The sequence below is a fragment of the Pseudoalteromonas sp. S554 genome, from assembly GCF_005930865.1.
Lineage (GTDB): Bacteria > Pseudomonadota > Gammaproteobacteria > Enterobacterales > Alteromonadaceae > Pseudoalteromonas > Pseudoalteromonas marina.
In genome coordinates this window covers 1-57,671 of record NZ_PNDV01000005.1, presented here as the reverse complement: position 1 = coordinate 57,671, position 57,671 = coordinate 1, and the positions used below count along the sequence as shown (strand labels likewise).

Annotated in this window: 54 protein-coding genes; 22 read left to right on the top strand and 32 right to left on the bottom strand. The window is 40.0% G+C overall.

Annotated elements, in window-relative coordinates:
- The first annotated feature begins 96 nt into the window (after positions 1-96).
- Positions 97-1,023 (top strand): manganese-dependent inorganic pyrophosphatase, encoded by a 927-nt coding sequence (locus tag CWB65_RS02700; RefSeq protein ID WP_010556607.1) that lies wholly within the window; start codon positions 97-99, stop codon positions 1,021-1,023.
- Positions 1,024-1,108: 85 nt separating this feature from the next.
- Here CWB65_RS02700 and CWB65_RS02695 read toward each other — a convergent pair whose 3' ends face one another.
- Positions 1,109-2,014 carry a tetratricopeptide repeat protein gene (locus CWB65_RS02695; RefSeq protein ID WP_006793233.1) on the bottom strand — a complete coding sequence of 302 codons (906 nt, stop codon included), beginning with the start codon at positions 2,012-2,014 and terminating at the stop codon, positions 1,109-1,111.
- A 73-nt stretch (positions 2,015-2,087) separates the two neighbouring features.
- The gene (locus CWB65_RS02690; RefSeq protein ID WP_008131142.1) at positions 2,088-3,272 is read right to left on the bottom strand and encodes a BaiN/RdsA family NAD(P)/FAD-dependent oxidoreductase; all 1,185 of its coding nucleotides are present in this window, start codon (positions 3,270-3,272) and stop codon (positions 2,088-2,090) included.
- Positions 3,273-3,603: 331 nt separating this feature from the next.
- On the opposite strand from CWB65_RS02690, the gene CWB65_RS02685 reads away from it, so the two are divergent.
- Positions 3,604-5,739, top strand: a complete 2,136-nt coding sequence (locus tag CWB65_RS02685) for a S8 family peptidase (RefSeq protein ID WP_008131140.1) — start codon at positions 3,604-3,606, stop codon at positions 5,737-5,739.
- Between the two features lie 323 nt (positions 5,740-6,062).
- Here CWB65_RS02685 and rpmG read toward each other — a convergent pair whose 3' ends face one another.
- The 3 genes from rpmG to radC all read right to left on the bottom strand — a co-directional run bounded on the left by rpmG (position 6,063) and on the right by radC (position 7,411).
- Positions 6,063-6,218 carry a 50S ribosomal protein L33 gene (gene rpmG, locus CWB65_RS02680; protein WP_004587947.1) on the bottom strand — a complete coding sequence of 52 codons (156 nt, stop codon included), beginning with the start codon at positions 6,216-6,218 and terminating at the stop codon, positions 6,063-6,065.
- Between the two features lie 11 nt (positions 6,219-6,229).
- A complete protein-coding gene (gene rpmB / locus CWB65_RS02675; protein WP_006793236.1) occupies positions 6,230-6,466 on the bottom strand; it encodes a 50S ribosomal protein L28 in 237 nt (78 codons plus the stop codon).
- Positions 6,467-6,736: 270 nt separating this feature from the next.
- Positions 6,737-7,411, bottom strand: coding sequence for a RadC family protein (radC, locus tag CWB65_RS02670; RefSeq protein WP_008131137.1), 675 nt, complete (start codon positions 7,409-7,411; stop codon positions 6,737-6,739).
- Between the two features lie 143 nt (positions 7,412-7,554).
- Between radC and coaBC the strand changes: the two genes are divergently transcribed.
- From coaBC to CWB65_RS02655, 3 genes are all read left to right on the top strand, one after another.
- Positions 7,555-8,748, top strand: a complete 1,194-nt coding sequence (coaBC, locus tag CWB65_RS02665; protein ID WP_008131136.1) for a bifunctional phosphopantothenoylcysteine decarboxylase/phosphopantothenate--cysteine ligase CoaBC — start codon at positions 7,555-7,557, stop codon at positions 8,746-8,748.
- 100 nt (positions 8,749-8,848) lie between these two features.
- Entirely contained in the window at positions 8,849-9,436 is a 588-nt protein-coding gene (gene slmA, locus CWB65_RS02660; RefSeq protein WP_006794533.1) for a nucleoid occlusion factor SlmA, read from the top strand.
- 162 nt (positions 9,437-9,598) lie between these two features.
- Positions 9,599-12,373, top strand: a complete 2,775-nt coding sequence (locus tag CWB65_RS02655) for a S9 family peptidase (protein WP_138739835.1) — start codon at positions 9,599-9,601, stop codon at positions 12,371-12,373.
- 157 nt (positions 12,374-12,530) lie between these two features.
- Here CWB65_RS02655 and CWB65_RS02650 read toward each other — a convergent pair whose 3' ends face one another.
- From CWB65_RS02650 to rplU, 5 genes are all read right to left on the bottom strand, one after another.
- Complete coding sequence (locus CWB65_RS02650; RefSeq protein ID WP_138739834.1) at positions 12,531-12,905, bottom strand: DUF3718 domain-containing protein; 375 nt, start codon at positions 12,903-12,905, stop codon at positions 12,531-12,533.
- Positions 12,906-12,984: 79 nt separating this feature from the next.
- Entirely contained in the window at positions 12,985-13,476 is a 492-nt protein-coding gene (folA, locus tag CWB65_RS02645; protein ID WP_138739833.1) for a type 3 dihydrofolate reductase, read from the bottom strand.
- 71 nt (positions 13,477-13,547) lie between these two features.
- Positions 13,548-14,699, bottom strand: a complete 1,152-nt coding sequence (gene cgtA, locus CWB65_RS02640; protein ID WP_006794537.1) for an Obg family GTPase CgtA — start codon at positions 14,697-14,699, stop codon at positions 13,548-13,550.
- A gap of 141 nt (positions 14,700-14,840) precedes the next feature.
- A complete protein-coding gene (gene rpmA / locus CWB65_RS02635) occupies positions 14,841-15,098 on the bottom strand; it encodes a 50S ribosomal protein L27 (protein ID WP_002957747.1) in 258 nt (85 codons plus the stop codon).
- A 16-nt stretch (positions 15,099-15,114) separates the two neighbouring features.
- On the bottom strand, positions 15,115-15,426 hold the full coding sequence (rplU, locus tag CWB65_RS02630; RefSeq protein WP_006794538.1) for a 50S ribosomal protein L21: 312 nt from the start codon (positions 15,424-15,426) through the stop codon (positions 15,115-15,117).
- A 422-nt stretch (positions 15,427-15,848) separates the two neighbouring features.
- Here rplU and ispB point away from each other — a divergent pair, with 422 nt between their 5' ends.
- Positions 15,849-16,820 carry an octaprenyl diphosphate synthase gene (gene ispB / locus CWB65_RS02625; protein WP_008131122.1) on the top strand — a complete coding sequence of 324 codons (972 nt, stop codon included), beginning with the start codon at positions 15,849-15,851 and terminating at the stop codon, positions 16,818-16,820.
- A 95-nt stretch (positions 16,821-16,915) separates the two neighbouring features.
- On the opposite strand, the gene mdh is transcribed toward ispB, so the two are convergent.
- On the bottom strand, positions 16,916-17,848 hold the full coding sequence (gene mdh / locus CWB65_RS02620; protein ID WP_006794540.1) for a malate dehydrogenase: 933 nt from the start codon (positions 17,846-17,848) through the stop codon (positions 16,916-16,918).
- Between the two features lie 224 nt (positions 17,849-18,072).
- Here mdh and argR point away from each other — a divergent pair, with 224 nt between their 5' ends.
- Complete coding sequence (gene argR, locus CWB65_RS02615; protein WP_006794541.1) at positions 18,073-18,540, top strand: transcriptional regulator ArgR; 468 nt, start codon at positions 18,073-18,075, stop codon at positions 18,538-18,540.
- On the opposite strand, the gene CWB65_RS02610 is transcribed toward argR, so the two are convergent.
- The 11 genes from CWB65_RS02610 to ampD form a co-directional block, all read right to left on the bottom strand.
- The gene (locus tag CWB65_RS02610) at positions 18,537-19,436 is read right to left on the bottom strand and encodes a Dyp-type peroxidase (RefSeq protein WP_008131120.1); all 900 of its coding nucleotides are present in this window, start codon (positions 19,434-19,436) and stop codon (positions 18,537-18,539) included. The genes argR and CWB65_RS02610 overlap by 4 nt on opposite strands.
- Before the next feature lie 46 nt (positions 19,437-19,482).
- Positions 19,483-20,532, bottom strand: coding sequence for an ABC transporter ATP-binding protein (locus tag CWB65_RS02605; RefSeq protein ID WP_138739832.1), 1,050 nt, complete (start codon positions 20,530-20,532; stop codon positions 19,483-19,485).
- Positions 20,533-22,164, bottom strand: a complete 1,632-nt coding sequence (locus CWB65_RS02600; protein ID WP_138739831.1) for an ABC transporter permease — start codon at positions 22,162-22,164, stop codon at positions 20,533-20,535.
- Positions 22,164-23,168 carry a Fe(3+) ABC transporter substrate-binding protein gene (locus CWB65_RS02595; protein ID WP_138739830.1) on the bottom strand — a complete coding sequence of 335 codons (1,005 nt, stop codon included), beginning with the start codon at positions 23,166-23,168 and terminating at the stop codon, positions 22,164-22,166. Before CWB65_RS02595 ends, CWB65_RS02600 begins: the two co-directional genes overlap by 1 nt.
- A gap of 792 nt (positions 23,169-23,960) precedes the next feature.
- Entirely contained in the window at positions 23,961-24,653 is a 693-nt protein-coding gene (locus CWB65_RS02590; RefSeq protein ID WP_138739829.1) for a tRNA-uridine aminocarboxypropyltransferase, read from the bottom strand.
- A gap of 269 nt (positions 24,654-24,922) precedes the next feature.
- Positions 24,923-26,350, bottom strand: coding sequence for a dihydrolipoyl dehydrogenase (gene lpdA, locus CWB65_RS02585; RefSeq protein WP_006794548.1), 1,428 nt, complete (start codon positions 26,348-26,350; stop codon positions 24,923-24,925).
- A 175-nt stretch (positions 26,351-26,525) separates the two neighbouring features.
- The gene (gene aceF / locus CWB65_RS02580; protein WP_138739828.1) at positions 26,526-28,430 is read right to left on the bottom strand and encodes a pyruvate dehydrogenase complex dihydrolipoyllysine-residue acetyltransferase; all 1,905 of its coding nucleotides are present in this window, start codon (positions 28,428-28,430) and stop codon (positions 26,526-26,528) included.
- A 10-nt stretch (positions 28,431-28,440) separates the two neighbouring features.
- Entirely contained in the window at positions 28,441-31,107 is a 2,667-nt protein-coding gene (gene aceE / locus CWB65_RS02575) for a pyruvate dehydrogenase (acetyl-transferring), homodimeric type (RefSeq protein WP_138739827.1), read from the bottom strand.
- Between the two features lie 90 nt (positions 31,108-31,197).
- Positions 31,198-31,947: a pyruvate dehydrogenase complex transcriptional repressor PdhR gene (pdhR, locus tag CWB65_RS02570; protein WP_006794551.1), complete on the bottom strand. Its 750-nt coding sequence runs from the start codon at positions 31,945-31,947 to the stop codon at positions 31,198-31,200.
- 392 nt (positions 31,948-32,339) lie between these two features.
- Positions 32,340-33,191: a beta-lactamase regulator AmpE gene (gene ampE / locus CWB65_RS02565; protein WP_008131099.1), complete on the bottom strand. Its 852-nt coding sequence runs from the start codon at positions 33,189-33,191 to the stop codon at positions 32,340-32,342.
- A gap of 13 nt (positions 33,192-33,204) precedes the next feature.
- Complete coding sequence (gene ampD / locus CWB65_RS02560; protein ID WP_008131097.1) at positions 33,205-33,759, bottom strand: 1,6-anhydro-N-acetylmuramyl-L-alanine amidase AmpD; 555 nt, start codon at positions 33,757-33,759, stop codon at positions 33,205-33,207.
- Between the two features lie 214 nt (positions 33,760-33,973).
- On the opposite strand from ampD, the gene nadC reads away from it, so the two are divergent.
- From nadC to yacG, 7 genes are all read left to right on the top strand, one after another.
- On the top strand, positions 33,974-34,819 hold the full coding sequence (nadC, locus tag CWB65_RS02555) for a carboxylating nicotinate-nucleotide diphosphorylase (protein ID WP_138739826.1): 846 nt from the start codon (positions 33,974-33,976) through the stop codon (positions 34,817-34,819).
- Between the two features lie 474 nt (positions 34,820-35,293).
- Positions 35,294-35,758 carry a pilin gene (locus tag CWB65_RS02550; protein ID WP_138739825.1) on the top strand — a complete coding sequence of 155 codons (465 nt, stop codon included), beginning with the start codon at positions 35,294-35,296 and terminating at the stop codon, positions 35,756-35,758.
- A 70-nt stretch (positions 35,759-35,828) separates the two neighbouring features.
- The gene (locus tag CWB65_RS02545; protein ID WP_138739824.1) at positions 35,829-37,055 is read left to right on the top strand and encodes a type II secretion system F family protein; all 1,227 of its coding nucleotides are present in this window, start codon (positions 35,829-35,831) and stop codon (positions 37,053-37,055) included.
- A gap of 145 nt (positions 37,056-37,200) precedes the next feature.
- Positions 37,201-38,094, top strand: a complete 894-nt coding sequence (locus CWB65_RS02540) for a prepilin peptidase (protein WP_138739823.1) — start codon at positions 37,201-37,203, stop codon at positions 38,092-38,094.
- Between the two features lie 17 nt (positions 38,095-38,111).
- Positions 38,112-38,744 (top strand): dephospho-CoA kinase, encoded by a 633-nt coding sequence (gene coaE / locus CWB65_RS02535; protein ID WP_138739822.1) that lies wholly within the window; start codon positions 38,112-38,114, stop codon positions 38,742-38,744.
- A 132-nt stretch (positions 38,745-38,876) separates the two neighbouring features.
- The gene (pilB, locus tag CWB65_RS02530) at positions 38,877-40,553 is read left to right on the top strand and encodes a type IV-A pilus assembly ATPase PilB (protein WP_138739821.1); all 1,677 of its coding nucleotides are present in this window, start codon (positions 38,877-38,879) and stop codon (positions 40,551-40,553) included.
- A 67-nt stretch (positions 40,554-40,620) separates the two neighbouring features.
- Positions 40,621-40,851 (top strand): DNA gyrase inhibitor YacG, encoded by a 231-nt coding sequence (yacG, locus tag CWB65_RS02525; RefSeq protein ID WP_006794561.1) that lies wholly within the window; start codon positions 40,621-40,623, stop codon positions 40,849-40,851.
- Between the two features lie 81 nt (positions 40,852-40,932).
- Here the strand turns inward: yacG and CWB65_RS02520 are convergent, their stop codons facing one another.
- The gene (locus tag CWB65_RS02520; RefSeq protein WP_138739820.1) at positions 40,933-41,424 is read right to left on the bottom strand and encodes a Spy/CpxP family protein refolding chaperone; all 492 of its coding nucleotides are present in this window, start codon (positions 41,422-41,424) and stop codon (positions 40,933-40,935) included.
- 183 nt (positions 41,425-41,607) lie between these two features.
- Here CWB65_RS02520 and CWB65_RS02515 point away from each other — a divergent pair, with 183 nt between their 5' ends.
- Genes CWB65_RS02515 through CWB65_RS02505 form a run of 3 tightly spaced genes read left to right on the top strand, consistent with a single transcriptional unit; the run spans position 41,608 to position 44,641 of the window.
- Positions 41,608-42,297 carry a response regulator gene (locus tag CWB65_RS02515; protein WP_138739819.1) on the top strand — a complete coding sequence of 230 codons (690 nt, stop codon included), beginning with the start codon at positions 41,608-41,610 and terminating at the stop codon, positions 42,295-42,297.
- Entirely contained in the window at positions 42,275-43,690 is a 1,416-nt protein-coding gene (locus CWB65_RS02510) for an ATP-binding protein (RefSeq protein ID WP_138739818.1), read from the top strand. Before CWB65_RS02515 ends, CWB65_RS02510 begins: the two co-directional genes overlap by 23 nt.
- A gap of 3 nt (positions 43,691-43,693) precedes the next feature.
- Positions 43,694-44,641, top strand: coding sequence for an alpha/beta fold hydrolase (locus tag CWB65_RS02505; protein WP_008128800.1), 948 nt, complete (start codon positions 43,694-43,696; stop codon positions 44,639-44,641).
- Here CWB65_RS02505 and CWB65_RS02500 read toward each other — a convergent pair.
- Positions 44,601-45,518 (bottom strand): cation diffusion facilitator family transporter, encoded by a 918-nt coding sequence (locus CWB65_RS02500; protein ID WP_171047554.1) that lies wholly within the window; start codon positions 45,516-45,518, stop codon positions 44,601-44,603. The two genes, CWB65_RS02505 and CWB65_RS02500, sit on opposite strands and share 41 nt — an antisense overlap.
- Before the next feature lie 105 nt (positions 45,519-45,623).
- Between CWB65_RS02500 and trmL the strand changes: the two genes are divergently transcribed.
- Positions 45,624-46,088, top strand: a complete 465-nt coding sequence (gene trmL, locus CWB65_RS02495) for a tRNA (uridine(34)/cytosine(34)/5-carboxymethylaminomethyluridine(34)-2'-O)-methyltransferase TrmL (RefSeq protein ID WP_008128796.1) — start codon at positions 45,624-45,626, stop codon at positions 46,086-46,088.
- Between the two features lie 73 nt (positions 46,089-46,161).
- On the opposite strand, the gene gpsA is transcribed toward trmL, so the two are convergent.
- The 4 genes from gpsA to CWB65_RS02475 are packed head-to-tail and all read right to left on the bottom strand — an operon-like array spanning position 46,162 to position 48,417.
- Positions 46,162-47,169: an NAD(P)H-dependent glycerol-3-phosphate dehydrogenase gene (gene gpsA / locus CWB65_RS02490; protein ID WP_008128794.1), complete on the bottom strand. Its 1,008-nt coding sequence runs from the start codon at positions 47,167-47,169 to the stop codon at positions 46,162-46,164.
- Positions 47,170-47,172: 3 nt separating this feature from the next.
- Complete coding sequence (secB, locus tag CWB65_RS02485; protein ID WP_006794821.1) at positions 47,173-47,661, bottom strand: protein-export chaperone SecB; 489 nt, start codon at positions 47,659-47,661, stop codon at positions 47,173-47,175.
- Between the two features lie 34 nt (positions 47,662-47,695).
- Positions 47,696-47,953 (bottom strand): glutaredoxin 3, encoded by a 258-nt coding sequence (grxC, locus tag CWB65_RS02480; protein ID WP_006794822.1) that lies wholly within the window; start codon positions 47,951-47,953, stop codon positions 47,696-47,698.
- A 32-nt stretch (positions 47,954-47,985) separates the two neighbouring features.
- Positions 47,986-48,417 carry a rhodanese-like domain-containing protein gene (locus CWB65_RS02475; protein ID WP_008128791.1) on the bottom strand — a complete coding sequence of 144 codons (432 nt, stop codon included), beginning with the start codon at positions 48,415-48,417 and terminating at the stop codon, positions 47,986-47,988.
- Positions 48,418-48,688: 271 nt separating this feature from the next.
- Between CWB65_RS02475 and gpmM the strand changes: the two genes are divergently transcribed.
- From gpmM to CWB65_RS02455, 4 genes are all read left to right on the top strand, one after another.
- Positions 48,689-50,233, top strand: coding sequence for a 2,3-bisphosphoglycerate-independent phosphoglycerate mutase (gene gpmM / locus CWB65_RS02470; protein WP_008128788.1), 1,545 nt, complete (start codon positions 48,689-48,691; stop codon positions 50,231-50,233).
- Positions 50,234-50,236: 3 nt separating this feature from the next.
- Positions 50,237-51,376 carry a murein hydrolase activator EnvC family protein gene (locus tag CWB65_RS02465; RefSeq protein ID WP_138739817.1) on the top strand — a complete coding sequence of 380 codons (1,140 nt, stop codon included), beginning with the start codon at positions 50,237-50,239 and terminating at the stop codon, positions 51,374-51,376.
- Positions 51,377-51,410: 34 nt separating this feature from the next.
- Entirely contained in the window at positions 51,411-52,658 is a 1,248-nt protein-coding gene (locus CWB65_RS02460) for a S41 family peptidase (RefSeq protein ID WP_008128782.1), read from the top strand.
- An 80-nt stretch (positions 52,659-52,738) separates the two neighbouring features.
- Positions 52,739-53,488 carry a divergent polysaccharide deacetylase family protein gene (locus tag CWB65_RS02455; protein ID WP_008128779.1) on the top strand — a complete coding sequence of 250 codons (750 nt, stop codon included), beginning with the start codon at positions 52,739-52,741 and terminating at the stop codon, positions 53,486-53,488.
- A 122-nt stretch (positions 53,489-53,610) separates the two neighbouring features.
- Here the strand turns inward: CWB65_RS02455 and rpoH are convergent, their stop codons facing one another.
- From rpoH to ftsY, 4 genes are all read right to left on the bottom strand, one after another.
- Positions 53,611-54,474, bottom strand: coding sequence for an RNA polymerase sigma factor RpoH (gene rpoH, locus CWB65_RS02450; protein ID WP_008128777.1), 864 nt, complete (start codon positions 54,472-54,474; stop codon positions 53,611-53,613).
- Positions 54,475-54,915: 441 nt separating this feature from the next.
- A complete protein-coding gene (gene ftsX / locus CWB65_RS02445; protein WP_039037998.1) occupies positions 54,916-55,902 on the bottom strand; it encodes a permease-like cell division protein FtsX in 987 nt (328 codons plus the stop codon).
- Positions 55,899-56,576 carry a cell division ATP-binding protein FtsE gene (ftsE, locus tag CWB65_RS02440; RefSeq protein WP_006794808.1) on the bottom strand — a complete coding sequence of 226 codons (678 nt, stop codon included), beginning with the start codon at positions 56,574-56,576 and terminating at the stop codon, positions 55,899-55,901. Before ftsE ends, ftsX begins: the two co-directional genes overlap by 4 nt.
- Positions 56,577-56,661: 85 nt before the next feature.
- Positions 56,662-57,671, bottom strand: a 1,010-nt coding sequence (gene ftsY / locus CWB65_RS02435) for a signal recognition particle-docking protein FtsY (RefSeq protein WP_138739816.1), incomplete at its 5' end; no start/stop codon positions are given.

Sequence of the window (57,671 nt, the reverse complement as noted above, 5' to 3'; positions counted from 1 at the left end):
ATATTTTAAAGTGTAACTAAAACTTAATTGCACTGTCTATATGTTAAAGGGCGCAGACTTTGTTAGAATATCGGCAAATTTAAAGGAGTTCCGTCAATGTCTATGTATGTAGTGGGCCATAAAATCCCAGATTCAGATTCTATTTGTGGTGCAATTGCACTGGCTTATTTAAAAAACCAAATTGATGAGCCGGCAATACCAACTCGTCTTGGTGAAGTTTCACCAGAAACTCAATTTATCCTTGATAAATTTGGCTTCGAAGCACCTGAGCTTAAATTAAGCTACGCGGGCGAAGATGTGTATATTGTCGATCACACAGAAAAAACACAAGCACCTGATGATATCGACCAAGCCCGCGTTGTTGGCGTGGTAGATCACCATAAATTAGGTGACTTAACATCATCTACTCCGCTTGAATGTTGGATCCGTCCTGTTGGCTGCTCAAATACCATTATTAAAATGATGTACGATTTTTACAGCGTAGAAATCCCTAAAGACATCGCAGGTATTATGATGTGTGCAATTTTAAGCGACACCGTAATATTTAAATCACCTACATGTACCACTGCCGATATTAAATGTGTTGAAGCACTTGCTGAAATTGCGGGTGTTGAAGACTTTAAAGAACTAGGCATGGATATGTTTCGCGTTAAGTCTGCAGTAGAAGATACACCTGCACGTGACTTAGTTATGCGTGACTTTAAAGATTTCAACATGAACGGTAACCTAGTAGGTATTGGCCAACTAGAAGTAATCGACCTTGCTGTGTTTGACGATATTAAAGCTGACCTTGAAGCTGATATTGCAAAGCTTAAAGCCGAAGGTAATCGTCACTCAGTATTTTTGCTGCTTACCGATATTATGAAAGAAGGCTCACAAATGCTAATTGTATCTGACGATGCAAACTTAGTTGAGCAGGCTTACGGCGTAAAACCAGAAAATGATAAAGTATGGTTAGATGGTGTATTAAGCCGTAAAAAGCAAGTAGTACCTCCACTACAAGATGCGTTTGCTAAAGCCTAATAGCTTTAATAAATAACACTAAAAAGCCGATATTGCATATGCATTATCGGCTTTTTTGTTTTTAAATTTAAAGAGCAAACTAGCATTAGATTTTACTTTTTATTTCATCATAAACTTTTGCATGGCTTTTTGAGAATTCCACATTAGTTCTATCTATTTTATTTAACCACAAAGCCGCTTGTGTTTTGTTACCCAACTCCCAATACGATTGCGCTAAACGTAAACTATAGGTTGCTTGGTAAATGCTATCCGGTTCGATGTAGTCGAACGCAGTTTTATAATATTTTACTGCGTTATTAAAATCATTATGCTTAAAATATGAAAAAGCTAAGTTACCTAGCGCAATTACAGTTTTAGCATGGTGTTTTGTTCTTTTTATAGCGTTGTAAGCTTTTAAATTACTTTCTATCGCTTGAGGGTACTGTTGCCAATTGTAATAAATGTGCCCTTTATTGATGTGCAGCTCAAAGTGAAAAATAGCATCACTACTTTTTGCATAACGCTTTTCGGCATCAAGCAATACCCTTAGTGCCTTTTTTTTATCGCCAAATATGTGCTGTAAATTAGCCAGCTCTACAAGCCTTAAAGGATCACCAAATACATTATAAATTTCATCAAGTTGAGCAAATGCTTTTGCCGCATAGGCTTTCGCTTGTTGCTTATCACCCAAGTAATTAAGCGATTTAGCATAATAAAAATAAACTTGTATTTTAAATGCGCCAGGTAATTCTTCTTGGTCAACAAAGGGGCTTAATGCGCTATGAAGATTATCGAATTTTTGATAATCAAAATAATAGTCAAACTCGTAAGTTTTCAATTTATACCAATTAGAGGAGTTCTTTTGTGTATTTAAAAGGCGAGATTGAATGTAGGTTAAGCAATCTTGGTCTGTTTTCATACAAAACACTTCATGATCACTTAAGTTTTCAGAGGCTTTTGCACCCATGCTTACATATAAAAGTAAAAAAACAATTAAAACATGCTTCAGCATTAGAACACTCATATTAGCCACATAAGTTTTAAGTGTAATATGAGTGTGCTCTATTTAACAATGGATAAAATAACTACGCGTATTGCCCGGCTGCAAATCCACAGCTCCAAGCGTACTGAAAGTTATACCCTCCAAGCCAACCGGTTACATCCGTTACTTCCCCTATAAAGTACAAGCCTTGTGATTTTTTGGCTTCAAACGTTTTAGAGCTTAGTTCGTCAGTATTTACACCACCCAGGGTTACTTCTGCAGTTCTATAACCTTCGGTTCCGTTGGGTTTTATTTGCCACGCATGAATGTAGTTAGCAAGGTCTTCAATTTGACTATGGGTAAGCTGATTAATATTGCAATCAGGTATTGCATTGCTTTCATGTAGTATTTCAATGAACCGTTTTGGCAATATTGTCGTTAGGCTATTTTTTAGTGATTTTTGAGGTTGCGTTTCTCGCCAGTCTGCAAGCCGCTGTTTTAAATCTAGCTCAGGAAGTAGGTTAATAGTAACAGCCTGCCCTGCACGCCAAAATGAACTTATTTGTAATATAGCGGGGCCAGATAAACCACGGTGCGTAAATAATATATTTTCTTTAAATGTGGTGCCGTCTTCACTTGTTACTTCGCACGGTATGCTAACGCCTGATAACCCTTCAAAGCGCTCTTTGTCGTGTTGGTGAAGGGTAAATGGTACAAGCGCGGCCATAGTAGGTAGTACGTTTAAACCAAACTGCTCAGCAATTTTATAACCAATAGGTGTAGCACCAAGCTTGGGCATAGTAAGCCCGCCCGACGCAACCACTAACGACTCACAATGCAAAGTCTCTTGCTCTGTGGTAACGCTATAACCCGACTCTGTTTTTTGAACACTAATCACTTCACTGCGCAAGGCTATGTTTACACCCGCCCACTCGCATTCTGTTAAAAGTATATTAACAATATCTTGCGCACTGTTATCGCAAAATAGCTGGCCTAACGTCTTATGATGGTATGCCAAACCGTGGCGGTCCACCAGCTCGATAAAGTCATGTTGCGTATAACGGCTCAAACATGATTTAACAAAATGTGGATTACCGCATAAATAGTTTTCTGGTGCGGCGTTTTCGTTTGTAAAATTACAGCGCCCGCCACCACTAATTAAAATTTTACGACCCGGCTTTTTACCCATGTCTAGCACTGTAACACGTCGGCCTCGGTATCCAGCTTGCGCCGCACACATTAATCCAGCCGCTCCCGCGCCAATTACAATTACATCTACCTGGGTCATCTATTTATCTCACTTAACAATTTGCTCGATTATAGCAAAATTTAATCGCCAGCAATGTACAGAATTCATTATTACAAATAACACAACAAATATATTTTCTACTTTTTAAAAGTATTAAAAATACAAATTAAAAAGCAGTACCTTTATATCATTTTTATTTTATATGACAAATACAAAACAATGACAAACCCCTTTAAAACACTCGTTATAACTAAATGAAATAGGGACATAATGATTTAGTATTTTAACTTTATTAACACATAATTTACCTTTGTACCTGCATTGTGACAATTCATCACGATATAACTAATAAAAAAATCTAGGGAAAATTATGACAACAAGTAAAACATTTAATAAGTGTGCAATAGCACTTACCATTAGTACGCTTTTTGCTACTGCATCAAGCATGGCCAATCCGGCACAACCAATTGGCCCTTCAGTGGCTGATACAACAGCTAAACTTCAAAATCAAAGTGGCTTTGAAACGCAATTCATCATTAAATATAAAAATAACAACGTTGATGCACTGAGTTACTCTACTGCAGATGAAAGCCCTGTAAACATGAAAGCACGTGCAAAAAACTTTGTTAAAAACTTTGCCTCTAAAAAAGGAAAAGTTAAAGCAAAGTACATTCGCGCAATGGCACTAAATAACCACCATGTTATGCGAGCAGATAAAAAACTTAGCGCAGCAGAAGCACAAGAGTTTATGCAAGAAATGGTTGATTCAGGCAACGTTGAGTACATTGAAGTTGACCAAATGTTAAAACCTTTTGCGACACCTAACGATCCGCGCTATGGCGACCAGTGGCACTACTATGAGCAAGCTGGCGGTCTAAACTTACCAACAGCTTGGGACACCGCAACAGGTAGTGGTGTAGTAGTGGCTGTTCTTGATACAGGTTACCGCCCTCATGCCGATTTAAACGCTAATATTTTGCCAGGTTACGATATGATTTCTAACCTATCAGTTGCTAACGATGGTGGCGGCCGTGATAGCGATGCACGTGATCCGGGCGATGCAGTAGCAGCCGGCGAATGTGGTAATAATGGTGCGCAAGGGTCTAGCTGGCATGGTACGCACGTTGCGGGTACTGTTGCAGCCGTTACAAATAATGGTGAAGGCGTTGCCGGTGTTGCTTATGACGCAAAAGTAGTTCCAGTGCGTGTACTTGGTAAATGTGGTGGTTTAACGTCTGATATTGCCGACGGCATTATTTGGGCATCTGGCGGTAACGTATCGGGCATCCCTGGAAACCCTAACCCAGCAGATGTTATTAACATGAGCTTAGGCGGAAGTGGCTCTTGTAGTTCTACAACACAAAATGCAATCAATACAGCTCGCAACAATGGCGCTGTTGTAGTTATTGCAGCAGGTAACGATAACGATAACTCAGCAAACTACAACCCAGGTAACTGTAACGGTGTTGTTAATGTAGCATCAGTTGGTCGAAATGGTGGCCGTGCTTATTACTCAAACTACGGTAGTAACATTGATGTTGCTGCACCCGGTGGTGCACAAAGCTTTGCTAACGATTCTGAAGGTGTTCTGTCTACGTATAACTCAGGATCGTCTTCTCCATCAACCGATAGCTATTCATTCTCTCAAGGTACATCTATGGCCGCTCCGCACGTAGCGGGTGTAGCTGCACTTATCAAGCAAGCAAAACCAAATGCTACGCCTGATGAAATTGAGAGTATTTTAAAATCGTCTACTCGCTCATTCCCTGCAACATGTAACAACTGTGGTACAGGTATTGTTGATGCTGCAGCTGCTGTTGCCGCAGCAAGTGGCGGTACAACACCACCCACAACAGGTGATAGTGAACTTGTTGATGGCGAAGCTAAAACCGGCTTAAGCGGTGGTGCTAACGCACAAGATTTTTACACCATGACCGTACCAAGCGGAGCAACCAATGTGACGTTTACAATGAGCGGTGGTACAGGTGATGCCGATCTATACGTTCGTGCTGGCAGCCAACCAACTACATCAAGCTACGACTGTCGTCCGTACAAAGGCGGCAACAGCGAAGAATGTTCTATCGATAATCCAACGGCAGGTACATACCATGTAATGCTTCGTGGTTACTCTGCCTACTCTGGTGTTAGTTTGGTAGGTAATATCACAGGTGCATCTTCTGGTGGCGGTTCAGGCACACCTGAAGCAGGTGGCGGTACTGTTAGTGACGTAAGTGCCAGTGCTGGTCAGTGGAAACACTACACACTAGATGTGCCTGCTGGTATGTCTACATTTACTGTAACTACTTCTGGTGGTACAGGTGATGCTGATTTATTTGTGAAGTTTGGTAGTCAGCCAACATCGTCTAGCTACGATTGTCGTCCATATAAAAATGGTAATGCTGAAACATGTACCTTTAATAATCCACAAGCCGGTACATGGCATTTAAGTGTAAATGCTTACAGAACTTTCTCTGGTTTAACTATTAGCGGACAATACCAACCATAATAGTAATTTCATAATCTTTGGGATAGCAAAGGCCAAACTGACTGTTTGGCCTTTTTTTGTGAATAAGATAATTTTTTAGTTTAATGAGGCTTAATACTAACGAGCTATTTTTAGACAACTAAGCCTCGTCAATCACTAGAGGAAGCTTCGTTATATACCTGTTTTATAAAAAGATTAAACGAACAATATCGGTTTTATTCCTTAAAACTGGTTGGGTATAGTTGCTAATGAACATACGTATTAGTTCAAATATATTACTAACTTATCACCAGAAAACAAAAAACCCAGCCTAAGCTGGGTTTTTAAATTCTAAAAAACTAAAATTACTTGATTTTAGCTTCTTTGAAAATCACGTGTTTACGAGCCTTAGGATCGAACTTTTTGATTTCCATCTTTTCAGGCATGTTACGTTTGTTTTTGTCAGTAGTGTAGAAAAAACCAGTACCGGCAGTTGAAACTAAACGGATTTTATCGCGCATGATTCAGTTCCTTAAACTTTTTCGCCGCGAGCACGGATTTCTGTAAGAACCGCGTCGATGCCTTTTTTATCGATAATACGCATACCTTTAGTAGTAGTGCGTAATGTTACAAAACGTTTTTCACTTTCAACCCAAAAACGGTGTGTTTGTAGGTTAGGTAGGAAACGACGTCTAGTCGCGTTTCTCGCGTGTGAACGGTGGTTACCAACCGCTGGACGCTTACCTGTAACTTGACATACTTTAGACATGTCTATATATCTCCAATAACTTCGCTCGAGCTTAATTTAATCTAAGGCCGTGTATTTCTGCCCTAGATAAATCGAAGGGCGCTCTTTATACAGCTTTTACAGGCAAAGATCAAATACTGATCTATCCAACCAGCTCATATGTAAATTTGATAGCGGCCAATTATAAAGATCGAATGCCCTTAGGGAAAGTAAAAACTGCATTTAAATTAAACTAATTTGCTAAAATGTATTAAACCGCTCATTTTTAGCACATTTCTATATCAAAGAGAGTTAAATAAGGCCACGCTCGGCAAACGAAACACACGTTTCACCTCCCACAATGATATGGTCAAGCACATTTATGTCTACTAATTGCAGTGCTTGCTGCAATTTATTGGTAATAAGCTTATCTGCTTGGCTTGGTTCAGCAATCCCACTTGGATGGTTATGAGCAAAGATAACAGCCGCTGCATTATTTTTAAGTGCTGCTTTAACAACCTCCCGCGGATACACACTTGCGGCATTTATTGTGCCGTAAAAAAGAATCTCATCTTTTACTAAGCGGTTTTGACTATCAAGATAAAGCACCATAAATACCTCTTGCTGTAGACCCCGCATTTGAATGGTTAGGTAATCGTATACTGAATTAGGGGAGTTAAACACGGCATCTCGTTGGCAGCGCTCCTGCATATAACGCTGACTTAATTCAAGTACCGCTTGTAATTGAACATACTTCGCCGTTCCCAATCCTTTTTGCGAACAAAATTCGTCCATGCTGGCATTAAACAAGTTATGTAATGTTTTATTTTCGTTCAGTAAGTGCTGAGCCAACTCTATTACGTTCATCCCCGGCAACCCGGTACGTAAAAATATGGCAAGGAGCTCTGCATCACTTAGCGCTTTAGCGCCTTTTTCGATAAGCTTTTCACGTGGGCGTTGAGCATTGGGCAGTGAAGTTAGTTGCATTTTTTCATCCTTGAATAACTCATGTGTCTTATAAATGTAATGCAAAATAAAAATTTAGCTTGTAATTTTAAATTAAAAACTTAGCTGAACGAGTAAAGATTTGTTATTTTAGGCGCCATATTTAATAAGATTGACAGACAACCATGATGACGTTAACAAACAAAAAAATTGTACTGGGTATTAGCGGTGGAATTGCAGCCTATAAATGCGCTGAGCTCGTAAGACGATTAAAAGAGCATGGTTGTGAAGTAAAAGTTGTCATGACTGAGTCAGCTAAGCATTTTATTACGCCACTCACAATGCAAGCCGTTAGCGGCGAGATAGTATCGGATTCATTGCTCGACCCTGCCGCTGAAGCCGCGATGGGACACATTGAGTTTGCCAAGTGGGCTGATCTTATTTTAGTCGCTCCTGCAACATGTAATATCATTGCAAAAATGGCGACCGGCATTGCAGACGACTTACTGACGACTTTACTGCTTGCGACCCCAGCAAAAGTTGCAGTAGCCCCAGCTATGAACCAGCAAATGTATGCACATGCTGCAACGCAAGCAAACCTAGCCACCTTGAAAGCGCGTAACGTACTTATTTGGGGCCCGGGTAAAGGAGAGCAAGCGTGTGGTGATGTTGGCTCAGGACGTATGCTTGAACCACATGAGCTTGTAGCGTTATGTCTTGAAAAGCAACCTCCTCAAATTTTAGCTGGTAAAACAATTACTATCACTGCAGGCCCAACCCGTGAGCCGCTTGACCCTGTTAGGTTTATATCAAACCATAGCTCTGGAAAAATGGGTTACGCACTTGCAGAAGCCGCGTTGTTACTCGGTGCTAACGTTAATTTAATTTCTGGCCCTGTAACTATTAAAGCACCTATTGGTGCAAACCTAATAAATATAGAAAGCGCAGAGCAACTATTAAATGAAGCACTAGTATATGCACCGCAGTCGGATGCGTTTATTGGCTGCGCAGCTGTTGCCGATTACAGAGCTGGCGAAGTAGCAACTCAAAAAATGAAAAAGCAAGGCGACGAGCTAACACTAACGTTAGTTAAAAACCCAGATGTAATTGCAGCGGTTGCTAATATAGAAAAAAACCGCCCTTACACTGTGGGTTTTGCCGCTGAAACGCAAAACGTTGAGAGTTATGCTAAAGGTAAATTAGTTAATAAAAACCTAGATATGATATGCGCAAACGATGTATCGCAAAGTGGTTTAGGGTTTAATTCTGATCAAAACGCGTTGACTCTGTATTGGCAAAATAAACAGTTAGAATTGCCCGTTAGCAGTAAAAGTACAATTGCTTTAAAAGTGATCGAACAGCTGGCTAAACATCTATAAAAGGCTGGAAACAAACTGAATAAAACATTAACATATGCTTTTCATTTGAACAAAAAATGATTAACCCCAGCCAAGAATAACTAATAAAAAAGGAATGTTCATGCCTGCGACAAAAAGAAGTAATCGCAAAGAGCAAATACTGCAAGCACTCGCACAAATGTTAGAAACAAGCCCTGGTCAACGAATCACCACAGCTAAACTAGCTGCTGAGGTTGGTGTATCTGAAGCGGCTCTGTATCGTCATTTCCCTAGCAAAGCGCGCATGTTTGAAGGCTTAATCGAGTTTATTGAAGACACTCTTTTATCGCGCATTAACCTTATTTTAGAAAACGAAAAAGAAAGCCAAACCCGTGTTTATAATATTTTACTTTTACTTTTAACATTTGCCGAAAAAAACCCTGGTATTACTCGCATTTTAACCGGTGATGCGCTGCAAGGTGAACAAGAGCGCTTACGTGAACGCGTTCAAAGCTTTTTTGAGAAATTAGAGACCCAACTTAAACAAGTACTCAGAGAACGTAAGCTCCGTGAAGGTAAAAACTTCCAAAGCGATGAGCTTACACTGGCTAACTTTTTACTTGCCTATGTTGAAGGAAAAATGAATCAATTTGTGCGCAGTGACTTTAAAACTAAGCCAAGCGTCCAATTTGAAAAACAATGGCCTGAATTGCAAAAAATTTGGCTCTAACATAATCATACCCACTGAATTATTTTTTTAATAAAACGACCAAATGGTCGTTTTATCGTTTATACCTGTTACTTATCGCCACTACCTGCCTTCTATCCTATCTGGTCGAAATATTAGTCAAACTCGTTACAATAAAATAATGTTAAAAAACGAGATTCAATAATGAAAACAAAGCTCACCCTACTAAGTAGCGCACTTATTACTGGCTTAGTCAGCACCGCGCCTAATGCAAAAGAGGCATTAGAATTCACAGATGTATTTAACTTTAAATCAGCCAAAGGCACACAACTATCTGAAGATGGACGTATTTTATCTTTAAGTGCCACGCCATACCGCGGCAATGCTGCAGGTCAGGTTTACTCTTTAACCTCAAATAGTTTAATCAGCGAAGTGGACCGCGGCACCAAGCCGTTTATAAACAAAGCAGCCAACTGGACTGCATTTACACAAGTACCCACATTACTCGAAAAAGAAACCACCAAGAAAAAAAACACGCTTAAAAATAACTTAGTGCTAGTGAATACTGAAACAGGGGAGCAAAAAAGTTTTGAGAATGTAGAAGACTACGTATTATCAAACGACGGGGTATGGCTTGCGTATCGCTTAGATAAAAAAGCAGATAGAACTGATAATGTAGAAAAAAATACCAAAAATGAGAGTAAAGAGGAAGACAGCAGCGCCATTTCACCTGACAAAAAAGACAAGGTTTACTCGCTCGTTATTGTTAATTTAAAAAACCAACAAAGTGAAACTATTGATAACGTTTTTAGTTACAGTATAAGTGCTACCAATGATCAGCTTTTACTAAGCCAAAGTTACCCTGATGGTAACGACAACCAAATAAAGCTAATCACACTAACATCTTTTAAAAGTGAAGTGCTAATTGATGAACCCGGTGTTATTGCTAATAAAATAGCATGGCACCCAATCGAAGCAACCGTAGCATTTACATTGGGTAATTATGTAAACGAAGATACCCGCCGTCGAAACCACTCACTACAATTATGGAAAAACGAAACACTTTTAACTATTGAATCTACAAACAAAGAGTGGACTATAGGCAAAACCGCAAAACTAAGCTGGTCAGAAAACGGCGAACGCTTATACTTTGAAAACCGACCAAAACTTGCAGCGAAAGTAAAAGCCAAAGAATTCGTAGATGAAACCTCACTCTATGACATTGCCACTATTCGCGATCAAAAAGGCTTGGATGTTTGGCATAATAAAGACCCAGAAATAAAACCACGAGAAAAACAGCAATGGAACGCGGTTAATAAGCACCGTCACTACGAAGCCGTATATCATGTAAATTCACAAAAAGTGGTTCAACTGAGTACCCCTGCAATGCCTAGTGTTGCTCTTAATACAGAACGCGATACTTCCTTGCTGGGCTCGTCAAATTCTCCCTATTTAGAAAAAATAATGTATGGCGGCTTTTTTGCAGATTACTACGCTGTAAACATTAATACAGGCAAGCAAACTCCTATTGTGACTAACAGCCCTTTTAGGCCTTCTCTTTCTCCTAATGGCTTATTTGCGGCTTACTTTGCTGACAACCAAATACAGCTAAAAGAATTAGCTAACAATAAGGTTACTCCGGTTACACAAGCCATCAAAGCAACCTTTGCCGACGACAAACACGATTACCCATCAGATCAACCAGGCTATGGTTTTGCAGGCTGGATGAGCGATAGCAGCCAAGTACTTGCTTATAGCAAATATGATATTTGGGCGTTTAATGTAAACACCAATCAAGCTAAACGCTTAACAAATGGAAAGCAGACTGATACACAGTATCGCGTCATTAAGCTTGATAGAAACCAGGTAGGCTTTAAACAAGATGAAACACTGCTAGTTACTGCTGTTGACCTTCAAACAAAGCAAAGAGGGATTGCAAAGCTTGATTTAGAAAATACGACCATTACTGAAGTACTCAGTGGTGATAAACGTTTTGATATTGTTAAAAAAGCCAAGAAAGCAGATAAATACCTATTTACTGAACAGAGTTATCATCAGTTCCCAGATTTCTATCAAACCGACTTAAGCTTTTTAACCACACAAAAAGTAACTGATTTGAACCCTCAAACCGCAAATTTTGCTTGGGGTGAAAAACCTGAACTGATTAGCTACAAAGGCTTTGATGGTGAAGACTTACAAGGTGTTTTAATAAAACCTGACGGTTACAAGAAAGGCGATAAAGTACCTGTTGTCGTTTATTTTTATCGTTACATGAGCCAGCGTATGTTTGATTTTCCTAAAATGGAGTTAAATCATCGCCCTAATTTCCCAATGTTTACATCAAATGGCTACGCCATCTTTTTACCTGATATTCGTTTTGAAATAGGTCACCCGGGCAAATCGTCAACGCAAACCATGATCAACGCTACCCAAAAGTTAATAGATCTTGGTATTGCCGATCCAAACAAAATTGGTTTGCAAGGTCACTCATGGGCTGGGTACCAAAGTGCATTTATTATCACCCAAACAGATATGTTTAACGCGGTTGTATCAGGCGCGCCGGTATCTAACATGACCAGCGCATACAGTGGTATACGCTTAAAGTCAGGCCTTGCTCGCCAGTTTCAATACGAAACAGGACAAAGCCGCATAGGTAAAAACTTATTTGAGGCACCAGAGTTATATATTGAAAACTCACCCGTATTTTTTGCTGACAAAGTCAATACGCCAATTTTAATCATGTTTGGAGACAAAGATGATGCGGTGCCTTGGCACGAAGGCGTACAGTATTATTTAGCACTTCGTCGTGCAGGCAAAGATGCCACTTTTTTACAGTATGAAGGTGAACCGCATCACCTTAAAAAATTCCCAAATCAGGTCGATTTTTCAGTCCGTATGATGCAGTACTTCGATCATTACCTAAAAGGTCAGCCTGCAGCTAAATGGATGATTGAAGGTGAAGCATTTATAAGTGAGTGAACTGAGACATTCATAAATAAACATGATAAAAGCTGATCAGAGTACTCAGACAGATAGAGGCCGATATTACTCAGTAATATCGGCCTCTAAATAGTCAATTATTTTTCCAGCAACAAAAAAGCCGCGATAATCGCGGCTTTTTTTAAATTACTAATAATTACAAACCAGCACGGTCTTTAATTACAGGAATAAGCGCAGAACCTGCGTGATTTCCTTCAGCCCAGGCTATGTCGGCACCGTCTGACAATGAACTTTTAGATAAGTTTTTAACAATATACTCACCTGCATCTACTGCATTGCTGGCAACAGCATGACGCAATAAGTTATTACCGTTACATTGAATAGAATCATATATGTTACGAATTTTTACACGAGAGCTTTTTAACTTGCTACGTAAACGGTTTTTATCATCTGCTGCGATATACTCGCAAATAGATAGCGCTAGTTGATCATTAGCCTTTGCTGGAGCTGTGTACGAAAGTGAACCTGCAGCAATAGCAGAAATAACAACTAACTTTGATAATTTAAACATTGTTGACCCTTGTTTGGTACTTTATTCCTACGTTAACTGGTTAATATTGTACCAACCTAGTTAACCTTTCGCAATAATGTTAGCAGTATTTATACAAAGTTACGAATTTATAACTATGTTTATTTTTTTCGTCAGGCTGTTTTACTTGCTCTTCTTTCACTTCCCAATTTGCAACAGCTTGATAATCAGGGAACTGTGTATCACCTTCTACATCAAGATCAATAAAGGTTAAATATAAGCGCTCAGCTTGTGTTAAAAATTGCTGATAAACATTTCCACCGCCTATAATCATCACTTCTTCAACACCACAAACCAAGCTCAGCGCGGCCTCTGGGCTTGTTACAGTTTCAATACCCTCGGCCTTATATTCAGTGTTGCGCGTAATAATAATATTGCGTCTACCAGGTAAAGGACAGCCAATAGACTCAAAAGTTTTACGACCCATGATCACAGGCTTACCTGTAGTAACGGCTTTAAAATGTTGAAGATCTGCAGGTAAATGCCATGGCATTTTATTATCAAGACCAATAACACGGTTATTTGCCATGGCGGCAATCATTGAAATAATCACATTAAATACCTAATACTTTACTATTAAAAAACAAAAAAGGAGCCTATGCTCCTTTTTATATTTAATGAAAATTAACGTTCGTAGACTACTTCTACATCGTAATCATCTTCATCCCAGTCATCCCAATCATCATCATCGCCCTTAGTGGCTTTTTGATGGTAGGTATCCCACTTAAATTCTATTTCTTCATCTTCAACTTGCTCAAACTTCTCTTTAGGCATGCTATCAAGCAATGTCATAATATCGTGTATAAGCGGTTGAGTATGCAGCTTGTTAATAGCTGAGATTTGATAAATATTTTCAGACTCACCTAGCTCTTGTGCAATCGCATCGCATAGCGCTTGTGCTTCATCTTCAGGTAACAAATCTATTTTATTAAACACTAACCAACGAGGCTTTTCTGCAAGCTTAGGACTGTATTGATGCAGTTCGTTTATAATTGCAAACGCATTATCGACTGGGTTTGATCCATCAACAGGCATTACATCAATGATGTGCAATAACACACGACAGCGCTCTAAATGCTTTAAGAAGCGGATACCTAAACCGGCACCATCAGACGCACCTTCAATCAACCCAGGTATATCAGCTATTACAAATGACTTGTTAGCTTCCGGACGCACTACACCTAAATTAGGAATAAGCGTTGTAAATGGGTAGTCAGCTACTTTTGGTCTTGCTGCTGACACACTGCGAATAAAGGTCGATTTACCAGCATTTGGCAAACCTAGTAAACCTACGTCAGCTAGCAATAGTAACTCTAATTTTAAGTTACGTACTTCACCGGGTGTACCTAGTGTTTTTTGACGAGGCGCTCGGTTAGTACTTGATTTAAAACGTGCATTCCCCAAGCCGTGGAAACCACCTTTTGCAACCAAAATTCGTTGACCATGTTGGGTCAAATCACCAAGCCCTTCTTGCGTATCAACATCGGTTATACGCGTACCTACAGGAACCATTACAAACAAATCGTCTGCTTTTTTACCTGTACAGTTTCGGCTACGTCCGTTTGTGCCGCGCTCAGCTCTGTGAAAACGCTCAAACTGATAGTCAATAAGGGTATTTAAGTTTTCATCAGCTTGTAGATAAACACTACCACCGTCTCCACCGTCACCGCCGTCAGGCCCACCATCTGGGACATATTTTTCACGTCGGAAAGACACGATACCGCTTCCGCCGTCTCCGGCCTCTGCGCGAATTTCTACTTCATCTACAAACTTCATGATTACTCACTTTAGGGATTGGCTTGCTAATTTATACATTATATACCGAAGCCAAGCCGATTGCAGGCTTGGCTTTGGTATATATTTTTGTCTCAAAACAAAAAACCCCGCAAAGGCGGGGTTTTTTAACTACCTTACTGATTACTCAGTTACGATAGTTACGTATTTACGGTTTAAAGGACCTTTTTGTTCAAATTGAACTTTACCATCTGCTTTTGCAAAAATAGTGTGGTCTTTACCGATACCTACGTTTGTACCAGGGTGGAAACGTGTTCCACGCTGACGAACAATGATGCTACCCGCTAGAACTGATTCGCCACCAAAACGCTTAACACCTAGGCGTTTGCTTTCTGAATCGCGACCGTTACGAGTACTACCAGCTGCTTTTTTATGTGCCATTTCTAAGTACCTCTAATTAAGCGCTAATGCCAGTGATTTTAACTTCAGTGAACCATTGACGGTGGCCCATTTGCTTACGAGAATGCTTACGGCGTCTAAATTTAACAACCTTAATTTTCTCACCGCGACCATGTGAAACAACCTCAGCTGTTATCTTACCACCGTTTACGAACGGTACACCGATCTCGATCTTCTCACCATCAGCAACTAAAAGCACTGAATCAAATTCAACTGCCGCACCAGTTTCAACGTCTAATTTTTCAAGACGAATCGTTTGACCTTCAGTCACACGATGCTGTTTACCACCACTTTGGAAAACCGCGTACATAATTAACTCCGTCTGTGCACCCTCAAATCGGCGCAACTAAAATATTCTTCGATAGGGCGCGAAGTTTACGCTAACGCGAAATAACTAGCAAGCCTATTTTGTAATTAAAATGAATAAAAAGTAGCTGCTTTGAGAGCAATTCAATATTTTCTCTATTTTATATTAATTAAGCCTTTTGCCAAGCGCTTTTTAACTCTTTGCAAAAATAACCCTACTAATAAAATTGCAACCTGCGTCGACCATTATTCAAACTCAAAAACCACCTTTCATCGTCTAATAATTAAACACATTTGTGATTGAATTAAGCACTTATTAAGCACTTTAGGTAGGTTTTTTAAATCAATCGTCACAAAATATCGAGCTAGTGCGTTTTTTGTTGTACAATCTGCGCCGTTCACACATAAAAATTGGCTCGGAGATCAATGGATATAAAAGCTATCCAGGCGTTAATAGAAAGCGATATGAATGACGTCAATCAACTTATACATGCGCAAATGCGCTCAGAGGTGGCGTTAGTAAACCAACTTGGTTTATACATAGTTAATAGCGGCGGCAAACGCGTTCGCCCTATGTTGGCTATTTTAGCTGCCAAAGCGCTAGGATATACTGGTAAAGACCACATTACACTTGCGACCATTGTTGAGTTTATTCACACCGCGACCTTATTACACGACGACGTTGTTGATGAGTCAAACTTACGCCGAGGCACCCCGACCGCTAACGCTGAATTTGGTAATGCTGCTAGCGTATTAGTTGGCGACTTTATATACACGCGCTCATTCCAGTTAATGGTTGGTTTAGGCAAAATGCAAATTATGCAAATACTCGCCGATGCTACCAATATCATTGCTGAAGGTGAAGTGCTGCAACTTATGAATTGCAACGATCCAGACACAACCGAAGCCAGCTACATGCAAGTTATTTACTCCAAAACGGCTAAGCTGTTTGAAGCTGCTACCGGGCTTGCTGCTATTATTACCAACAATGATGAAGCCACGCTCAATGCATTAAACTTATACGGTATGCACTTAGGTACGGCATTTCAACTTGTTGACGATGTGCTTGATTATAACGCCGATGCAGACCAGCTAGGTAAAAATATAGGCGATGATCTAGCCGAAGGTAAGCCTACCCTACCACTTATATATGCAATGCAACACGGTAATGCGCATCAAACACAGTTAATTCGTGATGCCATTGAGCACAGTAATGGTATGGAACATTTAGAAGAGATTTTATCTACGTTAAAACAAACCAATGCGCTTGAGTTTACAATGCAAAAAGCAGAGCTTGAAGCCGATAAAGCAATTGCTTGCTTAGATTTTCTACCAGAATCTGAATACAAGCACGCATTGGTAAGCTTAGCCCGTATAGCCGTTGACCGTGATCACTAGCCTTAACGAGCCTCTTATTCAACATTAAGAGTAAATAACATTCGAGCAACAAAAAAGCCTGCAAATGCAGGCTTTTTTAATGCTCATTCTGGCTATTACGCCATGAAATCAACACCTTCTTTGATGTCTTTTTTCAGTGTTTCAAGCATATCGTTCTTCGCTTTTTCTTCAAACGCGCTTAGCTCGCCGTAAGAAAGAATTTCTTCAACGCCGTTTTTACCTAAACGTACTGGGTGTGCAAAATACTCTGCATCCCCATCTTCAACAGCAACGTATGCGTAATCTACAACATCTTCACCTTGTAGGCCTTTAACTAAAGACATACAAAAACGTGCTGCAGCAGCACCCATTGATAATGTAGCTGAACCACCACCTGCTTTAGCGTTTACTACTTCAGTACCTGCATTTTGGATACGTGGAGTAAGTGCTGCAACTTCGTCTTCAGTGAAAGTTACGCCTTCCACTTGAGAAAGTAGAGGAAGAATAGTTGTGCCAGAGTGACCACCAATTACTGGTACTTTAACTGTAGCAACGTCTACGCCTTTAAGTTCAGCAACAAATGCTTCTGAACGAATCACGTCAAGCGTAGTAATACCAAATACACGGCTTGCATCGTATGTGCCTGCTTTTTTGAACACTTCAGCAACAATCGGTACTGTGCCGTTTACTGGGTTCGTAATGATACCCACAAGTGCTTTAGGACAACTAGCTACAATGCCTTCAGCTAGTGTTTTAATGATACCGGCATTTACGTTAAATAAATCTGCACGATCCATACCTGGTTTACGTGGCATACCCGCTGGGATTAAAACAATATCAGCACCGTCAAGCGCTTTGTTTAAATCGTCTGCGCCAAAACCTGCTACTTTAACATCAGTTGGGATGTGTGATAGGTCAACAGCAACACCTGGTACAACTGGTGCAACATCGTAAAGTGATAATTCAGAACCAGCTGGTAAGCCTGTTTTTAATAGTAAAGACAATGCTTGACCGATACCGCCTGCAGCACCTAATACAGCAACTTTCATTGGAATTCTCCGTCATTTGAGGTAGGAAATACTTGTGGCCCTTAAGATAATGAAATTAGCGCCTAAAAACAAATTTATCGGGCCTATTTTGCGATATTTTCGACCATAGTTGTAAACTTTGGTGGTTTATCGCATCAAACTGTCAAGTTGACTAAACAACTGCTGCATAATTATTCATTTTTGTGTAGTATTTACAGCATAAATAACAATAATGAATAAAGACTATGCAACCTCAAGATAAACAAGAAGCATTGGTAAAAGCGTTTAAATCACTTTTAAAAGAAGAAAACTTTGGCTCTCAGGGCGAGATAGTTGATGCGCTTAAAGAGCAAGGCTTTGACAATATAAGCCAGAGTAAAGTGTCACGCATGTTAAGTAAGTTTGGTGCTGTGCGAACCCGCAACGCTAAACAAGAAATGGTTTACTGCCTACCCGCTGAAATGGGAGTGCCGACAGCTAAAAGCCCATTACGCCAGTTAGTCATTGATATTATGCATAATGAAATGATGATCATTATTCGCACCAGCCCAGGCGCTGCGCAGCTTATTGCCCGCTTACTTGACTCGTTAGGAAAGGCCGATGGTGTATTAGGTACTATTGCCGGAGACGATACTATATTTATTGCTCCAGCAAAAATTTCTGAAATAGATGTCACACTTGAACGTGTACGTATTTTGTTTGATACGGTTTAAATTTGCTTTAAAAACCCAACTGAGGGGGCAAAAAAAGCTGACCCCATATCGGCTTGAGTAAAATCAAGCCAATGATCGTAACACTCCCCCTCTCCTAAACGGCTATTTAATACAGCCTCAAATGCAGTACCAGTACTTGCGCAGCTTATGCATAACATACCTTGCTCATAAACATCGCCATAAGGCATGCTTTGATTCAACAAAAGGGGTTGCCCCTCTTCATCTTTTAACTCACTACGCGTGGCATGACTGGTATTTAATGCTGGGGTTATAAGCGTATTATCAAGTCGTGTACGGCCCATAATTTGCTCTTGCTCACTGAGCGATAAGTGCTGCCAAACAGTTAAGTCGTGTTTATAGCGCTGAACATGAATATAACTTCCCTGATCTTCAAAACAACCAGGTTTATTAATTAAAGCAGTTGAACGCTTTTTTCTTCCATGTGGCATATCACCACCATAAATAAAACCATTAAAATCTCGGCCATCTAAAAAACGAAAGTTACGTATTTGCTCCACCAGCTCTACATCAGGTGCAAAAAGCTTTAAAACTTGCAATGCAAATAAGTGGTTTACGTCTTCTCTGTCTGAACGCACCTGCACAAACAAGTCGCACGGCTGAACACTCATTTGGTGATCTGGATGATTTATATTAGGAAAGCTTTGCAACTCACTAGGAATATACTCAGGAAGAATATGAGGCCAATATTGGGCGCCAATGGCAACAACGCACGACAACATCGACTCTGAAAACTGATCATTAAACTCTTCTTCGATTGCGCTTACTTGTTTTAATTTAGCGCGCAATGATTCGTCTTGACCATCAAACACATTAAAAAATAAATGCAAACCATGCAGGTTTGCTTCAGCACAAATCCCAGATTGCGCTTGCGCCATTGTTATTCCTCAGTTTTACAGATATAAACACAGTGAATGACATTAATTATGATTCAAAAAAATTCACTGTGTGGGGTTTTATTTTTATTATAACCTGCTCATTGATTTCAAATGATTGGCCATATTGCGCTTCAACTTCAAGCGTTTGTTCGGCTATAACAACTTTATAAACATACGCAGAGCCAATAAAGCGACGACTTAATATTGTAGCCCGTTTACTGAGTTTGTCACTTTGACACTCTTGCACAAGTTCAATTTGGTGAGGTCGCACATATAACTCACCACTACATGGATAGCAGCTCGTTTGCATATCTGACTCAACGGTGCCAAAAGGTGTTTTATATTCAGTAGCCGTTAATGCTTCTGCGGATAAGTATATGCCTTGACCTAGAAACTCTGCAACCACCTTTGACCTAGGAGCAGCAAAAAGCTGCTCTGGCGTGCCTTGTTGGGCAATACTACCGCGATCCATAATGGCAAGCGTATCAGAAAAAGCAAAAGCCTCTTCTTTTGAATGGGTAACAAATACCGCTGATACTTGTTGCGCCTTAATAATACGGCGAATATCTGCAATTAATTCAAAACGAACTTGGGTATCTATATTTGAAAACGGCTCATCAAGAAGTAGTAAACTTGGTTTATAAGCCAACGCACGGGCAATCGCAACGCGTTGCTGCTGCCCACCAGAAAGCTGGTGAGGAAATCTATCTGCGCAACCAGACAAATGCACTAACTGAAGCATTTCATCCACACGCTGTTGTTTTTCGGATTGGCTCATTTTACCTAACCCAAATGCAATGTTATTTGCTACGCTTAGATGAGGAAACAACGCGTAATCTTGAAACATCATACCTATATTTCGGTGCTCTGGTGCAATAAATGTTGACTCATCACTTACCAGCTTGCCATCTATAAATACACTTCCATGCTTGGCCTCAACTAAGCCTGCAATGGCTTTTAATGTGGTGGTTTTACCGCAGCCACTGGCACCAAGCAAGCATACAATCTCATCTTTACCCACGGTTAAGTCTAAGTTTTCGATCACCTTTGTACCGTTATAGTGATAGCTGACACCTTGCAAAATTAAACTACTCATTTAAGTGTGTTGCTCCATAGAACGATTAATAAAATACAAGGGGATAAATCCAACAATAACAATAGATAAAGCAGATATAGAAGCCAGCTCTAACTGCTCATCACTCACGTACTGAAAAACATGCGTTGCCAGGCTTTCAAAGTTAAATGGTCTGAGTAATAACGCAGCAGGAAGTTCTTTCATGCATTCAATAAAAACGAGTAAGGCAGCTGTCAGTAAGCCTCTTCTTAATAAAGGTAGGTGCACTAAACGCAATGTTTGGCCTTGGCTTTTACCCATAGACTGGCTTGCCATATCAAGTGATGGACTAATACGCACAAAGCTCGACTCTATCGCTCCGTGAGCAATGGCATAAAACCGAACGACATAAGCAATCACAATAGTAAACACACTGCCTGTTAGTAACAAACCTATGTCTAAATTATAAGGCTCTAATACATTATTAATACTACTTTCTAACAGTGTTAGAGGTAATAAAACGGCAATTGCTAATACGGTGCCAGGCAGTGCATAGCCCGTACTCGCTAGTCGCCCAGGAACGAGAGGGTAAGACTGTGTTGCTATACGCTGATAAAAAACAACAAAAACACCTAATGCAATTGTTATTACGCTCACAACGCCTGCCACTTTTAGGCTTTGCCACGCATAATTAAAAAACTCAGCACTCCATGCTTTTTCAAAGTAGGTAATGGCGTAATTAAGTAATACTGCAATCGGGATCACAAAAGATACAAGTAAAACCGTGCCACAAAATGCCGTTGCTAACCAAGCCGACTTTCCCTTTAAAATATAAAGTGCTTCACTATTTAAGCCCGATTGGCGTTCAAATACAGCTTGATTACGACGACTAAAGCGCTCTGCCATAAGCGCTAAAAATAGAAGTAACAGCATGACACCTGATATTTTTGCAGCAGCAGTCAAGGAGTAATAACCAAACCATGTATCGTATACCGCGGTTGTGAGCGTGCTAACAGCAAAATAACTTACTGTTGCAAAATCGGCCATTGTTTCCATACTAATAAGCGCAAGGGCGGCAACAATAGAACCACGAGATAATATAAGACTCACTTTAAAAAAACTTTTAGTTGGGGAAAGTCCCATTAGTTGACTTGCCTGTACCAATTTAAAAGACTGCTCTCTCAAAGCCGTTTTAAAAATTAAAAATAAGTATGGGTAAAGCACCAAGGCAATCATGACTATTGCGCCAGGCAGGGTACGTATATCAAAAAACCAATAGTCACTGGGAGATTGCCAGCCAAACCACTCCCTTAGAGTTATTTGCACGGGTCCTGCGTAATCAAGTAAATCAGTATACACGTAGGCAATAATGTAAGTAGGCATAGCAAGGGGCAGCATGAGCGCCCATTCAAAATGTTTTTTACCGGGAAAGTTACAATAAGCAGTTAGCCAACCAAGTGGCAACGCGATAACACTACTGAGTGCACACACACCCAATATAAGTAGTACAGTATTAGAAATGTAATCCCAAAGCACAGTGTCCCAAAGGTGAGTAAAAACCTCTGAGTTGCCTTGTAGCGATTCAAAAAGAAGGAAGAACAACGGGGCCGACAAAACTAAACCTGTCGACCACGCGAATAGCTGCCATTTAGACAGCTTAAATTTATAAGTCATTAAAGATCGAACTTCACCTCATCAATTAACTTAAGCGCTAACGGACGATATTTACTGATCTCATCAAGTGGCAAGCTATCTTCTTTAAAGCTGCCCCATGATGCAACCAAACTGGATAATTGCACACCAGGCTTAACTGGGTATTCCATATTAAGCGATGCATACATGTTTTGCGCTTTATTGTCGGTCATATACTCTATGAGTTTCAAGGCATTTTCAGGGTTTTTAGCATATTTAGTAATAACGGCCCCCGAAACATTAATATGTGAACCACGATTAATTTGATTAGGAAAATTAATGTGTACCGCCTCAGCCCATGTTTTTTGTTCTTCGTCTTGCAACATTTTACCTAAGTAGTAACTATTGCCTAACGCAAGATTACATAGCCCCTCTTTAACGGCTTTAACTTGAGCACGGTCATTGCCTTGTGGTTTACGTGCTAAATTAGCCTTGACGCCTTCAAGCCATGTTTTAGTTTGCGCTTCACCGTGATGCGCAATCATTGAAGCAACTAACCCTAGGTTATACGGATGTTTACCTGAACGAGTACAAATTTGCCCTTTATACTTTGGATCGGCTAGTTCTTCGTAAGTGAACTTTGGTAATGCGCCCAAACGATCTTTCGACGAATATACATTTCGCACGCGTTTTGTAAGCGCAACCCATTGACCATCTCCATCTCGAAAAGCAGAAGGTACGTTAGCATTTACATTAGTGCTATTAATTGTTTGAGTTAAGTTTAAATCTTCCAATTGAATGAGTGCACTAAAATTAGAAGTAAGAACTAAATCAGCTTTACTATGTTTACCTTCGCGTTTTACACGCTCGATTAAGCCTTTTTTAGCAAACACAACATTTGTTTTAATACCGGTTTGTTTTGTAAAATCGTCTAAAATAGGTTGTATTAAAAAAGGTTGGCGAAAAGAGTAAATATTAACAACATCATTTGCAAAGGCTGGCGCCGATACGATAAATCCTAAAGCGATAGCGAGTGTTTTCTTCATTATTCCACCTAAATAGTAATTATTATCAATAATTCTACCGTGAACAGTTAAAAAGTGCACACCCTAAATACCCATAAATACTAAAAAAGCGTCCAAAACAGAAATACCCTGTAAGAGATATCTCACGGAAGTGGCAGCTTATAAGTAAAACACCGATTAAAAACCTACCAAAAAAAACATAAGCCATTGATATTAAGTAACTATATAATATTTAACAATAATAATACATAAACTATTTAGCGTTTTTGTCCTACTTTAGTTGGACCATCCACCTATAATTAACACATCAACTAAGCAATGACGCTTAACGAGTAAAAGGACAGGGATTAATTACTCGCAAACCAGTGACTGGTTATTAAGGATAACACGGAGTTAGGACAGGCTCAGGATGAGTATCGCAACGGAGTGTTAATAAACGGACAGCATCAGGAAGATGCATAAAGGAGTGCAACATTGGAGTGTTGCTTAACAGGAAGTTGAAGGAATATAAAGGACAGGCCTTAACAGGCAACACAATGGACTGATAACAACACGGAAGCACTAGGACATGCAAATGAAGGATTTGGTAATAGGTTTTACCGCAACAGGACGTTTAGGAATAAAGGAGATAAGCCCGGATTGGCTTATATTGCATAGAACTAAAAAGTAATATAGCAATAAACATGGAACAGTAAAAATTGGAGTTGATTAAGTTCAATTGCAGGATGCAGAAAATTAGAAGATTCCGCAAGCGCGCCTAGAGATAGAGCGCGCTTTTCTTTGCCCTAAATTTAATACTCATTACAATCGGTATTAGAGAGACTCTGGTCTACCTTTATTTCGTTTTCCCATAAGATACGCATCTCTAAACTTTATAAAGTGATCCTCAAGCTTTTTAGCTGCATCCATTTCACCCGCGAGTGCTAGCACTAAAATACCTACTTCAGCTGTGCCTAATTGATGCGCATGAGGCGCAACTCGTAAGCGATAATCTGATAACTTATCAGCTGTAATAGACAATACGGGCAAGTTATCTAAATATGGGCTTTTACGAATCATTTTTTTCGCTTCACGCCATGTACCATCTAAAAATATGAATAGCGGTTTTTTATCAGGCTCAATATTTACTTGCGTAATAGCTCGCCCCTCTTCTACATCCTCAGCAGGAAAAATAACCATTGGCTGATATTGCTCATCATTAATAAGCGCTATTAGCGCATCATCTGGATTAGTTCTATCCCATTTAAAAGCATGGTTATCGGGTATAATTTCGGCAATTAAACGCCCCGTATTTGAAGGTTTAAAACTTTCGTTATGGTACATCAATAAACACACTGCAGCATCGCACTGCGCTTTCTCTACGCCTTCACAAATACAGTAGTGCTTTGCAATTAAGCATTGCTCACAACGTGCTAACTTAGCGCCACGGGCATTAAATTCGCGACGAGATTCACTAATTTGCTGAGCGCGTAATACCAGTACTGAATTATGGGAAGAGTGAGTCACAGTGATTAATTACCTTAAATTTGATCGGCGCATATTGTAGCTAAAAACGTGATGAATAGATATCGGCTATCAGCTATCAGCTATCAGCTATCAGCTATCAGCTATCAGCTATCAGCTATCAGCTATCAGCTATCAGCTATCAGCTATCAGCTCAAAATAAAATGGCATTTTATTAAAGCAAGTTTTGTTTATGTTTAGATTAACAGCTATAAAAACAAAAAACCCAAGCCGAAGCTTGGGTTTTAAAAACGCGTTACTAGTTAAAAAATTTACTTTTTCTTTTTAACTGCTTTTTTGTTTGGTAAATCAGTGATTGAACCTTCAAAAATTTCAGCTGCAAGGCCAATTGATTCGTTCAATGTTGGGTGAGCATGAATAGTAAGTGCTAAGTCTTCACCATCTGCACCCATTTCAATACCTAAACCGATTTCGCCAAGCATTTCGCCCGCGTTAATACCAATCATAGCACCACCAATTATACGGCCGCTTTCTTTATCAAAGATAAGCTTAGTAGAACCCTCAGTACGAGAAGATGCAATTGCACGACCTGAAGCAGCCCACGGGAATACCGCAGTTTCAATGCTTAAACCTTGCTCTTTAGCTTCTTTCTCAGTAACACCTACCCATGCAATTTCTGGGTCAGTGTAGGCAATTGAAGGAATACATTTAGGGTCGAAGAAGTGCTTCTGACCAGAGATAACTTCTGCAGCAACATGACCTTCATGAACCGCTTTATGCGCAAGCATAGGCTGGCCAACTAAGTCACCAATTGCAAAAATATTGCTTACATTAGTACGTAACTGTTTATCAACGTTAATAAAACCACGCTCATCTACATTTACGCCTGCTTTTTCAGCATCAAGTAAATTACCGTTAGGCGTACGACCTACTGCAACAAGTACTTTGTCGTAACGTACTGGCTCAGCTGGTGCATTTTTACCTTCAAATGTAACGTATAAGCCATCGTCTTTCGCTTCAACAGCAACAACTTTAGTTGAAAGCATAACGTTAAACTTATCGCTTACGTATTTTTGGTAAATTTTGATAATATCTTTATCAGCTGCAGGAACTAATTGATCAGCAAATTCTACTACATCAATGGCAGAACCTAATGCGCGGTAAACAGTTCCCATTTCAAGACCGATGATACCACCGCCTAAAACAAGTAGTTTTTCAGGAATATCTTTAAGCTCTAATGCGCCAGTTGAGTCAATTACACGGTCATCTTCTGGGATAAAAGGTAAATTAACTGGTTTTGAACCTGCGGCAATAATAGCATTGTCGAACGTGATAGTAGTTGTACCGTCAGCACCTTCAACAGCTAAAGTGTTGCTACCAGTAAATTTACCATAGCCTGGTACAACTTTAACTTTACGCATTTTAGCCATGCCGTCTAAGCCGCCCGTAAGCTGACCAACAACAGACTCTTTCCAAGAACGGATTTTGTCTAAGTCAATTTGCGGTGCACCAAAAGTAACACCATGAGATGACATTTCTGCAGCGTCATCAATTACTTTAGCTACGTGTAAAAGTGCTTTTGAAGGAATACAACCAACATTAAGACATACGCCGCCTAATGTTTCACGCGATTCTACTAATGTAACTTCTAAGCCCAAGTCAGCAGCACGGAAAGCCGCAGAGTAACCACCAGGACCACCGCCTAGTACAACAACTTGAGTTTTTAATTCGTTGCTCATGCTATTACCTTAATTGTTTGAACGGGACACTGCCCTAAAATTTAACTGCCATGTTTCTGCATGGGCAGAAAATCAGAGCAATTCACAAATAGTGCAAAGATTGTATCATTGCATATAGTAAAAATCCCAGCTAAAAACAACTGGCTGGGATTTGATTTTGTTCATATTGTAGCGATTACATCACTAATTGACGTATGTCGCTCATGTAGCTAGCAAGCGTTGCGGTAAAGCGTGCAGCTAGTGCACCGTCAATCACGCGGTGATCGTACGACATAGACAACGGAACCATTAATTTAGGTTCAAAGTCTTTACCGTTCCACTTAGGTTTCATTTCAGATTTAGATACACCTAAAATAGCAACCTCTGGTGCGTTAACAATTGGCGTAAATGCCGTACCACCAATACCGCCTAAACTTGAAATAGTAAAACAACCGCCTTGCATATCAGATGACGTTAACTTACCTTCACGCGCTTTTTTAGACACTTCCATTAGCTCACGAGATAGCTCAATAATGCCTTTTTTGTCCACGTCTTTAAACACTGGAACAACTAAGCCATTAGGCGTATCTACCGCAACACCAATATTAATGTACTTTTTAAGAATCAAGCTTTCGCCATCTTCAGACAGCGACGAGTTAAACGTTGGGAACTCAGCAAGTACTTTAGCCGCAGCTTTCATCACAAACACTAGTGGTGTGATTTTAACGCCAAGCTTTTTCTTCTCGCTTAAAACGTTTTGTTCTTTACGGAATACTTCAAGGCTTGTGATATCTGCTTCGTCAAACTGTGTAACATGCGGTATTTGTACCCAGTTACGGTGTAAGTTTTTACCCGATAGCTTTTGGATGCGAGACAGTTTTTTCTCTTCAATTTCACCAAATTTAGCAAAATCTACTTTTGGCCAAGGAATTAAGCCAAGCTCACTGCCACCAGCATTACCTGCTGATGCTGAAACTTGACCAGACTCAACTTGCTTCACTAAGCTTTTAACATAGTTTTGCACGTCTTCTTTAACCACACGGTTTTTACGACCCGTGCCTTTTACGTTCGCTAAGTTAATACCAAACTCACGTGCTAAACGACGAACAACTGGCGATGCATGAGCATACGCGCTATTGTTTTCAAAACTTTCGTTGCTAACTTTAGCGGCAGGTGCAGCCTGTGCTGGCGCAGACTCGGTTTTTGCAGGTGCCGCCGCTGGCTTTTGTTCAGCAGGTGCTGAAGCTTTTGCAGGTGCACTGCCTGCAACTTCAAATACAAAAATAAGTGAACCGGTTTTTACTTTATCGCCCGCTGCTACTTTAATTTCTTTAACTGTGCCTGCAAATGGCGCTGGTACTTCCATAGCCGCTTTGTCGCCTTCAACGTTTAAGATAGATTGCTCTTCTTCAACGGTATCGCCAACAGCAACCATGATTTCAGTTACTTCAACTTCGTCGTCGCCAATGTCAGGTACGTTTACTTCTTTTGTGCTTGGCTCGGCGCTTTGAGCAGTCTCTGCTGGCGCAGATTCTTGCTTAGGCGCATCTGATGCTGGTGCGCTCGAACCTGCAACTTCAAAAACAAATACTAATGAACCTGTTTTTACTGTATCGCCAGTAGCTACTTTTATTTCTTTTACAGTACCAGCAAACGGTGCTGGTACTTCCATAGCCGCTTTGTCGCCTTCAACGTTTAAGATAGATTGCTCTTCTTCAACGGTATCGCCAACAGCAACCATGATTTCTGTTACTTCAACTTCGTCATCACCAATGTCTGGTACGGTTACTTCTTTAGTTGAAGAACCTGAAGCGCGAGCTGGTGCTGCCGATTCAGCGGGTGCTTCAGGTGCTGAATCAGCACCTGCGCTTTCGCCTTCAAATATAAATACTAAAGAGCCCGTTGTTACTGTATCGCCAACATTTACTTTAATTTCTTTTACGGTACCCGCTTGCGCAGCAGGTACTTCCATTGAGGCTTTGTCGCCTTCAACTGTCAGTAAAGATTGGTCAACATCTACTTTGTCACCAACGCTTACTAAGATTTCGGTTACTTCTACGTCATCGCCACCGATATCTGGAACATTAATTTCAATACTCATTGCAAACCTCTTATGCGTACAGTGGGTTTAGTTTATTTGTGTCGATGTCGAATTTCTTAAGCGCGTCAACAACAACAGACTTTTCAACTTCACCGCGTTTAGCAAGTTCAGATAACGTAGCAACAACCACGTAGCTTGCGTTAACTTCAAAATGACGACGTAAGTTTTCACGGCTATCAGAACGACCGTAACCATCTGTACCTAACACTTTATAGTTGCTGCTAGGAATAAATGAACGCGCTTGTTCTGCGTAGTTTTTCATGTAATCGGTAGCGGCAACAGTTACTGAGTCGTTTAATACGCTCGTGATGTAAGCTGTTTTTTGCTCGCTTTCAGGGTTAAGCATGTTGAAGCGCTCAACATCTTGACCATCACGCGTAAGCTCATTGAATGACGTTACAGAGTAAACGTCTGATGCAATACCGTAATCATCACTTAAAATTGCAGCCGCTTTACGCACTTCAGTCATGATAGTACCTGAGCTTAATAGCTGTACGTTGGCTTTTTTACCTTCGTAGCTTTCAAGCTTATAAATACCTTTACGAATACCTTCTTCAGCACCTTCTGGCATAGCTGGCTGATGGTAGTTTTCGTTCATTAGCGTTAGGTAGTAGTAAATATTTTCTTGGTCGTCACCGTACATACGACGAATACCATCTTGTACAATTACGGCAACTTCAAATGCGTAAGTCGGGTCGTAAGAAATACAGTTAGGAACCGTATTTGCAAGAATATGGCTGTGACCATCTTCGTGCTGTAAACCTTCACCATTTAGCGTAGTACGACCAGCCGTAGCACCTAGCAAGAAACCACGTGCTTGTTGGTCACCCGCCATCCATGCCATGTCGCCAACACGTTGGAAACCGAACATAGAGTAGTAAATGTAGAATGGGATCATTGGTAAATCGTTAGTGCTGTATGATGTTGCAGCAGCAACCCATGACGACATTGCACCTAACTCATTAATACCCTCTTGAAGTACTTGCCCTGATGTAGCTTCTTTATAATAAGAAACAATATCACGATCCTGAGGGGTGTAGTTTTGGCCATGTGGGTTGTAAATACCAATTTGACGGAATAAACCTTCCATACCAAAGGTACGCGCTTCATCGGCAATAATTGGTACAATGTTTTTACCGATACCTTTGTCTTTCAATAAAATATTAAGTGCACGAACAAAGCCCATTGTGGTTGAAATATCACGTTTTTGCTCTTCAAGTAGTGGCTTAAATGCTGCTACTTCTGGCAACTGTAATTTTTCAGAAAACTTAGCTATACGTGTTGGTGTATAACCTTCTAAGTCTTTACGACGAGCGTGTAAGTACTTGTACTCTTCAGAGCTTTCATCAAGCTCCAAGTATGGTAAGTCTTTAATTGCTTCTTCAGAGACTAAGTCTTGTAGGCCTAAACGGTCACGTAGGTGTTCAACATGGCTCATGTCCATTTTTTTCACTTGGTGCGCAATGTTTTTACCTTCAGCTGCTTCACCCATACCGTAACCTTTTACAGTTTTGGCAAGTATCACAGTAGGACGGTCGTTAGTTTGCTCGGCCTTTTTAAATGCAGCATAAAGTTTTGATGGTTCATGACCACCACGCTTAAGCGCAAAAATTTCGTCATCCGTCATATCTGCAACAAGGGCTGCTGTTTCCGGATAACGGCCAAAGAAATGCTCACGAACGTACGCGCCATCTTTTGCTTTATATGTTTGGTAATCACCGTCAATTGTTTCGTTCATCAATTGTAGTAATTTACCTGTTGTATCTTTAGCTAGCAGAATATCCCAACCGCTTCCCCATACAACTTTAATTACGTTCCAACCTGCGCCTTTAAATAGGCCTTCAAGTTCTTGAATAATTTTGCCATTACCCATTACTGGGCCATCTAGACGCTGTAAGTTACAGTTAATTAAGTAACATAGGTTGTCTAGCTTTTCACGTGCAGCAAAAGAGATTGCGCCGCGTGATTCTGGCTCATCCATTTCACCATCACCTAAAAACGCGTATACACGTTGGTTTTTAGTGTCTTTTAAGCCACGGCCGTCTAGGTATTTTAAGAAACGCGCTTGGTAAATAGATGCAATTGGACCTAAACCCATTGATACTGTAGGGAACTGCCAAAATTCAGGCATTAATTTAGGGTGTGGGTACGACGGTAAACCTTTACCATCAACTTCTTGGCGGAAGTTGTCTAGTTGAGCTGCGCTTAAACGGCCTTCAACAAATGCACGCGCGTAAATACCCGGAGAAATATGACCTTGGTAATAAACTAAGTCACCACCGTCTACCTCGTTTGGCGCTTTAAAAAAATGGTTAAAACACACTTCATAAAATGCTGCTGACGATTGGTAAGACGCCATATGGCCGCCTAAGTCGAGATCTTTTTTAGATGCACGCAGAACGATCATAATCGCGTTCCAACGAATAATTGAACGAATACGGCGTTCAAGGTTCACATCACCTGGATAAGCAGGTTCTTGATCTACAGGAATAGTATTAACGTAGTTCGTGGTAATACCCGTTGGCATATCAACGCCGTCTAAGCGGGCTTGCTCTAATACTTGCTCAAGTAAGTACTGAGCTCGTTCAACACCTTCTTCGCGCACAACTGATTCAAGAGCTTGTAACCACTCTTGTGTTTCTAGCGCGTCTACGTCAATTTTATTGACTTCAGACATATGGAGGTTTCCTTATGTTTAAAATACGAATGTTGTTAATTTAATACAACTGATACTTAAGTTAGTGTGTTCAAGTAATAGAGTATTAGCTTAATTTTGTTTTGTGCGTCTTAAACTACGTTCAATTCGCGAATATTCTTTGCCCGCTTCAAGTAATGCTTCTTCAATAAACGCTAAATGCGCATTACTTGCTAAACGAGCTTGCTCTGGATTGCCGTCAATAACCGCATCCATTAACAAACGCCTGTGCTCGGCTAACTGACTGCTAATATCAGGTTTTTCTAATAAAACCGTTAAATTTTGCAATACGTTTTGCTCAAGCAGCGCCTGCATACCTCTCACCAAGTGCAATAACACAACATTATGTGAGGCCTCAGCCACACTAAAATGAAAGGCATTAATTGCTTTTGCTTTTTGCTGTAGGTCATCATGCGAAAGCGCAATTTTATCAAAGCTTTGTTTTACTTTAGTAAAATCGTTACTTGTACCTCGCAGTGCTGCGTAGTAAGCAGCAATACCTTCTAAAGCATGACGAAATTCGAGCAAATCAAATTGTGACTCAGGGTGTTTACTTATCAGTTCAAACAACGGATCAGTTAACCCTTCTTCCAGCTGATTTTTTACAAACGTACCACCGCCTTGACGACGCGTAACTAGCCCTTTTGCTTCTAACTTTTGAATGGCCTCGCGCAGCGAAGGACGAGACACTTCAAACTGTTTTGCTAGTTCACGCTCTGGAGGCAGCTTTTCTCCTGGTGCTAACGATCCCTCAAGAATCATATTCTCAAGTTGCTGTAAAATAACATCAGATAGTTTTGCTGCTTTAATCTTTAAAGACATGAATCAACGTCCGCGTTGTATAAATACCAAGCCCTAAAACTGGAGCTTAAAGTTATAAGATTTACCCAAAAGGTAAATTGGTCATACCAAGAATTTGCAATACGTTATCAAAAACCCATATGGCTGTCAATTTACAGGTTACTTGTACGGGGATATTAGCGTAACGCATTTTTAACGAAGATCAAACAATACACAATATAGCTTAGTTTTGAGAAGCTAGTAAGGTGGCCATTCAAATGGTCTGACCAGATAAGTTTAGAGTTTTAACTCTATTTTAGGGGGAGGTTTAATCGCTATGTTTAAAACGTTTTAAATAGGCAAGGAAGCCAAAACCAAAGCACTTTAGCGTAAATAAGTGCTTTGCCTTTAAATTGGCTTCAAAAAATAAGGTGTTAAGACAAACCGCCAAACAAAGTAAGTAATGCAATTAAAACTAAATAAAATAGTACATTACGCTTAACTAACTTAATCATACACGTTGCCTCGTAAGTGCAACCGTAATAACGCTTTTCTACTTGCTCTGCTGCAAGCGCAGTATAAGTGACGACCTTTCGGTTAGGGCTTGAAAAATCAAGCGCGTAGTGTAACCAGCAGCTCGTTCCTTTATTAAAGTTACCAATTACTAAGTAACCAAAACTCGCTATACGTGCCGGTAACCAATCTAACCAAAACAGTAATTTATGTATTAACTTAAAATGTTTAGCAAATATCACTTTGTGGTTATCTCGCACTAAATCGGCAAAGGTACGTACAAGGGCATATAAAACAGCACCCGGCGCACCTAAAACAACAAACCAAAAAATAACTGCACAGTAAAACCTAAAATTTACCCAAGCAAGTGTTTGCCCAAAGGTTTCACCGCCTTTTTGATCTTCAGTACGTTTTTGCCCCATTTGCAATGCATATAAAGACGCCGCGGTACCATCATCGCGTGTAAGTGCGTTTAAATACGCTTTATATAAAGCACGTTGCTTTGCACAGCCAAAGCAAACAAGTAAAACAGCAATATTAATGGCCAACTCCCACAAAACAAATTCCGACAAGTTGTAAATACACGCCATAGCTACTACAGGTAAAAATAGCCAAATTAAAAAACCCATTGCCGAACTAAATAAACCGTTACTGGCAAGTAAGCGGTTGGAGCGTTTTAAATAGCCATTAGCGTAATAGCTTATTTGCCAATAGTTAGCTCGCGCCCCTAAACGCTCTAAAATTAACGCTAAAATAATAGAAACTAAAATCATGATAGTGACTCTCTCAGCTTGGTTGCTCAAGCATATTTAAAAATAATGGCCAGTTAAAACTACTGCCGGGGTCTGTTTTGCGACCGGGTGCAATATCGCAGTGCCCCACAATACGCGAAGAGGTAATTTTGGGATAGCGCTGCATTACAGATTTACTTAAATTACATAACGAGGCGTACTGAGCGCGAGTATAAGCAGCTGTATCGGTACCTTCAAGCTCAATACCAACACTGTAATTATTGCACGCAGTTTGTCCTTCATATTCAGATACGCCGGCATGCCAAGCACGCTTGTTAAATGGCACGTATTGAATCACCTCACCAGTGCGTTTAATAAAGCAATGCGCTGATACACGCAGCCCTTTTAAATCACTAAAACTTGTATGGGCATTGCAATCAATACACCCCATAAATAAATCATCCACAAAGGGGGTACCAAACTGCCCTGCGGGGAGTGAAATATTATGAATGACCAACAAGGTAATATCTGTGTGTTCTGGGCGCTCATCATAGTGCGTGCATGCGCGCTGTTGCGCCGTTAATAACACTCCATTTAAATCAATTGCCATTACATTTATACCAAACTATTCATAACCTTGATGCTAAAGGATTTATAAAAATAATGATAGTAACCAAGCCTCACCTAGGTAGGTAGGGAATTATAAGCTGCTTATATTTTGGTATTAAAGCTCTCAGCTATGCTCTAATGATTAAAAGCGCTTCTATTCATTATTTAAACATAGTAAAATTTTCTTTAATTTATTAATGCTTATGAGCCTTCATATGTCAATTTCGCACACGCTTATTACTCAACTTGTCACCCTCGCCTTAGATGAAGATCTAAATTATCACTCAGTACAAGACGGCGACATTACCGCGCAGCTTATTCCACAAAACGAGCACGCAAATGCTAAAGTAATTACCCGCGAAGACTGCGTTTTTTGCGGGAAAGACATCATTATAGAAGTGTTTAAACAAGTAGATCCAAGCGTTGAAGTAAACGTATTAGTAAATGATGGCGACTTTGTGCCAGCAAATAGCACCTTATTTACAGCTAAGGGCTCTGCCCGTGCTATTTTAACTGCGGAGCGTACCGCGCTTAACTTTGTACAAACGCTTTCGGGTACCGCAACCACAACTGCAAATTATGTAAAAGAGCTTAGCGGCACCACAACCCAGCTGCTCGATACCCGTAAAACAATACCAGGACTCAGACTACTGCAAAAATACGCTGTAAAATGCGGCGGCGGTGCAAATCACCGTATAGGCTTATTTGATGCGTTTTTAATTAAAGAAAACCATATAGCAGCGTGTGGCGGAATTGATAAAGCAGTCGCACAAGCCAAGCAAAACCACCCTACAAAACCCGTAGAAGTAGAGGTTGAATCGTTAAGTGAACTTGAGCAAGCCATTAATGCAGGCGCCGATATAATCATGCTCGACAATTTTAGCGTTGAACAAATTCAGCAAGCTGTGGTCACTACTAATAAGCGCGCTAAATTAGAGGTTTCTGGCAATATGACGCTAGAAACGCTTAGAACTTACTCGCAGGCAGGTGTCGACTTTATATCCAGTGGAGCACTTACAAAAAATTTACAATCAATCGATTTATCGATGCGTTTTGTATAATTTTAAGGCTACACTTAAATTACAATAGCGCTAATTGATTGACAAAATAAGTAAAAAGGCATTTAATAACCCAAAAGGCTTACTTTGTAACAATTTGTTAAATAAAGTCGATTTTTGAATAAACTGTAAGTGCTTTAAGCATAAAAAAAGTGTTAGACTAAACCTGTTGTATTACTTTCTTGAAAAGTATAGTAATAAATAACTGCTTTTTGTTTTAATCTTCAAAAAATACCGAAAAGATTAAAGCAAATGGTCAGTATGTTTCCTATATTTAGTCTACTTTGTATTTAGGTAGCCTACGCAAGTTGCAACATAATGAACTCACATTTAGCTTTTGTGTTTCATACCTAAGGCTAAAAGTACGTGAAAATTTATTTTTAAGTAAATCTGTAAAGTTAATCAGGTAAATCAAGTTTGGCACTTTCGCCACTAATCTGACTATCTTGCAAACCATTATCCTTTAGGAGAGGAAACATGAAAACAATGACTCAAAAACAACAGGGTTTCACCCTAATCGAATTGATGATTGTAGTAGCAATCATCGGTATTCTTGCGGCAGTGGCATTACCTGCTTACCAAGATTACACACAAAAGGCTCAGGTTGCTTCTTCTCTAGCTGAAGTTTCAGGTGCTCGCAGCGCATTTGATGTAGCCGTAGCTGAAAACCGCGATAGCGACTTTTATAACGAAAGTAACCTTGGGTTAGCTGATTCTACATCTCGCTGTAGCGGTTTCACAGTAAATGCACCTACAGCTGCTACTGAGGGTGCTGATGCTAGTGGTGGCTCAATTGCTTGTACCATGAAAGGTTCAGGCACCGTCGAAGGAGGAACTATCACCTTAACAAGATCAGCAACCGGCACTTGGGCATGTACGACAACTGTTGAAGCTAAATTAGCACCTGCAACTTGCACAACTGTTAAAGCATCTAATCCATAAGATCATTAAAGATTGAACGATTATAAGGTAGCTATATGCTACCTTTTTAATTTCAGGTGGTAGCAAGAAAGTGGCGAAAAAACATGAAAATAAAAGCCTTGATACTTTTCAATGGGTCGGTGTGAGCGCCCGAGGGAAAAAGCTTGAAGGCGTACTCACAGGGCAAAGTATTGCGTTAGTTAAAGCGCAACTACGAAAACAAGGCATTACTCCATCCAAAGTAAAGCGTAAAGCTAAGCCATTATTAGGGACTCGCCTACAAAAAATCACCCCTAAAGATATTGCTTTAGTTACACGCCAAATTGCTACTATGTTAATGGCCGGCGTTCCACTCATTCAAGCTATTGAAATGATTGGCTCTGGCTCTACCAACAAAAGTGTTGCCAAGCTAATGGAAACTATTGGTGATGAAGTTAAAGCAGGCCAGCCGCTTAGCCAAGCGCTTAGGAAGCACCCCCGTTATTTCGATGATTTATATTGTGACTTAGTCGCATCAGGCGAGCAGTCGGGTGCGCTTGATAAAATATTTGACCGCGTTGCTTTGTACAAAGAAAAATCAGAAGCGCTTAAATCAAAAATTAAAAAGGCGATGTTTTATCCGATTTCGGTATTGGTAGTTGCCTTAATAGTGACATCTATTCTTTTGATTTTTGTAGTTCCTCAGTTTCAAGATATATTTAATGGCTTTGGTGCAGAGTTGCCTGCCTTTACCTTGTTTGTAATCGCCATATCTGAATTTATGCAAGAATATTGGTGGATTGCGCTAATTATAATTGTAGGTAGTGGCTGGGTTTATAAAGAGGCGCTCCTAAAAAGCTTAAAGCTAAGAGATGCAACCGACAGGGCTATATTAAAACTTCCTATAATTGGTATGATTTTAAACAAAGCGGCTGTTGCTCGCTATGCTCGTACACTTTCGACCACCTTTGCTGCGGGTGTACCACTTGTTGATGCGCTCGACTCTGCTGCAGGTGCTTCAGGTAATGCTGTTTACCGCTATGCTATTTTAGATATTAAAGCAGAGGTGAGTTCGGGTAATCAAATGAACTGGGCCATGCGAAATTCTAAAATATTCCCTGATATGGTAATTCAAATGGTTGCCATTGGTGAAGAGTCTGGCTCGTTAGATGGCATGCTGGCAAAAGTAGCGACTATTTACGAGCAAGAGGTTGACGATGCCGTCGATGGCCTTTCAAGCTTGTTAGAGCCATTAATTATGGCCGTACTTGGTGTACTTGTAGGTGGGTTAATTGTTGCCATGTACTTACCTATTTTCCAATTAGGTTCTGTCATTTAATTAATAAAAAATTTTACAGAAATTAAAGAGATCCTTATATTTATGGTTGGCGGTTTAGTTTTCTTATTTACCCTCTTTAACTTCTCTTTGTGATAATTATTTCACTTAATTTTTAGACTTTTTTTAGAATAGTTTTCGGGTATATATGCAAAGTATTATTGAAGTAATGCAAAGCCAACTGTGGTTTTATTTAACCACAGTTGGCTTAGTTAGTTTATGTGTGGGTAGTTTTTTAAACGTAGTTATCTACCGTTTGCCGCTTATGATGCAGCGTGAGTGGCAAAGCGAGTGTAGGCTATTACTTGAAGACGAGCTAAATACCAATCAAGCTAAACCAAAAAACACCAGTGAGCCTTTTAATCTTGTAAAACCAAATTCCACTTGCCCTAAATGCAAAACGGCCATTAAGCCTTGGCAAAATATTCCTATCATTAGCTGGTTAATACTTAAAGGTAAATGCGCAAGTTGTAGTAACCCTATCTCTATTCGATACCCTGCTATTGAGGCCATTACCGCTCTATTAAGTTTAGTGGTTGCTTATACCTTTGGCGCAACAGAACAAGCATTATTATACATAGTGATCACGTGGGCACTTGTGGCACTGACCTTTATTGATATAGACCACATGTTACTGCCTGACCAGCTCACTTTACCGCTTGTTTGGCTGGCACTGATTGCCGCTGTTGCCGGAATTACAATTACGCCAAGTGATGCAATTATGGGTGCCGCTTTTGGTTATTTAAGCTTATGGAGTGTTTTTTGGTTATTTAAATTGCTAACAGGCAAAGAAGGCATGGGCTATGGCGACTTTAAACTGTTAGCGTTATTTGGTGCTCTGCTAGGCTGGCAATCGTTACTCACTATAATACTGCTTTCAAGTGTTGTTGGCGCCATTATTGGTATCGCCTTGTTAACTATTCAGGGTAAAGATAAAGCAACCCCTATTCCATTTGGGCCCTACCTAGCAATTGCTGGTTGGATCACGTTACTGTGGGGTAACCAATTGCAAAGCGCGTATTTTAACTTAATTGGTTACTAATTTGAGTACGCACTAAAATGAGCAAATCTGATATTAAAACATCACCTTGGGTTCTTGGCTTAACAGGCGGTATTGGCTGTGGCAAAACGGCTGTAAGTAATATGTTTGAGCAGCTTGGCATTACAATAGTTGACGCCGACATTATTGCGCGCCAAGTCGTAAAGCCTAAAAGCGATGGTTTAAATGCCATTGTAAGAAAATTTGGTCAAAGCATTTTATTACGCGATGGCACACTAAACAGAAGCGCTTTACGTGAGCGTATTTTTACTAATACTGCCGACAAAGAGTGGCTAAATAATTTATTGCATCCACTCATTAGAAACAAAATACATAACGACCTTACTGTCGCAAAAAGCCCATATGTAGTACTTGTAGCACCACTTTTGTTTGAAAACGGCCTAGATAAATTGTGTAATCGAACACTACTGATTGATATACCTCAAAGTGTACAAATAGAGCGCACGGCTTCGCGTGATAATGTAAGTCTTGAGCAAGTAAAAGCGATTATTGCAGCGCAAATGTCACGCGAAGATAAACAAAAAAAAGCCGATGATATTTTAAATAACGACCGTGCACTTAACGACGTTAACCACGACTTATTAACGCTACATAAACGTTATCTGCACAAGGCACAAATGCAAGCAACTTAAATTGTAAAACCGAGTCAAAACAAACTAATCTCCTATATTAATTAATAAATTTAGCCTAGATTGTGAAGAGTAATGTAATCCCCTTCTTTTTTCTGATAAATTACTCTCTCTGAAGGATTAAAAAGGTGCGCAATGAATATTAACTCACCGTTATTAAGAAAGTTTCTTACGCTTGGGCGTATTGATGCCGATACGGTAAAAGCAAAGCAGCAAGAGTTTGCCTCAACCGCTGAACTGATTTCTAAATGTGGAAAAATAGACAGTAAAGAGTTAGCAGAGCAATGTATTGATTTGTTTCGTGTTCCCTATTTTGATTTAAAAGACTTTGATCCTGCGTCTATTCCTGCCGATCTTGTAAAAGAAAAACTGATCCGCAAACACCATATTTTACCGTTGGTACAAAAAGGCCGAAAAGTGTATGTGGCAGCCTCTGATCCAACCGATTACGGCGCGTTCGAAAACTTTGAATTTAGTACCGGCCTTTCATGCGAAATAGTCGTCGTTGATTACATTCAGCTCGATAATAAAATTGAGCAATTGCTAGATGCAACCGGCAGCCTAGATTTGAGCGATGATGAGTTTAAAGAATTTGCCGACCTAGACACTGAAAGCCAAAAAGAATCAGCACCGCAAGATGACGACAAAGACGATGCCCCAATTATTGTGTACATTAATAAAATTTTAATGGACGCGATAAAAAAAGGCGCATCGGATCTACACTTTGAACCTTACGAGCATAAGTACCGAATTCGTTTTCGTATTGATGGCATCTTGCACGAAGTGGCAAGTCCACCTAATACATTAGCAACCAAGCTTTCTGCTCGTATTAAAGTAATGTCGCGACTTGATATTGCCGAAAAGCGTAAACCACAAGATGGCCGAATTAAATTGAAAATTACTGAGCGAAAAAGTATCGATTTTCGTGTCAGTACTATGCCTACGCTGTGGGGCGAAAAAATAGTAATGCGTATTCTTGATTCATCAAGCGCTATGCTAGGTATTGATGTACTTGGTTACGAAGAAGAACAGAAAAAGTTATACATGGATGCACTTGGTCAACCACAAGGCATGATACTCGTTACAGGTCCTACCGGGTCAGGTAAAACGGTATCGCTTTATACGGGTTTAAACATATTAAACCAACCTGAGCGAAACATTAGTACCGCAGAAGATCCGGTTGAGATAAACCTTGAAGGGATAAACCAAGTACAAATTAACCCTAAAGCCGATATGACCTTTGCTAATGCATTGCGTGCGTTTTTACGTCAAGATCCCGATGTGGTTATGGTAGGTGAAATACGTGACCTTGAAACCGCAGAAATTTCAATAAAAGCGGCGCAAACGGGTCACTTGGTTTTATCTACATTACATACCAATTCAGCGCCAGAAACCATTACCCGACTATTAAATATGGGCGTACCCGCCTATAACGTAGCCAGCTCAATTAGTTTAATTATTGCACAGCGACTAGCACGCCGTTTATGCCCTAAATGTAAAACGCCAGAGCAATTGCCAAGCGAAGAGCTCTCTCGCCAAGGGTTTAGTACAGCGCAAATTAAAGATATGACTTTATATGCACCTAAAGGGTGTGATGGCTGTACAGATGGTTACAAAGGTCGTGTAGGTATTTACGAAGTTATGCAAATCACACCAGAAATTGCACAAATAATCATGCGTGGCGGTAACTCACTAGAAATCGCTGAGGTATCATTAAAAGCCGGTTTTAATAATTTGCGCCTATCAGGTTTACGTAAAGCCGCTGATGGTTTAACGTCACTTGCTGAAATAAACCGCGTAACTAATATGTAAAACTATTTAGCGCTTTGCTTGCTTTAAATACAGTAAGCGCTAATGAGTAACCTGTTGAGAGTAAAACATGCCTACTGTTGTAAATTGTCCAACCTGTAAAACAAATGTTGAGTGGTCTGAGCAAAGTCCTCACCGCCCATTTTGTTCTAAGCGTTGCCAACTCATTGATCTGGGTGAGTGGTCGTTTGAAAATAATAAAATTTCAGCGCCAATCACATCGGCTGATCAAATAAACCAAGACATGATTGAAGACATAGAAGCCATGATGGCTAAAAACGAAGATGACTTTTTTAAGTAATGTCATCTAGTTTTTATATAAACAAAAGCCAGCTAAATGCTGGCTTTTTAGTACTCACTTAAAAGTTAACCTTAGGGTCAGTTAGCTTTTTTGCTTACGCTGCTTTTTACTTTTACGCTTTTGAATTTTAGCAAACTTTTCTTTTTGCTCTGCGTTAAGCAACTGCATTACTTGATGCTGCGTTTTTAGCTTAATTAAGGCAAACTCTTCACCTTTACTTTGGCGCTCACTTAAAAGCTCTTTTGCTGCATTTTCGTCAAATGTTGCTGCTGATAGTAGTACGTCCATTTTTGCTTTGTGCGCTTCACGCAGTGCTTTACGTGCTTCTTTATCGTCGCCTCGTAAGGCTTTCATTTGTGTTTTTTGTGCTTCAAAAATAGCTTTTAGCTTAGTTTGCTGATCTTGCGTTAAATCAAGTTTTTCGGCGCCGCGTTCAGAAAGTAAAAAACGCGCTGAAGAATGCCCTTGTCGATCATGCATACCGCCTTTAGCTAGTACGCTACCTGCACCAAGTGTGGCTGTTGCTAAGCCACAAATAAGTACTAATTTTGAAAGTGTATTTACTTTAGTCATAATCATCACCTTAACTGTTGGGTTGGTTGTGGTTGGCTGTCGTGTAATTGCCTAGCCAGTGAGTTAACTATAACTAACTCAACGCAAAGTAACGCAAAGCAGTGTAAAGGTTGTGTAAAGATTCACTTTTGAGCAATTAAGGGCGTAAAATAAAGAAATGAAATATTGCCTAAGGGTTTGTAAATGAAACTATTAATGATTGACGACGATACGGGTCTTTGTGAGTTACTCAGCGAATACCTTTTAAGCCAAGGGTTTGAAATACAAAGCGTACACGACGGCGAACAAGGCCTAAAGTTAGCACAGGCAAACGACTACGCATTAATATTGCTTGATGTCATGCTACCTACGCTAGATGGCTTTGAAGTTCTAAAACAACTTAGGCAAACCAAACTCACCCCAGTCATTATGCTTACAGCTAAAGGTGAAGACTTTGATCGTATTTTTGGATTAGAGCTCGGTGCGGATGATTACATACCAAAACCATTTAATCACAGAGAGTTACTTGCCCGCGTAAAAGCGATTACACGTCGTATAGAGCATATAAACAGCTTAAATATCAACACAACTAATAAGCTGCTTGTAAATGGTGTAACTATTAACCTTGCAGCACGAGAAGCCTCTATTGATGAGAATACACTCACGCTGACTGGCACAGAGTACGAAATACTGGCACTTTTGTGTAAAAACGCCAGCCAAGTTGTTAGTAAAGAGCAAATTAGTGAAGAAGTGCTAGGCAGGCGTTTAGCATCGTTCGACCGCTCTATTGATATGCATGTAAGTAATATCCGAAAAAAAATAGCAGAGCATATTAAAACAGAACGAATTAAAACAATGCGAGGCAGCGGTTATGTTTTCATCCAAGGTGAATAAATCAGGCGCTTTATCTTGGCTTAAGCACCCTAGGCATTATTTATTTTTTAAAATATTTGTTTGGTTTTGGCTAACCATTATTGGCACCGTTACTGCGCTTGTTTTTTTAAGTAATATCAGTGTACTGAACTTAGTAAGTAATGAACCCTTACATGGCCCGATGGGAAAAAACCTAGCTTATACCGCAAGAAGTATTGAGCGCTCTGCATATAAGCATAAACGTTCGCTTGAGAGCATTCTTTCGCATCCACGCTTATCTAAACGTAAGCTTTTATATTTAAGCGCTGAGCAATCTGATATTTCTTTTACTAATAAAGAAACACCTATAAACATAGACCTAAGCCTTCTTAATTTTACCAAAAACATGCCACCGCAAATTGTTTTCACTGAGCAATATCAAGCCTTTGGGCCAGTTCAATTAACCGTCCCCGAAGGAGTATTTTATTTATATGAAATAGACATAAACAATCAGCCACCTCTGTTTATACGCTTAAAGCTAATGCCCGGCTGGATCAAAGTATCTATTGCAATTATTGCCTCTTTAATTTTGAGCTTTTTGTTTAGTCGTAACTTAATTGCACCAATTAACAGCCTTAAAAAAGCAGCTATAAAACTATCTTCTGGCGATTTAAGCGCACGTGCTGCTATTTCAACTAATAGAAAAGATGAGCTAGGGGTACTTGGTCGAGACTTTAATAGTATGGCAAACCAGCTAGAACTATTAATAAGCTCACAAAAACGCTTGCTTGCTGATATATCCCATGAGTTACGTTCGCCACTTACTCGCTTAAAAATGGCAACAGGCCTTGCACAAATGCAAGCAAATGAAGCAAGTCAGTCTTATTTACTACGAATAGAAAAAGAGGCTAATCAACTCGATCAAATGATTGCTGATGTACTTCAAGTGTCTCGTTTAGAAGCAAAAAGCCAAACCCTTGCAATGCAAAAGCAATCACTAAACGTTATTGTTGAACATGTTTTAAACGATGCAAAATTTGAAGCAAAACAATATGATAAGCAGTTAACAATAACAGGCGATGCAAGCGTAACCATTAGCTGCGATGAAGCCCTGATTGCCAGCGCGCTTGAAAACCTACTTCGTAATGCCATTAAATATGCAAATAACACAATAAGTATAAAACTATCGCATGGTGATGCCGTGCATATTGAAATATGTGATGATGGCCCAGGCGTGCCAAATAACCAGCTTGATAAGCTATGTGAGCCGTTTTTTAGGCAGTCTGATGCAAGAGATAGAGTCAGTGGTGGAACCGGTTTAGGCTTAGCTATCGCAAAAAATGCAATTACAGCTCATAATGGTACCTTAGTTTTATCGAACAAAGATCAGGGCGGCTTGTGTGCTAATATCACACTGCCAATAATCAAAGAGTAAACCATGTTTTATAGTAGTGAGTGCGAGCTTAAAGGTAACCAATCAGCCATTAATGATTTTTATCAAAACACATTAGTTAAAGCGTATTTAAATACGCCTAATGGGCAGTTATTTTATGCGCATGCCCAGCCAGATAAAGCTCATGTTGCCATAGTTATTAGCTCAGGCAGAATCGAAGGGCTCGATAAATACAAAGAGTTGTTATGGGAGCTTTATACTAATAATTTTGCTATTTTTATTGTTGACCACCAAGGACAGGGCCGCTCTTACCGCTATTTAAAAAATAAACATAAGGGCTATGTAAATAATTTTGGTGACTACAGTGCCGATCTTAATTTATTTAACACCCAAATAGTCGACACCGTTTGGCAAGGTAAAAAGCTATTAGTGAGCCACTCAATGGGAGGTGCTATTGCATTTGATTATTTGGCAAACTATGAGCATAGTTTTAGCGGTGCGTTTTTATCAGCCCCAATGTTCGATATACACACCAAAGGTATTCCAAAGCCTTTAGCCCGAATAATTGCAAGTAATGCCGTACGTCTTGGTTTTCAATTTAGCTATGCCCTTGGACAAACCGACTACACCCCAGAAGAGTTCCCTTTAAACGTATTAACAAGTTGCGAATTACGCTACAGCCTATTTAGGCAAACATATAATGAGGAGCCTTTACTACAACTTGGCGGGGTTACTTATGGGTGGCTAAATTCAACCTTTACTTTTTTATCATCAATAGATGAGCTTACTGTTGATATTCCACTTTACATTGCAAGCGCAAAAAACGATGTAGTTGTCGATAATGAAGCCCACTATAGACTAGCTAATAAGTACGCAAATATTACCCTAGAAAGCTTTGCTGACGCCAAGCACGAACTATTCTTTGAATGTGATGATGTACGCCAGCCAGTGCTTAAGAGTCTGTATAAGTTTTGTGAGTCGGTGACGGCTTAGTTAAAACAGAAAGCGGGTCGAGGTGGATTAGTATATCAACCTCCGATTCAAAACGAGCACCAATCATCGCTTCAACCTCATCAGCCACAGTATGGGCTCGTATTAGACTTAAATGGTCATCAAGCTCTAAATGCATTTGAATAAACTTAATTTTCCCCCCCTGGCGAGTACGGATCCCGTGTACGCCATGCACATCGCTGTGCTCTTTAGCAATATCAAAAATGCTTTGCTTTTCATCGTCTGGGAGTTCTTTATCCATTAAATGATCGGCACTATCTCTTGCAATATCCCAACTGTTATAGAGTAAGTAACCTGCTACCCCTATTGCAAAAATAGGATCGGCATACATCATTCCGTAATAAGATAGAGCAATCGCAATTAAAACAGCAGCGTTTAAAATCAAATCACCTTTGTAATGCACCGAATCTGCTTTTATAGCAATCGATTCGGTATGTTGAATAACCTTAGTTTGTACAAAAACAATGACCAGAGTACATGCAATTGCAAAAGCACTTACCCATACACCTAATAATGAATGTGTAAGCTCTATAGGGTTAAATAAGCGCTCAACACCATGAAATGCCAGTAAACAGCCCGAGCCTGCAATAAATGCAGCTTGCCCAAGCCCTGCTAATGCCTCGGCTTTACCATGACCAAACCGATGATCATCATCAGCTGGGCGCAGTGCGTAACCTAAAACTAAAAAACTCATAAATGTAGCGGTAATGTCCATTAATGAGTCTGTTAAGGAGCCAAGCATTGAAGCAGAGCCTGAAGCAAGCCAGGCCCACGCCTTTGCCGCAATCATTAAACTCACCATTACCATAGTAATAATACTAGAAGCTTTAACCCAAAATTCGTAACTGCGGTTATGCACAATTTCATCCGCTAATAAGAGTATTCAATACTTTGAGTATATCATTTTTTTTAAGGGTTTCGTGTATACTGCATCCGTCAAATACCATTTATTAAAAGGCTAATTATGCTGGATATTGTTTTATACCAACCTGAAATTCCACCAAACACAGGGAATATTATCCGCCTTTGTGCAAATACCGGCTTTTCGCTGCACTTAATTGAGCCTTTAGGGTTTGAGTGGGACGACAAACGTGTAAAGCGTGCAGGCCTTGATTACCATGAATTCAGCCATGTTCAGCGTCATGCGTCATTTGAAGCGTATCTTGAAAAATGTAAACCGAAAAAAGTGTATGCATGTACAACCAAAGGCAGCCAATTTCATCATGAAGCATGTTACGAACCCGGAGACTGTCTAGTATTTGGTCCAGAAACACGCGGGCTACCCGATGAGATGATTCAAGCTCTACCAAACGAGCAGCGCGTGCGTATCCCAATGCAACCAAATAGCCGAAGCATGAACCTATCAAACGCAGTCGCTGTATTTGTTTACGAATCATGGCGACAGCTGGGCTTTCCGAACGCGCAATGATACGCGTATTATTAAAGCTAACAAAAAAACCGACATTACGTCGGTTTTTTAGTTTTTATCACAGTAGTGAATGCTATTCTGATCGTTGCTCTCTGCCTAACAATGCCATGGCAGCAGCTTTCATATCTTTATTCTCATAAAGTACTTTGTAAATCTGTTCAGTGATAGGCATTTCAACGCCTGCACGCTGGGCAAGTAAATACACTTCTTTGGTGTTTCTAAAGCCCTCTACTACTTGACCTATCGACTCAATTGCAGCTTCAACACTTTCACCTTTACCCAGTGCTAAACCAAAACGACGATTGCGTGATTGGTTGTCAGTACAGGTTAAAATTAAATCGCCAAGGCCTGCCATTCCCATAAAGGTTTCTGGCTTTGCGCCTAGAGCGCAACCTAACCGAGTCAGTTCTGCAAGACCTCGTGTGATCAAGGCTGTGCGAGCATTGGCTCCAAAACCTACACCATCTGAAATACCCGCGCCAATAGCAATTACGTTTTTAACCGCACCACCAAGCTGTATGCCAATAAAATCGTCATTGTTATACACTCGAAATGAACGACCACAATGCAGTAAATCAGCCAATTGTTGTGCAAACTCAGGTGAGGTAGACGAAACAGAAATAGCTGTTGGTGAACCCATTGCCATTTCTTTCGCAAATGTAGGACCCGAAAGCACCGCAAGTGCGATTTCATCACCCAGCTCTTGCTGTGCAACTTCTTGTAATAAACGCCCTGTATTTGGCTCAAGGCCTTTAGTCGCCCACGCGACTTTAGCATCGATTTGCAATGCAGGTTTTATTTGCGCAAGTGTGTCGCCAAACGCATGGCTTGGCACAACAACAAGCACAATAGCACTACATGCAACTGCGCGTTGTAAATCGGCTTCTAGTTCTAGAGCGTCTGGGAAGGGTGCATCTGGTAAGTAACGTTGATTTTTCCGCTCAGCTGCAAGCGTAGCAACGTCGTCGCTATTGCGTCCCCAAAGCGTCACTTTATGACCATTTCGGGCTAAACAAATAGCAAGGGCGGTGCCATAAGACCCCGCCCCCAATACAGTAACAGCTGAAGTTGCTGTATTCATAAGTTATGCGTCTGCTGTAACCTGGTCAGCTTGCGCAGTACGTTGTTGCATATACTGTGCAAACAATGCGTCAAAGTTTACTGGCGCAAGGTTTAACTGTGGGAAAGTGCCACGGTTAACTAGGTTAGATACCGCTTCACGTGCATATGGGAACAATACGTTAGGACAAAATGCACCTAGCATATGAGCAAGTTGTACTTCTTCAACCTCAGCAATAGTAAAAATACCCGCTTGTTGAATTTCACATAAAAACGCAGTTTCTTCGCCAATTGATGCTGTCACAGTTAATGCTAAAACAACTTCAAATACACCTTCGTCTAACTTGTTAGAGCGAGTATCTAGGTCTAGCTTAACTTCTGGCGTCCATTCTTTTTGAAAAATTGCCGGAGAGTTTGGCGTTTCAAACGACACGTCTTTAGTGTAAATGCGTTGAATAGTAAATTGTGCGCCTGCGTCTTGTGCCGCTGCTGCGTTTTGAGTTTCTTCGTTCATTGTTATTCCTAACTTGTTCGTTATTATAATTAAATTAAGCGTTAAGCTTAGCGTCAAGTTTACCTTGAGCCTCAATAGCCATCATGTCGTCACAGCCACCGATATGTTCATCATTAATAAAAATTTGCGGTACAGTGCTTGCGCCACCGGCTTTAGTAATCATTTCATCGCGAAGTTCAGGTTGTACACCAATATCAAAATTAGTGAATTCAACGCCTTTGCTTTTTAAAAGCGCCATAGCGCGCTGACAAAATGGACAATATGCCTTGGTGTATAAAACAACGTTACTCATAATAAATCCTCTATCGGTTTAGCTAAACGAGATTAGCGACCTGTTATCGTTGGTAAGCTAGCAGATTGCCATGCACCCATTCCGCCCGCTAATACATAAACCTGTTCAAAACCAGCTTTATGCATTGCTGTGGCCGTGCCTTGGGCTGTCATACCTGTAGTACATACCAATATAATGGGTTTAGTCTTGTACTTTTCAAGGCCTGAAAAGTCAGATTTTTTTGCATTTTCAGGGCTTAAGTGTTCAGCACCCGAAATACGGCCAGACGTAAACTCTTTTTGTGCTCGCATATCCACTACTTGACCATCTTCACGGTTAATAAGTAGCGTTAGTTGCTGAGGGTTTATTTGACGAATAGCTGAAAATTTACTTTTTATCCAACCACTGACAATAAGAAAAACAATACCAACCCAAGCAAGGCTTAAAATAGGGTGATTGCTTATAAATTCAATATATTGTTCCATTCGACTTCCACTATAAATTACATCCTAAAACGCAATGTTTTAGACATTTTAGACTTTAGCCACGCAAGTATACCCAAACCAACTTAAAATGCGAGTTTACACAGAGTTTAAAAGGAGGAAAAACACCCCATATAAAGGTTATTAACCGCACATCAGCATCAATACAATATTCAATTAAGTGAAAAAAATTAATATGCTGTTTTGTATGCTGATTCAAGTAACAAAACACGGTATGCTAAAGCAAAACAGGTGCTAACTTTTAGGAGTGACTATGACTGAACATAAAAAACCACTGGTATTAATGATTTTAGACGGTTGGGGATATCGTGAAGACGAGCAAAGCAATGCAATACTAGCAGCGAATACCCCCGTATTAGATAACTTATGGGTATCTCGCCCTCGCACATTAATTTCAGCATCTGGTTTTGATGTAGGTCTTCCTGATGGACAAATGGGTAATTCCGAAGTTGGACATGTTAATTTAGGTGCAGGACGTGTTGTATACCAAGACTTTACTCGAATCACCAAAGCAATAAATGACGGTGAATTTGACTCAACACCTGCACTTGTTGAAAACATTGATAAAGCAGTAAATGCCGGCAAAGCCGTTCATGTTATGGGATTATTGAGTCCGGGTGGCGTTCATAGTCATGAAGATCATATTGTTGCAAGCATAGAGCTTGCTGCAAAACGCGGTGCTAAGGAAGTCTATTTTCATGCATTTTTAGATGGCCGTGATACACCACCGCGTAGTGCCAAAGAATCGATTGAACGTATAGAAGCGTTGTTTGCAAAACTTGAATGTGGTCGGCTAGCAACACTCGTTGGTCGTTATTATGCAATGGATAGAGATAACCGCTGGAATCGTGTAGAAAAAGCCTATGACGTAATGACCTCTGGCATTGGAGAGTTTAACTACAGCGATGGCGTAACCGCATTAAATGCAGCTTATGAGCGCGACGAAAACGATGAGTTTGTTGCTCCTACAACCATTACACCAGCAGGTAGAGAAGCAGCGCAAATTAATGATGGCGACACCGTTATTTTTGCAAACTTTAGGGCAGACCGAGCACGAGAAATTACACGCGCCTTTGTAGAGCCTGAGTTTGATGGCTTTACCAAGAAAAAATCCCCCGCTCTCAGCGCATTTGTCATGATGACAGAATATGCAGCAGATATAGACGCACCCGTTGCATTTGGCCCAACTCCTCTTACTAATGTATTAGGGGAGTGGCTTGAAAAACAAGGGAAAACACAACTGCGTATTTCTGAAACAGAAAAATACGCACACGTTACCTTCTTTTTTAGCGGCGGACGTGAGGACGAATTTGAAGGTGAAACGCGTGAACTAATCCCTTCACCGCAAGTGGCTACCTACGACTTGCAACCTGAAATGAACTCAGAAATGCTAACCGATAAGCTCGTAGAAGCAATTAAAAGCGGGAAATACGACGCTATTATATGTAATTACCCTAATGGCGATATGGTTGGCCACTCAGGTGTTTTTGATGCCGCTGTAAAAGCTTGTGAAGCCGTTGACACCTGTATTGGCCGTGTAGTTGATGCATTGAACGAATTTGGCGGTGAAGCGTTGATCACAGCCGATCATGGCAATGCAGAACAAATGGCTAACCTTAAAACGGGCCAAGCACATACCGCGCATACAAGTGAACCGGTGCCCTTTATTTATGTTGGTCGCGATGCGACACCATCTGAAGGTAAAGCATTAAGTGATGTTGCCCCTACTATGCTGCACCTAATGGGCATGGAACAGCCAAGTGAAATGACTGGCACACCTATCATGACGTTGAAATAACCCATGATTAAACGTGTTAACCGATACTTTAAGTGCGGCTTAATACTCGCCTCATTGGTGACTGCATCAGCAGTTGCCAATGAAGATCGCACTAAAAAAGATCTCTCACAGGTGAAACAAGCACTTGAACAAAGCCAATCTGAGTATAATCAACAACGAAAAAAAATATCTCAACTTCAAAAAAATCTTAAAAACCATGAGCTTGAAATAGCTAAAAACGCTAAAGCACTTAATATGGCTGAGCAGTCTGTTAAAGAAACCCAACAACAGCAAAATCAACAACAAAAAAAAGCTGATGAACTCGATAAAAAGCACATCGAATTTCAACGTATCTTAGGAGCGCAACTTAAAAGCGCTTACATGGCAGGTGGTGATGACTACTCTAAAATGTTGCTGAATCAAGAAAACACAGCGCAATTTGAGCGAACACTGAGCTATTATAATTACCTAAACAAAGCACGAATTGAACAGATAGAAGAATTAAAAGAACTTAAACAACAAATCGCGTTAAACCAAGTTGCACTAAATAAAACAAAAGAAAAACTTTTAGCTTTATACGACGAGCAAAAAAGGCGCCAAACAGCCTTAGTAAATGCACAAAGTGAACGCCAAGCTAACCTTAGGAATCTTCAAGCTCAGCTTACGAGTACTAAAAGCTCTATCGATTACTTAAAAGAAAACCAACAAACCCTTGTTAATACAATTGAAGAATTAGAAAAAGAAAAAACAAAAAAAATAGAATTACTTGGTCTCAATAAAAATAAAGGCAGATTAAACTGGCCTAGTAAAGGTAAGTTAAAACACAAATTTGGCCAACGCAAACATGGTGGCATTGATTGGAAAGGCGTGCTAATTGGCGCTAAAGAAGGCGAAAATGTTAATAGCGTGCACAATGGCCAAGTTGTATTTGCAGATTGGTTAAAAGGTTATGGCTGGGTAATTGTAGTCGATCATGGTGAAGGATTTATGAGCCTATACGGCCATGCACAAACACTACTGAGAGACGTAGGTGACTTGGTACGCCAAGGCGAAACTTTAGCGTTGGTTGGCCAAAGCGGCGGACAGGCAAGTTCTGGTCTATACTTTGAAATACGACACAAAGGACGCGCAGTAAATCCCGTAAAATGGTGCAGACGTATTTAATTGAATAAACCGCTGCTCCGCTGAGGAGTCGCTGATGAAAAACAACAATGTAATACCCGCATTTAAAAAAGCAGGCTATGTTTTCAGCCTGCTTTTATTCACTTTTACTTTAGTACTTAACAATGCATTTGCCAGCTCAGTAAAAAACCTTAAAAGCCAACAAATAGATGAAATTTTATTTAACATACACGCCTATTATGTTGACGATTTAGAGCTACAAAACAGCCATTATGTGCAATACAACAACAAACAGTTTGAGCGCTTATACTCAAAGCTAGACCCCTACTCTAAATACCTTAACGAACACGAGCTCGATGCCTTATTTGATAATACCAATGGCCAATATACGGGCTTAGGTATTGAAGTAAAAAAGGTCGATACTGACATAAAAATAGTTAACGTGGTAAATAACTCACCAGCGAAAGAAGCAGGTATTTTAGCTGGCGATATTATTGTTAGTGTTAATCAAAAAACGGTCAATTTGCTCAGCGTTAGCGAAGTCGCAACTTTGATTAAAGAAAATAAATTTACAACAATTAATCTCACCGTTAAGCGAAATGAAAGCCCAGAAGTTTTGTCATTTAACGTAGCTCGTACGCAAATACAATTAGAGAGTGTAACCAGTAAAGTTTTAGAGTCCGGCATTTGCTATTTAGCTATTAATAGTTTTTCTAATCACACACTACACGAAGTTGCATTGCAAATTGCAGCGATGCAAAATAATTATGATTATCCATTATTAGGGCTTGTAATTGATTTACGTGACAACCCCGGAGGCACCCTTAAAAGTGCGATTACCGTCTCTGATTTATTCTTAGAAAGCGGAACTATAGTAACAACGAAAGGCAGATACTTTGACGCTAACCAAGCCTTTTATGCTAAACGGGGCGACATACTCAAAGGCGCTCCAATTGTTGTGCTTATTAATGAAAATTCAGCCTCTGCAGCTGAAATTTTAGCCGGTGCCTTAAAAGACAACAACAGGGCAAAAGTGGTTGGAAGCCAATCTTTTGGAAAAGGGTCAGTGCAATCACTTATACCATTAGGTGATGGCAATACCGCTTTAAAACTCACTACCGCAAAGTATTTTACACCTTCTGGTGAATCAATAGATGGCGTTGGAATAAAGCCGGATGTGACGATTAATCAAACAACACTTCCACAAAACAATAAAGCCGTTATAATAAAAAATGAGCAAGTAAAAAATAATCAACACCAGCTTGTTAACACCTTAGCTGATTTACAGTTAGTTAAAGCAAAACAATTACTCAGTATGCAGTAATCTATTTTGTTTGAGCGTTACTGGGCATAAAAAAGATAATAAAAATTATAAACGTGAATACTATTAACAGAAAAATACGGATGTGGCTTTTTTTCAGTGTATGTATCGCTTGCTTTAGCGCTAATGCTAAACAAATAGCGATAGTTATTGATGATATAGGCTACCACCAAAGAGACTTAGAGTTTTTAACCTTACCTGGGCAATTGACCTATTCAATTTTGCCCCATACACCCTATTCGCAAGTTTTTGCAACACATGCTAGCAAAGCAAATAAAGAGCTGCTTTTACATGTGCCTATGCAGGCACTTAACGGCAAAGCACTAGGGCCTGGTGCGCTTACTCTTGATATGGACAAAGCCCAACTTCAACAAACGCTTGGAACAGCACTTGCAAGTTTACCGCAAGTTAGAGGTGTTAATAATCACATGGGCTCTGCATTAACTCAGCAAAGCCAAGCCATGAAATGGACAATGGAAGTACTTAAAAAGCGCGAGTTGTACTTTTTAGATAGCCGAACAACTGGCTTAAGCCAGGCACAAAATGCTGCAAACTTTTTTGGGGTTGAAAATATTGGTCGCCATGTCTTTTTGGACAACATAACAACAGCAGATCAACTTCAGTTTAGGCTCGATGAACTTAAACAAAAAGCAACAGATCACAATTTTGCCATTGCCATTGCTCACCCTTATCCTGAGACCATTGCTTTTTTACGTAAAGCCCTGCCTGAGCTTACTCAACAAGGCTATGAGTTAGTTCCTGTTTCTCAGTTAGTACAACGTAAATATATTCAGTTAGCGCAAGCTCAAGGGAAAACGATTAGCGCGCGATAATTAAATTAAACAAGGTACTTATCTCTTATGCCCTATAATATTTGCCTACATTATTAATTTTCAACAAAAAAGCCCTGCGTTTTCATGCAGGGCTTTTAAAAATATTACGCTTTTAGAACGTATCAGCTCATAGCGCTTTGTAACTTTTTCATTGCTGTTTTTTCAAGCTGGCGAACACGCTCAGCAGATACACTGTATTTTTCAGCAAGCTCTTGTAGTGTTGCTTTGTCATCAGACAACCAGCGCGCACTTACAATGTCTTGTGAACGTTCATCTAGTGTTTTAAGTGCACTAAACAAACGAGTATGAGACTGTTCCTGCCATTGTTGCTGCTCAATGTCATCAGCTAAATCAGCAGAACCATCCGTTAAATATTGTACCGGCGAATAAGTGCTTGTTGGTGCGTCATCGTTATCATCACCCGTTAAGTCAAAGCCCATATCTTGACCGCTCATACGAGATTCCATTTCACGCACTTCTTTTTCGCTTACACCCAGCTCACTAGCAACAGTGCTAACCTCTGCTTGGTTAAACCAGCCTAAACGCTTTTTATTTTTACGAAGATTAAAAAACAATTTACGCTGTGCTTTTGTAGTAGCTACTTTAACTATACGCCAGTTCTTTAGAACAAATTCGTGTATTTCGGCTTTAATCCAATGCACTGCAAACGATACTAAACGAACACCTACGCTTGGGTCGAAACGTTTAACCGCTTTCATCAGGCCTATATTGCCTTCTTGAATAAGGTCAGCTTGTGGCAAGCCGTATCCCGAGTAGCTTTTAGCTATATGCGCTACAAAGCGCAAATGCGACATAATGAGTTGCTTTGCAGCACTAAGATCGCCTTCTTCCTGAAGTTTTTTAGCAAGTTCTTGCTCTTCTTCAACTTTAAGCATAGGGATTGTGCTGACCGCTTGAAGGTAGCCATCCATGCTTGCGCTTTGTTGTCCAACTGTAAGTGCCATTGCGTATAAATCTTTACTCATTTTTCACCTCGGTGATAAACATTTGAAACTATCTTAGCACTCTTTCCTGAAGAGTGCTAACCCCAATTTAAAACTTTTTTAAAGTATAAATCAAGCGGTTTTTTAGCGTTATTGAAGTCTACTATAAGCGACTGAATAAGCGATGAATTAAGGGATTGCGGGTGATTAACGTCAGTTTTTCACTCTATTTACAATTCATGCTTGATAAGGAGGGTAGTAGATAAATGTGACAGTTTTTATAGGACCTGAACAACCCAACCCAATAACATACGCGCTAAGCATTGAGTTAGTTCACTTGCATTAGCTTGCGCGAATGAGGAAGAGATAAACACGCTTATAAAGTTAAATGTATATTCACAAAGTTTACTTTGAAGCGAATAAAGCGCCAATAGCATAACCTATATAGCTCGCTTGATTAACAGCGAGCTATATAGGTGCGTATTACACTTTGTCTGGCTCTATTTCTTTGATGTATCGATTTACAGATAAGTAAGAGCCAACAAACCCCAAACTTGTAGCAAGTAAAACTAAAAAGCCAAATTCGCTAAGCGTTAAACCAATGAGTAAAAAGTTAGTTTGATACACACCAGCCACACTGTTTACGGCTGAAGAAAGCCACCACATCATCAATGCAACTGATATAAAAGCAAATAATCCACCAATAACGCCATACCAAATACCAGTCCATAAAAATGGTGCGTGTATAAACGTATTTGTAGCACCTACAAGTTTCATTACTTGTATTTCTTCTTTTTTATCCATAATCGATAGGCGAATAGTATTACCTATTATGAGAGTTACAGACGTTAATAATAATAAGGTAATGGTTATTACACTTTCTTTTAGCAAGCTAAGCAATGCATTTAAGCGCTCTAACCAGGCTATATCAAGTTTGCCAAAATCAACCTCACGTTCCGCTTCTAACTTGGTCATAAGTACCTTGGCGGCATTAGGTTGGCGATGCCGCTTAGTAGGCGTAACTAGCACAACATCGGGTAATGGGTTGCTATCTAAATATTCTAGCGCTTGCCCAAAACCTGACACCTCCTGAAACTCTTTTAGCGCTTGCTGTTTTGAAATAAACGTTACACTCTCTACTTCAGGATATAAGGCTAGGCGCTTAACTAGCGTTGCTGTTTCTTGTTTCGTCATTGTTTGTTTTACAAATAACGATATTTCACTAGCCTCTTCAAAGCCACTACTAACTTGCTGGACATTTTTAACCACTAAGTAAAGTGTGGCAGGAAGCGTTAAGCTTAATCCAAGTACCGCAATTGTCATCATTGATGCCAGTGGTGTACGCCACATTTCACCCAGACTATGAATCCCTTGGCGAAAAATGTTAACGATAAAAAAGTAGCCATTTGAAATAACTGATTTTTTTTGTTTTTCATTTTTGTTTTGGCGGCTTTTAAACAGTAAACTCATAATGCCCCCTGCGCTAATGGATCTTCAAGCATTCTGCCATCCTTTAACGTTAAGCTCCTATACTTCATGCGTGCAACAAGGCCTAAGTCATGGGTAGCAATAAGTACGGTTGTACCATGCTTATTAAAGTCTTCAAATAATTTAAGTATTTCCATTGAGAGTTCAGGATCTAAGTTACCCGTTGGCTCATCGGCAAGTAAAATTGGCGGAGAATTTACAATAGCGCGTGCAATACCGACTCGCTGTTGCTCACCACCCGACAACATAGATGGATGGCATTTAACTTTATCGATTAAACCCACTTTATCGAGCGCACCATGAACACGCTTTGCGATTTGATTACGATGAGTTCCTTCGATGATCAGCGGTAGCGCGACATTATCAAATACAGTGTATCGTTCTAATAATCGATGGTTTTGAAAAATAATACCAATATCTCGGCGAGCATAAGGGATTTGTCGCGAATTAACTTTATTTAAATCAACACCATTAATAAATACGTTACCAGCAGATGGACGTTCCATTAAGCTGATAAGCTTTAAAAGTGTACTTTTACCCGCACCACTATGACCGGTCAAAAAGGCTAATTCGCCAGGTTTTATATGAAAATTAACTTTTTCGAGGGCACGATGCCCCCCTGGATAGGTTTTACTTACTTGCTGAAAATTTATCATTTTTTATTATGCCAACCTCATTAAAGTGTTAATGCAATTGGTATTCCTCGCAATTAAAAAGGGAGCAAGCTCCCTTCTTGGTAAATTAAGCGTCGTCCTCATCTTGGCTAAATAATGCATCAATAAAGTCATCGCTTTTAAACGATCGCAAATCATCAATACCTTCACCAACACCAATATAACGAATTGGAATGTTAAACTTATCAGCTACAGCAAAAATAACCCCACCTTTTGCTGTACCATCAAGTTTTGACAAAGTAATACCCGTTAAACCTACACATTGGTTAAACAAGTTTACTTGGCTAATCGCATTTTGCCCTGTACCTGCATCTATGGTTAGCATCACCTCGTGTGGTGCATCAGGATCTATTTTTTTCATTACACGAGCTATTTTCTCAAGCTCTTGCATCAAATTATCTTTATTTTGCAGACGACCCGCTGTATCAGCAATTAACACATCTACATTACGCGCTTTTGCGGCCTGAAAAGCATCAAATACCACCGATGCACTATCGGCGCCGGTATGCTGTGCTATAACAGGAATACTATTGCGCTCACCCCATACTTGAAGTTGTTCAACCGCAGCGGCTCTAAAAGTGTCACCCGCAGCAAGCATGACCGACTTACCTTCATTTTGGAATTGCTTAGCTAGCTTACCAATCGTAGTTGTTTTACCAACCCCATTTACGCCTACCATTAAAATCACAAACGGTTTTTTTTCTGCTGGTATTGTTAATGGCTGTTCAGCAGTCTTTAGCATCGCTGCCATTTCTTGCTTCATTAGCTCGTATAAAGCATCGCCATCCTTAAGCTGCTTTCTATTTGCACCGTCCGTTAATCTATCGATTAACTTCATGGTGGTATCTACGCCTAAATCAGCCGTCAATAATTGAGTTTCAAGCTCTTCAAAAAGGTCATCATCTATTTTTTTACCACTAAAAATAGACGAAAATCCTGCGCCAATATTAACGCGGGTTTTTAGTAATCCTTTTTTAAGACGTGAAAAAAAGCCCTCTTTCTTAGGTTTTTCTTCTTTCTTAGCTTGCTCTGCTGCAATACGTTCTTGTTCTAAGCGCTGCACTTCGGCTTGCTCTG

Bases quoted from the DNA above. Each gene is read 5' to 3' on its own strand.
- CWB65_RS02700 (WP_010556607.1), top strand. From the start codon at position 97: ATGTCTATGTATGTAGTGGGCCATAAAATCCCAGATTCAGATTCTATT.
- CWB65_RS02695 (WP_006793233.1), bottom strand. From the start codon at position 2,014: ATGCTGAAGCATGTTTTAATTGTTTTTTTACTTTTATATGTAAGCATG.
- CWB65_RS02690 (WP_008131142.1), bottom strand. From the start codon at position 3,272: ATGACCCAGGTAGATGTAATTGTAATTGGCGCGGGAGCGGCTGGATTA.
- CWB65_RS02685 (WP_008131140.1), top strand. From the start codon at position 3,604: ATGACAACAAGTAAAACATTTAATAAGTGTGCAATAGCACTTACCATT.
- rpmG (WP_004587947.1), bottom strand. From the start codon at position 6,218: ATGCGCGATAAAATCCGTTTAGTTTCAACTGCCGGTACTGGTTTTTTC.
- rpmB (WP_006793236.1), bottom strand. From the start codon at position 6,466: ATGTCTAAAGTATGTCAAGTTACAGGTAAGCGTCCAGCGGTTGGTAAC.
- radC (WP_008131137.1), bottom strand. From the start codon at position 7,411: ATGCAACTAACTTCACTGCCCAATGCTCAACGCCCACGTGAAAAGCTT.
- coaBC (WP_008131136.1), top strand. From the start codon at position 7,555: ATGATGACGTTAACAAACAAAAAAATTGTACTGGGTATTAGCGGTGGA.
- slmA (WP_006794533.1), top strand. From the start codon at position 8,849: ATGCCTGCGACAAAAAGAAGTAATCGCAAAGAGCAAATACTGCAAGCA.
- CWB65_RS02655 (WP_138739835.1), top strand. From the start codon at position 9,599: ATGAAAACAAAGCTCACCCTACTAAGTAGCGCACTTATTACTGGCTTA.
- CWB65_RS02650 (WP_138739834.1), bottom strand. From the start codon at position 12,905: ATGTTTAAATTATCAAAGTTAGTTGTTATTTCTGCTATTGCTGCAGGT.
- cgtA (WP_006794537.1), bottom strand. From the start codon at position 14,699: ATGAAGTTTGTAGATGAAGTAGAAATTCGCGCAGAGGCCGGAGACGGC.
- rpmA (WP_002957747.1), bottom strand. From the start codon at position 15,098: ATGGCACATAAAAAAGCAGCTGGTAGTACTCGTAACGGTCGCGATTCA.
- rplU (WP_006794538.1), bottom strand. From the start codon at position 15,426: ATGTACGCGGTTTTCCAAAGTGGTGGTAAACAGCATCGTGTGACTGAA.
- ispB (WP_008131122.1), top strand. From the start codon at position 15,849: ATGGATATAAAAGCTATCCAGGCGTTAATAGAAAGCGATATGAATGAC.
- mdh (WP_006794540.1), bottom strand. From the start codon at position 17,848: ATGAAAGTTGCTGTATTAGGTGCTGCAGGCGGTATCGGTCAAGCATTG.
- argR (WP_006794541.1), top strand. From the start codon at position 18,073: ATGCAACCTCAAGATAAACAAGAAGCATTGGTAAAAGCGTTTAAATCA.
- CWB65_RS02610 (WP_008131120.1), bottom strand. From the start codon at position 19,436: ATGGCGCAAGCGCAATCTGGGATTTGTGCTGAAGCAAACCTGCATGGT.
- CWB65_RS02605 (WP_138739832.1), bottom strand. From the start codon at position 20,532: ATGAGTAGTTTAATTTTGCAAGGTGTCAGCTATCACTATAACGGTACA.
- CWB65_RS02600 (WP_138739831.1), bottom strand. From the start codon at position 22,164: ATGACTTATAAATTTAAGCTGTCTAAATGGCAGCTATTCGCGTGGTCG.
- CWB65_RS02595 (WP_138739830.1), bottom strand. From the start codon at position 23,168: ATGAAGAAAACACTCGCTATCGCTTTAGGATTTATCGTATCGGCGCCA.
- lpdA (WP_006794548.1), bottom strand. From the start codon at position 26,350: ATGAGCAACGAATTAAAAACTCAAGTTGTTGTACTAGGCGGTGGTCCT.
- aceF (WP_138739828.1), bottom strand. From the start codon at position 28,430: ATGAGTATTGAAATTAATGTTCCAGATATCGGTGGCGATGACGTAGAA.
- aceE (WP_138739827.1), bottom strand. From the start codon at position 31,107: ATGTCTGAAGTCAATAAAATTGACGTAGACGCGCTAGAAACACAAGAG.
- pdhR (WP_006794551.1), bottom strand. From the start codon at position 31,947: ATGTCTTTAAAGATTAAAGCAGCAAAACTATCTGATGTTATTTTACAG.
- ampE (WP_008131099.1), bottom strand. From the start codon at position 33,191: ATGATTTTAGTTTCTATTATTTTAGCGTTAATTTTAGAGCGTTTAGGG.
- ampD (WP_008131097.1), bottom strand. From the start codon at position 33,759: ATGGCAATTGATTTAAATGGAGTGTTATTAACGGCGCAACAGCGCGCA.
- nadC (WP_138739826.1), top strand. From the start codon at position 33,974: ATGTCAATTTCGCACACGCTTATTACTCAACTTGTCACCCTCGCCTTA.
- CWB65_RS02550 (WP_138739825.1), top strand. From the start codon at position 35,294: ATGAAAACAATGACTCAAAAACAACAGGGTTTCACCCTAATCGAATTG.
- CWB65_RS02540 (WP_138739823.1), top strand. From the start codon at position 37,201: ATGCAAAGTATTATTGAAGTAATGCAAAGCCAACTGTGGTTTTATTTA.
- coaE (WP_138739822.1), top strand. From the start codon at position 38,112: ATGAGCAAATCTGATATTAAAACATCACCTTGGGTTCTTGGCTTAACA.
- pilB (WP_138739821.1), top strand. From the start codon at position 38,877: ATGAATATTAACTCACCGTTATTAAGAAAGTTTCTTACGCTTGGGCGT.
- yacG (WP_006794561.1), top strand. From the start codon at position 40,621: ATGCCTACTGTTGTAAATTGTCCAACCTGTAAAACAAATGTTGAGTGG.
- CWB65_RS02520 (WP_138739820.1), bottom strand. From the start codon at position 41,424: ATGACTAAAGTAAATACACTTTCAAAATTAGTACTTATTTGTGGCTTA.
- CWB65_RS02515 (WP_138739819.1), top strand. From the start codon at position 41,608: ATGAAACTATTAATGATTGACGACGATACGGGTCTTTGTGAGTTACTC.
- CWB65_RS02510 (WP_138739818.1), top strand. From the start codon at position 42,275: ATGTTTTCATCCAAGGTGAATAAATCAGGCGCTTTATCTTGGCTTAAG.
- CWB65_RS02505 (WP_008128800.1), top strand. From the start codon at position 43,694: ATGTTTTATAGTAGTGAGTGCGAGCTTAAAGGTAACCAATCAGCCATT.
- trmL (WP_008128796.1), top strand. From the start codon at position 45,624: ATGCTGGATATTGTTTTATACCAACCTGAAATTCCACCAAACACAGGG.
- gpsA (WP_008128794.1), bottom strand. From the start codon at position 47,169: ATGAATACAGCAACTTCAGCTGTTACTGTATTGGGGGCGGGGTCTTAT.
- secB (WP_006794821.1), bottom strand. From the start codon at position 47,661: ATGAACGAAGAAACTCAAAACGCAGCAGCGGCACAAGACGCAGGCGCA.
- grxC (WP_006794822.1), bottom strand. From the start codon at position 47,953: ATGAGTAACGTTGTTTTATACACCAAGGCATATTGTCCATTTTGTCAG.
- CWB65_RS02475 (WP_008128791.1), bottom strand. From the start codon at position 48,417: ATGGAACAATATATTGAATTTATAAGCAATCACCCTATTTTAAGCCTT.
- gpmM (WP_008128788.1), top strand. From the start codon at position 48,689: ATGACTGAACATAAAAAACCACTGGTATTAATGATTTTAGACGGTTGG.
- CWB65_RS02465 (WP_138739817.1), top strand. From the start codon at position 50,237: ATGATTAAACGTGTTAACCGATACTTTAAGTGCGGCTTAATACTCGCC.
- CWB65_RS02460 (WP_008128782.1), top strand. From the start codon at position 51,411: ATGAAAAACAACAATGTAATACCCGCATTTAAAAAAGCAGGCTATGTT.
- CWB65_RS02455 (WP_008128779.1), top strand. From the start codon at position 52,739: ATGTGGCTTTTTTTCAGTGTATGTATCGCTTGCTTTAGCGCTAATGCT.
- rpoH (WP_008128777.1), bottom strand. From the start codon at position 54,474: ATGAGTAAAGATTTATACGCAATGGCACTTACAGTTGGACAACAAAGC.
- ftsX (WP_039037998.1), bottom strand. From the start codon at position 55,902: ATGAGTTTACTGTTTAAAAGCCGCCAAAACAAAAATGAAAAACAAAAA.
- ftsE (WP_006794808.1), bottom strand. From the start codon at position 56,576: ATGATAAATTTTCAGCAAGTAAGTAAAACCTATCCAGGGGGGCATCGT.